This window comes from Streptomyces sp. NPDC029296 (genome assembly GCF_055569255.1).
This window is the reverse complement of sequence record NZ_JBVHXT010000005.1, coordinates 1-41,254: the sequence shown is the minus strand read 5'-3', so window position 1 is coordinate 41,254 and position 41,254 is coordinate 1. Positions and strand designations below refer to the sequence as shown.

The window sequence follows — 41,254 nt, the reverse complement described above, 5'->3', positions numbered from 1 at the left end:
CGCGGGCGTCCGCCCGGGTACGGGCCGCCGCCTGGTCCGCCTCGGCGAGCGCGTCCGACGCCTCGGTGCGCACCCGCTGCGCGTACTCGCCCGCGTCCGCGCGCAGCCGCTCGGCCTCGGCGATCGCCTCCGCCGTCGTCCGCTCGGCCAGCGCCTTCGCGGCCTCCGTCTCCTCGTGCGCCTCGCGCCGGACCCGGGCCGCGTCCTCGCCCGCCCGCTCCCGCTCGGCGTAGGCGTCGGCGCGGACCCGGTCCGCCTCCTCCTCGGCCTCCCGCCGGGTACGGTCCGCCGCGTGCTCGGCGGCCGAGCGCAGCCCGGCGATCTCCTCCTGCGCCTGCTCGTGCAGCCCGGCGACGGAGTCCCGGACCTGCTGGGCGTGCTGCTCGGCGGCGGCGACCATCTCGCCGGCGCGCCGGTCGGCCTCCTCCACCAGCCGGGTGGCCTCGGCCTGCGCCTCCTCGACCCGCTTGCGGGCGGCGGCCAGCAGCTCCTCGCTCTGCTCCCGGGCCCGCTGCCGCTCCTGGTCGGCCTCCTCGCGGGCGGCGCCGAGCAGCTCCTCGGCCTCGCGGCGGCGCCGGGCGGCCTCCTCCTGCGCGGCGGCCAGCGTCTCGGACGCCTCGGCGCCCAGCCGCTCGGCGGCGGCCTGCGCCTCCGCGCGCACCCGGTCGGCGGTGTCCTGGGCCTCCGCCTTCAGCCGCTCGGCCTCGGCGGCGGCCTCCGACCGCAGCCGTACGGCGATGGCCTCGCCCTCCGCGCGGGAGGCGGACGCGTCGGCGGCGGCCTCGGTGCGCAGCCGCTCGGCCTCGGCCTCGGCCTGCTGCTGGAGGGTACGGATCCGCTCGGCGGACTCCGCGCGCAGCCGCTCGCTCTCCTCGGCGGTCTCCCGGCGGACCCGGGTGGCCTCCTCGCGGGCCTCGCTCAGCGCCCGCTCGGCCGACGCCAGCCGCTCCTGCGCCTCGGACTGCAGCCGGGTCAGTTCCTCGGCGGTCTCGGCACGGCGGGCCTCGACGGCCTTCTCGGTCTCCTCGCGCAGCTCCCGCGCGGCCTTCTCGGCGTCCGTCCGGGCCGTCTCGGCCTGCTCGGCGGCCTCGGCGCGCAGCCGCTCGGCCTCCTCGCGGGCGCGCTCCAGGGCCTCCTCGGCCTGCCGGCGCAGGGAGGTGGCGCGCTCGGTGGCCTCGGTGCGGACCTTCTCGCTGTCGGCCGTCGCGGTCTGCCGCAGCTCCTCGGCGTCCGCCTTGGCCTTGGCCAGCAGCTCCTCGGCGGTCCTGGCCGCCTCCTCGATCTTGGAGACGGACTCGCGGCGGGCCTCGGCACGGATCGACTCGCCCTCGGCGACCGCGTCGGCGCGCAGCTGCTCGGCCTCGCCGCGCAGCCGGCGGGCCTCCTCCTGGAGCTCGACCGTCTTGGCCCGGTACTCCTTGGTGTCGTCCTTGGCCGCGCCCTTGAGCTGCTCGGCGATGTCGTGTGCCTCGGCGCGCAGCCGGTCCGCCTCGGCCTCGGCCTCCGAGCGGATCCGCTCGGCCTCCTCGGCGGCGGCCCGGGTGGTCCTGCGGGCGTCCTCCGACGCCTTGTCGAGCACGTCCTCGGCGGTCTTGGCCGCCTTGGACAGCTGGGTGGCCGTCTCCTCGGCGGTGATCGTGCGGGCCTTCTCGGCGGCCTCGGCGACGAGCTTCTCGGCCTCGGCGCGGGCGTCCGCGATCAGCTGCTCGGCCTCGGACCGGGTGTGCTCGGCCTCCTTGGTGGCCTCCTCGACCAGCCGGGCGACCTGCTCCTTGGCGGTGCGCGTCCGCGTCTCGTTGGCGGCCTCGGCCGTGGCCAGCGCCTTGGCGGCGGCGTCCTTCGCCTCGGCGACCACCTTCTCGGCCTCGGCCTGCGCCTTGCGCAGCGCCTCCTCGGCCGCCGTCATCCGCTCCTCGGCGGCCCGGCTCAGCTCGGCGGCCTGCCGGCGGGCCGCGTCCGACTCGGTGACCGTGGCCGTACGCAGCTGCTCGGCGTGCTCGGTGGCCTCCTGCGCCTGCGCGGAGGCCGCGTTCAGCAGCCGCTCGGCGTCCGCGCGGGCCCGGCGCAGGATCTGGTCGGCCTCGGCGCGGGCGGACTCCGCCTCGCTCCGCAGCCGCTCCCGGGCCTCCCGGGTCAGCCGCTCGGCCTCGGCGCGGGCGGCGGCCATCGCCTGCCCGGCCTCCGCGCGGGACTCCTCCAGCAGCCGGCGGGCCTGCTGCTCGGTGCGGGCGCGCAACTGCTCCGCCCACGCCACGTTCTCGTTGACGTGCGACTCGACGGTGGCGCGGCGCTCGGCCAGCTCCTGGTCGAGCTGCTGGCGCCGGGTCACCGCCTCCTGGTGCAGCTCCGCCTGGAGCCGGGCGGCCTGCTCGGCGTGCTCCTGGAGGATGCGCTGGGTCTGCGCGCGGGCCTGGCTCAGCTCCCGCTCGGCGTCCTGGCGCAGCTGCTCGGCCTGCATCTGGGCGTTGCGGAGCAACTGCTCGGCCTGGTAGCCGATGTCACCGCCGTCGTAGGCGGGCCGGGTCATGAGGGTACGGCGCGCCTCGTGCAGCTTGGCGCGCAGCACCTCGACCTGGTAGCCGAGGTCCTCGGCGTGCTGGATCGCCTTCTCCCGCTCGGTCCTCAGCCGCTTCATCTCGGCCTCGAACCGAGAGAGGTGGTCGACGTCAGCCGCCGGCTCTCGCTCCTGGCTCTCGTAGCCCCGCACTGCGCGGTCCCATCCGTCCCCTGGTCAGCTTCTCCAACGAGCTCCGTCCGTCCGCGAACGGGGCCCCCGGGGAATGGTGTCAGACAGACGGCGGAGCACGGGCTGCTGCCCCGACGCTCGCCCCCGAAACCCGGACCCCGGCTCGGTCCCGCCGGCAACGGCAGGACCCGGTCGCCCCGGTGGACGGGACGACCGCCCCCAACCCTACCGGCCCTTATGTACGGGGGTCAGTGCTCGGGCGTCTCAACAGGCGCCGAAGTGACCAGTTCTGTGAGGACGCCGTGGCAGTCCTTGGGGTGCAGGAAGGTGATCCGCGAGCCCATGGAGCCGCGCCGGGGCTCGTCGTAGAGCACCCGCACGCCCTTGCCCCGGATCTCCTCGGAGTCGGTGTCCACGTCCGCGGTGCCGAAGGCGATGTGGTGGACGCCCTCCCCGTTCTTCGCCAGCCACTTGGCGACCGTGGAGTCCTCGCGGACCGGTTCCAGCAGCTGGAGGTAGGAGGCGCCGCCGTCGGACGTGCCGTTGATCCGGAGCATGGCCTCGCGCACGCCCTGCTCCTCGTTGACCTCGGTGTGGAACACCTCGAAGCCGTACGTGGCCCGGTAGAACTCGACGGTCGCGTCGAGGTCGTGGCAGGCGATCCCGATGTGGTCGATTCGCGTCAGCATGGATTCAGTGCAGCGCCCCCGGGGTGGTTACGCAACGTGCGCGCGATCACACCGACAGGCCGATGACGGCGTGTCCAACCGCTCAGTACATTCGAAGTAAACCCTCGTTCACTCCTCGGCTGTACGCAGCTGGAAGGGGATCGCACCTCATGTCTTCTGGAACGACCAGCTCGGTGATCGTCGCGGGCGCCCGGACGCCCATGGGGCGGCTGCTGGGCTCCCTGAAGTCCTTCTCCGGAGCCGACCTCGGCGCCTTCGCGATCAAGGCCGCCCTCGACCGTGCGGGGATCGGCGGCGACCAGGTGCAGTACGTGATCATGGGCCAGGTGCTCCAGGCCGGCGCGGGCCAGATCCCGGCCCGCCAGGCCGCCGTCAAGGCCGGCATCCCGATGAACGTCCCGGCGCTCACCGTCAACAAGGTGTGTCTCTCCGGTCTCGACGCCATCGCCCTCGCGGACCAGCTGATCCGCGCCGGCGAGTTCGACATCGTCGTGGCGGGCGGCCAGGAGTCCATGAGCAACGCCCCGCACCTGCTGCCCAAGTCCCGCGAGGGCTACAAGTACGGCGCGGTCCAGATGCTCGACGCGATGGCCCACGACGGCCTGACCGACCCGTGGGAGAACATCCCGATGGGCGAGTCCACCGAGAAGCACAACACCCGTCTGGGCATCGAGCGCCCCGAGCAGGACGAGATCGCCGCCCTGTCCCACCAGCGCGCCGCCGCCGCCCAGAAGAACGGCCTGTTCGAGGCCGAGATCACCCCGGTGGAGATCCCGCAGCGCAAGGGCGACCCGGTGCTGTTCAGCAAGGACGAGGGCATCCGCGCCGACACCACCGCCGAGTCCCTGGCGAAGCTGCGCCCGGCCTTCGCCAAGGACGGCACGATCACCGCCGGTTCCTCCTCGCAGATCTCCGACGGCGCCGCCGCCGTGGTCGTGATGAGCAAGGCCAAGGCCGAGGAACTGGGCCTGGAGTGGCTCGCGGAGATCGGCGCGCACGGCAATGTGGCCGGTCCCGACAACTCCCTGCAGTCGCAGCCGTCCAACGCCATCCGGCACGCGCTGAAGAAGGAGGGACTGGACGTCTCCGACCTGGACCTCATCGAGATCAACGAGGCCTTCGCGGCGGTCGCCGTGCAGTCAATGAAGGACCTCGGCGTGTCCACGGAAAAGGTGAACGTCAACGGCGGTGCCATCGCGCTGGGCCACCCGATCGGCATGTCCGGCGCCCGGCTCGTGCTGCACTTGGCGCTGGAGCTCAAGCGCCGGGGCGGCGGGGTCGGCGCCGCCGCGCTGTGCGGTGGCGGCGGCCAGGGCGACGCGCTGATCGTGCGGGTGCCCAAGGCCTGAGACCCGTAGGTCCGATTCCGGTACGTCGGTGAAGTGAACGGAGCTGTGATGCAGGACGTCTCCTCTCTGGTGGCCCAGGCCAGGGAAGGCCGGCCGCGGGCCGTGGCCCGGCTGATCTCCCTGGTGGAGGGGGCGTCACCGCAGCTCAGGGAGGTCATGGCGGCACTGGCGCCGCTGACCGGCAACGCCTATGTGGTGGGCCTGACCGGCTCGCCCGGCGTCGGCAAGTCGACCTCCACCTCCGCGCTGGTCACCGCCTACCGCAAGCAGGGCAGGAGGGTCGGCGTCCTGGCCGTCGACCCGTCCTCGCCGTTCTCCGGCGGCGCCCTGCTCGGCGACCGGGTCCGGATGTCCGACCACGCCTCCGACCCCGGTGTCTACATCCGCTCCATGGCCACCCGCGGCCACCTCGGCGGGCTGGCCTGGGCCGCCCCGCAGGCCATCCGGGTGCTGGACGCGGCGGGCTGCGACGTGATCCTGGTCGAGACGGTCGGCGTCGGCCAGTCCGAGGTCGAGATCGCCTCCCAGGCCGACACCAGCGTGGTGCTGCTCGCCCCGGGCATGGGCGACGGCATCCAGGCGGCGAAGGCCGGCATCCTGGAGATCGGCGACGTCTACGTGGTCAACAAGGCCGACCGGGACGGCGCCGACGCCACCGCCCGCGAGCTGAACCACATGCTGGGCCTGGGCGAGGCCCGCGGCCCCGGCGACTGGCGCCCGCCCATCGTCAAGACCGTCGCGGCCCGCGCGGTGGGCGTCGACGAGGTCGTGGAGGCCCTGGAGAAGCACCGGGCCTGGATGGAGGAGCGGGGTGTCCTCGCCGAGCGCCGCAAGGCCCGCGCGGCCCGCGAGGTGGAGACCATCGCCGTCACCGCGCTGCGCGAACGCATCGGTGACCTGCACGGCGACCGCCGGCTCGGCGCCCTCGCCGAGCGCATCGTGGCCGGCGAGCTGGATCCCTACCGCGCGGCGGACGTACTGGTCGCGGGCCTGACCCAGGGCTGAGTCCGGCCGGTCCGGTGCGGACGCTGCTACCGTGACCGGCATGTTGTTCCTCCTCATGGCATAGGGCACACCCGGCACGCGGGGCCGCGCAGACGGCCACCGCGCCCTCAGGTGTCCCCTTCTTCCGCCTCTCCCAGAGGAACATCCGCGTGTCCACGCCCCTGTCGCGGCCCTCGTACGCCGCCGTCCTGCGCGTGCCCCAGGCCCGCCGCACCTTCACCGCCGCCCTGACGGCCCGTCTGTCCTACGCCACGGTCGGCCTGGCCGTGCCGCTGTCCGTCACCGCCGTCACCGGTTCCTGGGCCGTCTCCGGTGTCGTGCTGTCCCTGTTCGGCGCCGCCACGGTCCTGCTGATGCCGCTGCGCGCCGCCCTCGTCGACCGCCACGGCCCGCGCCGGGCCCTGCTGCCCATGTCGGTGCTGTACGGCGCCCTGCTGACCCTCCTGGCCGCGCTGACCTGGCGTCCGGGCGCCCCGGCGGCGGCCCTCGCCGGCACCGCCGCGCTCGCGGGCTGCTGCGCGCCGCCGCTGGGCCCGGCCATGCGCGCCCTGTGGTCGGAGCTGATGCCCGACGAGGGCATGGCGCGGCGCGCCTACAGCCTCGACGCCGTCGCCGAAGAACTGCTGTACGTCTCCGGCCCGGCGCTGGTCGGCGTGCTCCTGGGCGTCGCCCCGGCGGCCTCCGGGATCCTGCTGAGCGCGGCCCTGAACGTGGCCGGCACCTGTGCCTTCGTCACCTCCCCGGCGCTGCCCGGCCCGCGCCCCGCCGCCCGCCGGGAACGGCCCGTCCCGGTGCGGGGCCTGCTGCCGGCGGTCGTGGTCGCGCTGGGCCTCGGGCTGGCCATCAGCGCCGTGGAACTGCTGGTGCTGGCCTTCGCCGCGGCACGGTCCTACGACACCGCGCTGGTCCCCTGGGCCCTGAGCGCCCTCTCGGTGGGCAGCGCGCTCGGCGGGCTCGCGGCCGGGGCGGTGCGCTGGCGCGTGCCCGCCCGGGTCCGGCTGTGCCGGTTCGCCGCGGCCTTCGGGCTGGTGCTGGCGGCGGCGGGACTGGCCCCCGGTCTGTGGACCCTGTCCGCCGTGCTGGCCGTCGCGGGCGCGTTCATCGTCCCCGCGCTGACCACCGCGTATCTGCTGGCCGACGAGACGGCGACGGAGAACACTCGCATCCGGGCCGGAGCCTGGGTGAACACCGGGGTGAACGCGGGGAGTTCGGCCGGGGCCCTGGCGGCCGGCCTGCTCATCGACCGGCTGCCGCTGCCCCTGTGCTTCGCCCTGGCGGGCGCCACCGCCCTGGCAACGGCCGCGGCGGTCATGGGCCGCGCGGGGGCGGCGGGCCGTGCGCGCGGGACGGGCCGTGCGGCCCGTGCGGCGCGGGTGACCGCGCCGGCACCCGACGAACGCGGCTGAGCGAGAGCACTGCCGCCGGCCGGCCGGCTGCGGCCACGGACGCGCCGCGCCCCGGCGGCGGCTGTGGCTACCGCCGGATGGGCGGGGTGGGGCGGGCGGCCCAGCGGATGTGCGGCGGACACCGGGCGATGCGGTTCCCCCCGCCCGGCCGCGCCTGCCGCCGGCCGCCGCCGGTGACCGCCACGGGGCCGCGCCGCCCCGGCGGTGGTTGCGGCCGGGGGCGGGGGCGTGTGCGGCGGGCGCCGGGCGCGTTGATCCCTGTCCGGCCTGGGCGGCCGCCGCCGGACCGCTGTGGCTGGTGATGCGCGGTGTCCCGGCGGCGGTTGTGACTGCCGCCGGGGGCACGGGGGCGCGTGGGTGTGCGGCGGGCGCTCAGGAAGCGCCGGCTCCCGCCGGGCACGCGGGCGGGGGTGGCCGGTGCCACCGCCGCCCGTGTTCAGGGGAGGCTCAGGGGCGTCCCCGCTGTCCTCTCAGGTGCTCGGCGACCGGCTTGAGCGCCTTGTCCAGTTCCATCAGGGCGTCCGGCGACAGCAGATCGATGAAGTGGCGCCGCACCGATGCCACGTGGTGCGGGGCGACCTTCCGCATGGTCTCCATGCCGTGGTCCGTGAGCACGGCGTACAGCCCCCGCCGGTCCGTGTCACAGTTCTCACGGCGAACCAGGTTGGCGTTCTCCATGCGCGTGATCTGGTGCGAGAGCCGGCTCTTGGACTGAAGGGTCGCGGAGGCGAGGTCGCTCATCCGCATCCGTACGTCTTCCGACTCGGACAGGTTCACCAGGATCTCGTAGTCGTTCATTGTCAGGCCGAACGGCTGCAGATCCTTTTCGAGCTGGTACGTCAACAGCCTGTTGACCTCCAGGTGGGTGCGCCAGGCGCACTGCTCCGCATCGGTCAGCCAGCGCGTGGCCGTCTCGGTCTCCATGAATGAAGTCTACCTAAGAAGTTGAATGGCGAACTACTTCGGGTGGTGTGACTGTGCGCACGCGTTCGACGTCACACTCCGCAGACTACCGCTCACAGCCCGAAGCGACGCTGGAGGTCTCCCAGCTGTCCGGGAAGGCGCGGTGCACCCGACGATTGCGGACCGTGTCCGTCCGGTGCCATTCCGCCACCCCCGGGCACCCCCGGTTCGGACGGAACCGTCCCCGTCGCCGCCTCGGCCATGAGGGTCTCGGTCGACTGCAGCAGGACCGTCCCCGCGCCGACGAACTCGAACTGGTGCTCCTCCCCGGAAACCCCGCCGAAGCCCGTCATCGCACGTAGACCGCCCAGTACACCCGTCAGGTACCCATGGTCGTAGTGATGGCACGGGGACGGGCAGTCGGCCCACCCGACGAGCGCCTGGGGGTCGACCCGGATCGGAGGTTCCAGGAACACCACCGGACCGTTTGATGCCGCCACGAACTTGCCGGTTCCGATGAGGGTCAGAAATCCCGGGACGATCGACTGTTTGAGGGCCAGACTTGGCTGAAAAGCGAGCAGATTGCCCGCGCGAATGGTCAAGTTCCCGTCGTCCAGGTCGTAGGAGTTGACGTCGAACGCCCGGTCGGCCAGCAGCATCTTCCCGGAGCCCTCCGCCACGACCCAGTCGCTCGCGTGCAGTGGCGAATGAAACGACGTACGGACGAGCCGGTCGAGTCGCCCGTGCCCGATGCCGTTGAACTCGATCGTCCCGTAGTAGGCGATCATCTTTCCCTTCTGCAGGAACCACTGCCCGCTCCTGAGCTCCACGCAGAAGGTGTACGGGTTGACGTTGTCGTCCGAGGGCAGCGACAGCGGGTCGTACGCGACCGGTCCGGCGCCCGGGGTTCCGTAGGTGCTCACAGCTTCTCCTCCGACGCCTGGACGAACACCGTGCCGTTGCCGCTCAGCTCCAGCTGGAAGGCCTCGCCGGAGCCGCGGCCCACCATCTCGCGCCAGCCGAGCGCGGTGGACAGTCTGTTGCGGACCTCGCCGTGGTGGGCGACGTACGCCTGCGGGTCGACGTGGACCGGGCGCTGCGGGGTGACCGGGATCTCGAAGACGCCGCCGTGCGCCATCACCGCCACCGAGCCGTGCCCCTGGAGCGTCGTCGTGAACAGGCCCTGCCCGGTGACCTGACCGCGCACCAGGCCCATCACCCCGCCCTGGGCGCCCAGGAACACCGTGCCCTGCCGCAGCGTGCCCTCGAAGGCGAGCAGCCGGTCGGCCTCCACATGGAGCGTGTCACCGGAGAGGGTGATGACATGGACGTGGTGGCCGCCGTGCCCGAAGAAGACCGTGCCGCTGCCCTCCACGGTCATCAGCGGGGTCGCCTCGCCGGCCACCCGGCGCCCGAGCATGGACATCAGCCCGCCCTGGCCGCCCTGGAGGTTGGGCGTGAAGGACACGTCCCCGCGGTAGGCGAGCATCGCGCCGCGCTGGCTGAACAGCCGCTGCCCCGACGCCACGGTCGCCTCCACCATCTTGGCGTTGATCTCCCGGAAGGTCATCACACGTCCCCCGCGATCGTGGTCCGCTCGCTCGGCTGCACGTACACCAGCCCGTCGCCCTCGAAGCGGATCTGGAAGGCCTCGCCGCCGCCCTCGCCGAGGAACGTGCGGAACGTCACACCGGACTGGAAGGACTGCCGGACATCACCCTGATGGGCGACATAGGCGCCCGGGTCCACGGTCAGCGGGTACTGGGGGCTGACGCGGAGGGCGACCGCCGGGCCGTCGGAGAGGATCGCCGCCTGCCCGTGGCCCTCCACGGTCGTCGTGAACAGGCCGTTGCCCTGGGAGGCCCCGCGCACGCCGGTGAACGTCGTCCCCGTGCGCAGCGCCGCGTCCGTCGCCAGCAGATTGCCCGCCTCGACGTGGAGCTTGTCCCCCTGAAGGGTGACCAGGTTGATCTCGGACGCCCGGTCCGCGAACCAGCACGTCCCGTGCCCTTTCACCTCCATCACCGTCATCTGCTCGCCGGTGAGCCGCCGGGTCACCATCCCCCGCAGCCCCTCGCCGCCGCCGCTCAGCTTCTTGAAGGCCATCTGCCCGTCGTACGCGACCATGGAGCCGTTCTTCGCCTTCACGGCGTCCCCGGTCATGTCGACGGCGAGCACCTTGCTGCCCTGGAGTCGGAACATCGCCACGCAGCGAAAGTAGCGGCGGCACGGGTGGGCGGAACAGGGCCCACGGGTGGAAACCCACCCTGAGCGGACCCCTAGGGGCGCGGTTTGCCACAATGGGAGAACGCTTGTGCGTGCGTTCACAAACCGGTGCCGCCGCCGGTACGCTCCGGCACGCACCGGCGCGCTCCAACCGGCAGTCCGTAACCGGCAGACCGTCGTCGACCCTCCCACCGAAGGTGACCCGTGGACATCAAGACAGCCACCGCCCTCCGCCGCCTCCGCCTGGTCTCGGCCCCGGAGGCCGTGTCCTTCCTGATCCTGCTCGTCTGCTCGGTGCTGAAGCGGACCACGGACTTCGACGCGGTCCCCGTGATGGGGGCGATCCACGGCGTCCTCTTCGTCCTGTACGTGATCTTCTGGGCGGACGCCTGGAACCGGACCAAGTGGCCCCTGAAGACCGCGGCCCTCTACTTCGTCCTGTCGGTCCTGCCCACCGGCGGCTTCTTCGCCGAGCGCCGGCTGCGCCGCGAGGCCGAGGACGCCGTCATCGCCGCCCGCGCCCGCCAGGAAGGAGTCGTGAACGCATGATCGTCGCCTTCTCCGTGACGCCCCTCGGCGTCGGCGAGGACGTGGGGGAGTACGTCGCCGACGCCGTCCGCGTGGTCCGCGCCTCGGGCCTGCCCCACCGCACCGACGCCATGTTCACCTCGATCGAGGGCGAGTGGGACGAGGTCATGGACGTCGTCAAGCGCGCCGTCGCCGCCGTCGAGGCCCGGGCCCCGCGCGTGTCGCTCGTCCTCAAGGCCGACATCCGCCCCGGCGTGACCGACGGCCTCACCAGCAAGGTGGAAACCGTCGAACGGCACCTCGCCTCCTAGCGCCTCCCCGCGCGGAACCCCGGTCCTCCAGGGCCGGGGTTTTTTCCGTTCCGCATGTTTGAGCGATCGCTCAAATGGGTGTACGTTCAGCGCCAGATGATTTGAGCAGTCGCTCAAACACCGTGCTCACGTGGGGGAACACATGGGTCTCTACATAGAGACGCACATCCGGGCCGGCCTCGACGAGCTGTGGGCACGCACCCAGGACCCCGCCCGGCACCAACGCTGGGACCTGCGGTTCACCCGGATCCACCACCTCCCGCGCACGGAGGGCGAACCGCAGCGCTTCCGGTACGCCACGCGCGTCCTGCCGTTCCTCACCGTCTCCGGCACCGGCGTCGCCGCCGGCGAGAAGGAACGCGCCGATGGCACCCGCACCTCCGCCCTGCGCTTCGCCTCCCCGCACCCCCTCTCCGTCATCGCCGAGGGCAGCGGCTACTGGCGGTACGTGCCCGACGCCCACGGCGTCCGCTTCCTCACCGGCTACGACTACCGCCCGCGCTGGGGAGCCCCCGGCGCGCTCGCCGACCGCCTGCTGTTCCGCCCGCTCATGGGCTGGGCGACCGCCTGGTCCTTCGACCGGCTCCGGCTCTGGCTGGAGCGGGGCATCACCCCCGAACGGGCCCGGTACAACTGGCTCGCCGAGCTCACGGTCCGCGCCCTCGTCCTCGCCCTCTGCCTGACCGTGCTCGGCCGCGGCTCGCTCCCCGGCCTGCCCGGTCCCCTCGCCGACGCCATGGCCTTCCTGTGCCCCCTGCTGCTCGTGCTCGGCGTCTTCCTCGCCCTGTTCAAGGCACCCCTGGCCGGCACCCCGGCCGCCCGCCGCTGCCTGCGCGCCCCCACCGGCCGCACCCGCGCCCCCCGCCTGCTGAACACGCTGGAGAAGCACGGATGACGCCACCGCCACGGACGACCTTCCCTAAGAAGCACGGATGACGCCTCCGCGCACACCACGGACGACCTCCCTGGAGGAGCACCGATGACCTCGATCTTCCGCACCGCGATGGGCCCCGCCTTCGACCGCCTCCACCCCGCCCTGCGCCGCCGCTTCTCGGTCGGCCTGGCCGGGGGCGAGGCGTGCACCGGCCGGGGCGTGATGGACCGGATCTGGCACGGACGGGCGTTCGTGAAGCCGTTCCTCGCCCTCGGCGGCACCCGCAACATCCTCGTCCCGCGGCCCGGCCGGAACATCCCCTTCGTGATCGAGAACGTGCCGTACACCGACGGCTTCGGCCGTGAGACGGTGAGCTTCGTGCGCACCTTCGACCTGCCCGGCCGCGCCCGCCGCTTCGACGCGCAGATGGTGCTCGGCCCCCGCGGCGACCGCGTCCTGGACTACCTCGGCACCCACCAGCACCTCGCCAGCGACCTGCACTTCCACGCCGAGCCCGACGGCTCCCTGCTCATCCGCTCCGGAACGCACCGGTTCCGGGAGGGCCCGGTGGACGTCCGCGTCCCCGAACTCGTCGGCGCCACCGCCGAGGTGCGCGAGTCCTATGACGACGCGGCCGGCCGCTTCCGGGTCCGAGTGCGCGTGGTGAACCGGTACTTCGGGCCGCTCTTCGGCTACGAGGGCTCCTTCACCGCCTCGTACACCGACCTGCACGCCCGCGGCGTACGGCCCGGACTGCGCCCCGTCCGGGAGGAGGCACGCGCGTGAGCCCGGAGACGGCGAAGTCCCAGGAGACCAAGACCAGACTGCTGGAGGGCGCCCTGCGCACCCTCACCGAGCAGGGCATCGCCAAGACCTCGGCCCGTACGGTGGCCGCGGCGGCCGGCGTCAATCAGGCGCTCGTCTTCTACCACTTCGGATCCGTGGACGAACTGCTCGCCGCGGCCTGCCGGTACGGGGCGGAGCAGGCGGTGGCCCGCTACCGGGAACGGCTCGCCGAGGTGGGCTCGCTGTCCGAACTGCTGACCGTCGGCCGCGAGATCCACGAGCGCGAGCGGGCCGGGGGCCATGTCGCCCTGCTCGGCCAGCTGCTGGCCGGTGCCCCGACCCACCCCGGCCTGGGCCCGGCCACGGCCGCCGGGCTCGACCTGTGGATCACCGAGATCGAGCGGGTGCTCCGCCGCGTCCTGGCGGCGACGCCGTTCGGCGAGTTCACCGACCCGGCGGGGCTGGCGCGCGCGGTCGCCGCGTCGTTCGTCGGGATCGAGCTGTACGAGGGCGTGGACGAGGCCGGGGCGGGGGCGGCGCTGGCCGCACTGGAACAGCTCGGGGTCCTGGTGGCCGCGGTGGAGTCCCTGGGCCCGGTCGCCCAGCGCGCCGTACGGCATCAGCTGCGCCGGCTGGCCCCGTAGCCGGGCTCCCGCCTGCGGGTGCGGGTGTGGTCCGTACGGTACCCGGTGGTCGTGGCGGCGGGCGGACCGGTGGGTCCGCGCCGCGCGGGGCCGTCGGGCGGGAGGGTACCGGGGGCGAGGTGAGGCCCGGCCGATGGGCGGGGGCGCCGGTCGCCGCCGGTTCTGCCGGGGTCAAAGGGCGGCGGCGGGTCCGTACGGCACCCGGTGGCCGGTACCCGGTGGTCGTGGCGGCGGGCGGACCGGTGGGTCCGCGCCGCGCAGGGCCGTCGGGCGGGAGGGTACCGGGGGCGGGGCGAGGCCCGGCCGATGGGCGGGGGCGCCGGTCGCCGCCGGTCCGGCCGGGGCCCGTCCCAAGGAAGGCGGCGCGAGCGCGGCCGGCAGGCGCACCAGTGCCCCGGCCGTCCGACGGGCTGGACCGGGCGTTCGTGCGGGCGGTGCCGGAGGGGCCGCGCGGGCGGGCCGTGACCGTGCCGGACGCCGGGCTCTTGACCGTCCGGCACGCTGGGGGCGGGGCCCGCCGTGGGCATGCCGCGCTGCCGCGCGATCGCCCCGCGCGCCCGGGCGGGAACGGCGGGTGACCGAAAGCCGAGACAGGGCTGACCGGCATATGACCGGCCGGTAGGGTCTGATGACGTGCCCAAGCCTCTCAGCCTCCCGTTCGACCCCATCGCCCGCGCCGACGAGCTGTGGAAGCAGCGTTGGGGAAACGTGCCCTCCATGGCCGCGATCACCTCCATCATGCGGGCCCAGCAGATCCTGCTCGCGGAGGTCGACGCGGTGGTCAAGCCGTACGGACTGACGTTCGCCCGCTACGAGGCGCTGGTGCTGCTCACCTTCTCCAAGGCCGGCGAGCTGCCGATGTCCAAGATCGGTGAGCGGCTGATGGTGCACCCCACGTCCGTGACGAACACCGTGGACCGGCTGGTGCGGTCCGGGCTGGTGGCCAAGCGCCCCAACCCCAACGACGGCCGGGGCACCCTCGCCGTCATCACCGACAAGGGCCGCGAGGTGGTCGACGCGGCCACCCGCGACCTGATGGCCATGGACTTCGGGCTCGGGGCGTACGACGCGGAGGAGTGCCGCGAGATCTTCGCGATGTTCCGCCCGCTGAGGATCGCGGCACACGACTTCACGGAGGAGTGACCCGGGGCAAGATCTCCCGGAACGGGTGGTTACGCTCGACTCCATGAAAAAGAGCGTGCTGACCCGCTACCGCGTCCTCGCCTACACCACGGGCGTCCTGCTGGTGCTGCTGTGCCTGAGCATGATCGCGAAGTACGGGCTGGACATGGACGGCGCCGCCGACTTCACGCGGGTCGTCGCCATCGCCCACGGCTGGCTGTACGTCGTCTACCTGGTCTTCGCCTTCGACCTGGGCTCCAAGGCGAAGTGGCCGGTCGGCAAGCAGCTGTGGGTGCTGATCGCGGGCACGATCCCCACCGCCGCGTTCTTCGTCGAGCGCAGGATCAGCCGCGAGCTGGAGGCCAAGGTCGCCGACCGGGCGCCGGCCGTCGCCGAGGCGTAGCCACACCGCCGTACGGATGCCGTGCGGCGGTCTGCCATCGACATTTACTAGGACGTCCAAGTAAATTCGGGGGTATGGACGCTCACGCCATCGAGGAGGGCCGCCGCCGCTGGCAGGCCCGTTACGACGCCGCACGCAAGCGGGACGCGGACTTCACCACGCTCTCCGGTGACCCCGTGGAACCGGTGTACGGGCCCCGGCCCGGTGACACGTACGAGGGATTCGAGCGGATCGGCTGGCCCGGGGAGTACCCCTTCACGCGCGGGCTCCATCCGACCGGCTACCGCGGCCGCACCTGGACGATCCGCCAGTTCGCCGGCTTCGGCAACGCCGAGCAGACCAACGAGCGGTACAAGATGATCCTCGCCGCGGGCGGCGGCGGGCTGTCCGTCGCCTTCGACATGCCGACGCTCATGGGGCGCGACTCCGACGACCCGCGCTCGCTCGGCGAGGTCGGCCACTGCGGCGTCGCCATCGACTCGGCCGCTGACATGGAGGTGCTGTTCAAGGACATCCCGCTGGGGGATGTGACGACCTCCATGACCATCAGCGGCCCGGCCGTGCCCGTCTTCTGCATGTACCTGGTCGCCGCCGAGCGCCAGGGCGTCGATCCGCGGGTGCTCAACGGCACGCTCCAGACCGACATCTTCAAGGAGTACATCGCGCAGAAGGAGTGGCTGTTCCAGCCGGAGCCCCACCTGCGGCTGATCGGCGACCTGATGGAGTACTGCGCGGCGGGCATCCCCGCGTACAAGCCGCTGTCCGTCTCCGGCTACCACATCCGGGAGGCCGGGGCCACGGCCGCGCAGGAGCTGGCGTACACCCTGGCCGACGGGTTCGGGTACGTCGAGCTGGGGCTCAGCCGCGGGCTGGACGTGGACGTCTTCGCGCCGGGGCTGTCCTTCTTCTTCGACGCGCACGTGGACTTCTTCGAGGAGATCGCCAAGTTCCGCGCGGCCCGGCGCATCTGGGCCCGGTGGATGCGGGAGGTGTACGGGGCGAAGAGCGACAAGGCGCAGTGGCTCCGCTTCCACACCCAGACGGCCGGTGTGTCGCTGACCGCGCAGCAGCCGTACAACAACGTGGTGCGCACGGCGGTGGAGGCGCTGGCCGCCGTGCTCGGCGGGACGAACTCGCTGCACACGAACGCCCTGGACGAGACCCTGGCGCTGCCCAGCGAGCAGGCCGCGGAGATCGCGCTGCGCACCCAGCAGGTGCTGATGGAGGAGACGGGGGTCGCCAATGTGGCCGACCCGCTGGGCGGCGCCTGGTACGTCGAGCAGCTGACGGACCGGATCGAGGCGGACGCGGAGAAGATCTTCGAGCAGATCAAGGAGCGGGGTCTGCGGGCTCACCCGGACGGGCGTCATCCGATCGGGCCGATCACCTCGGGCATCCTGCGCGGGATAGAGGACGGCTGGTTCACCGGCGAGATAGCCGAGTCCGCCTTCCGTTACCAGCAGGCGCTGGAGAAGGGCGACAAGCGGGTGGTGGGCGTCAACGTCCACACCGGGTCGGTGACCGGGGACCTGGAGATCCTGCGGGTCAGCCACGAGGTGGAGCGCGAGCAGGTCCGCGTCCTCGCCGAGCGCAAGGCCGCCCGCGACGAGCCGGCCGTGCGCGCCGCCCTCGACGGCATGCTGGCGGCGGCCCGCTCCGGGGCCAACATGATCGAGCCGATGCTGGACGCCGTCCGCGCCGAGGCCACCCTGGGCGAGATCTGCGGGGTGCTGCGCGACGAGTGGGGGGTGTACACCGAGCCGGCCGGTTTCTGACCGCGTCGCCCGCGCGCCGCCCGCCGGGGGGCCCCGGGGGCGGCGCGTTCGCGCGCGGGGCGGTGTCCTCAGGGAGTGCCGGCCGCTCCGGCCAGGCCCAGGAGGAGGACGCGGGTGAAGCCGCGCACCCACTCCTCGTTGGCGGGTTTGCCGCTGACCAGGGTGCGGTGGACCACCGCGCCCGCGACCATGTCGAAGATCAGGTCGACCGTGCGGGCGGACTCCTCGGGGTCCGGCTCGGGGGGCAGCTCGCCGCGGTGCTGGGCGCGGGCGCGGCCCTGGAGGACCAGGCGCATCTGGCGGTCCACGATCGAGGCGCGGATGCGTTCGCGCAGCGCGTCGTCGCGAGTGGACTCGGCGACCACCGCCATCAGGCCGCTGCGGGCCTCGGGGCGGGCGAGGATGGCCGCGAACTGGAGGACGACGCCCTCGATGTCGGCGGCGAGGCTGCCGAGGTCGGGAACCTCCAGTTCGTCGAAGAGTTCCGCGACGGCGTCCACGACCAGCTCGTTCTTGCCGGCCCAGCGGCGGTACAGGGTCGTCTTGGCGACCCCGGCCCGGATCGCGACGTCCGACAGGGTGAGTTTGGACCAGCCGAGTTCGACCAGAGCCTCCCGGGTCGCGGCCAGGATCGCGGTGTCCGCGGCGGCGCTGCGCGGGCGTCCGGTACGGCTGACGGGGGTGCGGCTCTGCATCCCCCGACCATAACCGGCGGGTCCTGTGGGGCCGTGAGGGAGATCACCGGGGTGTGGTGTCGCGCGGCGCCCTCATGGCATTACGCTACGACTCGTAGCGAAAGCTCGTGAGGACGTACACGGGCGGACGACCACGAGGCGCGGGTGGGGACCCGGCGCCCCATACCGCTTTTCACTCAGGCGCCGGCTCGGGGGAGGATAGACGCATGCAGCCACGGAACATGTCCATGAGCGGTGTCGTCGACCTCGCCGCGGTGAAGGCGGCCCAGGAGGCCAAGGCCAAGGCCAAGGCCGAGCAGACGCGCGCCGAAGCCGCCCGACAGGGCGGGACGGGGGCCGTCTCCCCGGCCGATCTCGTCATTGACGTCGATGAGGCGGGATTCGAGCGGGAGGTCCTGCAGCGCTCCGCCGAAGTGCCCGTCGTCATCGACTTCTGGGCCGAGTGGTGTCAGCCCTGCAAGCAGCTGAGCCCGGTCCTGGAGCGGCTGGCCGTCGAGTACAACGGGCGCTTCCTCCTCGCCAAGATCGACGTCGACGCCAACCAGATGCTGATGCAGCAGTTCGGGGTCCAGGGCATCCCGGCCGTCTTCGCCGTCGTCGCGGGCCAGGCGCTCCCGCTGTTCCAGGGCGTGGCGGCCGAGCAGCAGATCCGGCAGACCCTGGACCAGCTGGTGGCGGTGGCCGAGCAGCGCTTCGGGCTGACCGGTCTGACCGTCGACCCGGAGGCCGAGCCGGGCGGCGCGACGGTGGCCGCGCCGGCGGAGGGCCCCTACGACGCGGCGCTGAACGCCGCCGCGCAGGCGATGGACGCGGGCGACCTGGCCGGGGCCGTGAGGGCGTACCGGAACGTGCTGGCCGACGACCCGGCCCACCCGGAGGCCAAGCTGGGTCTGGCACAGGCCGAGCTGCTCCAGCGGGTGCAGGACATGGACCCGCAGAAGGTGCGTCAGGAGGCGGCCGACAAGCCGAAGGACGCCGAGGCGCAGATCGCCGCCGCCGACCTGGACCTGGTGGGCGGTCATGTCGAGGACGCGTTCGGCCGGCTGATCGAGACCGTGCGGCGCACGGCGGGCGACGACCGGGACGCCGTACGGCGCCGGCTGCTGGAGCTGTTCGAGGTCGTGGGCCCGGAGGACCCGCGGGTCGTGGACGCGCGCAGGGCCCTCGCCCGCGCCCTTTTCTGAGGGGCTGTACCCGGCCACGGCTTGTGATGCCGTGGTGAAAGATCCGCCGTCGAGGCGTCACGGCGGCCGCGCTTTACCAAATCTTGGGGAACGCGGCCGCTGTTACTGCGAGTAAATCGAGGCCGTTGGTCTGTCTGGATTCGTCCAGGGATCAACGGCTTTGCTCTGCCCTACGCCACGACCGTACGTCGCGCTCCGAGACCGGTCGGTCGTCCTCCGGTTATCCCGCCGTTACTAGCCAGTAACGAACCCCCTTGTGTCCAGGCCGAGAATGCACCACGATCGGCGACGCTCGGTCCATTCCCGCACCCCGGCAGCCGGCCGGGTCGCGGAAGAATCTGGGTCCCCACCGAGCGGGACCGGCGGCAGTGACGCCGGGTCCAGGGCAGGGGGGTCTTCGCCACCCCGGCGAAGCCTGTCCGGCAAGGTTGTGCGTGATGCGTGTCAGGCGCGACCCAGTGGTTGTCGCTCGGGGGTGATCGCCGGTGATTCGGGCGCGTAGTGCGCCGCCGAGTGCGGGCGCTCTCCTTTCCGAGGACGTAGCACTTCTCCCATCCCTGCCCGGCTGAGCCGCCGACCGAGGGCGAGTCCGGGCCAGGAGATGTACGTCCGAGAAGGAGGAAATATGGAGTCCCAGGTGCGTGGCGGGACCAGATGGAAGCGGTTCGCCGTGGTCATGGTGCCCAGCGTGGCCGCTACGGCCGCGATAGGCGTCGCCCTCGCGCAGGGCGCCCTCGCCGCGTCGTTCAGTGTGTCGGGCCAGTCGTTCAAGGTGACGGCGAAGACGCTGCACGGCGAGGGTTTCTCGCAGTACGGCGCGATCGACCAGGGGTACACCCTGACCGGCGGCAAGGCGGCTCACCCCGTCGCGGTCTCGGCCTTCACCAAGGCCCGGATCGAGAAGATGTGCCAGTCGGTCGTCACCCCGGACATCCCGATCCTCGGCGACATCACGCTGCGGCTCGAGGCGGGCAACAGCTCCGACGAGGACAAGCAGGTTCACGCGAAGAACCTGTACATCGACGTTGAGGACCTGCAGGCGGACGCCACGTTCAACGGCCTCGACATCGGCGTCGCCGGGCGGGATCTCAAGGGCGCCCGCATGAAGGACGCCGAAATCCAGAACAAGCAGGCCAACCCGTTCGGCTTCGCCCAGCAGGCGGACTCGGTGGACCTGAGCGGTGTGAAGCAGACGGCGTGGGCGACCACCGCCGGAACCTTCACGCTCAGCGGTCTGCACATGTCGCTGCACAGGGGCAGCGGCAAGGACATCGAGTGCTACTGAGCACGTACTGACGGGCGGGGGAGCCGTGGCGCCCCCGCCCGTCCACACTCCGGCGCGTCTTCACGGCCGGACCACATCACCACCACAGCAACGCCGCACCAGGGAGCTGTTTTCCATGAGCGCCGAGACTCCTGCCGCCGCACCCGGTCAGTTCACCCGCCGGAGGCTGCAGTTCCGCGCCTGGCGGGGCACGCGTCCGTTCTGGGCCGGTCTGCTCGTCATGCTCGGCGGCTTTCTGATCCTGTACTTCCCGTACGCCCACCTGCAGCTCGGCCACCTCAGCATGACGGTCGGAACGCCCGGCGGTTCCAGTTCCCTGATCATCGGCGGACTGCTTATCGCCCTCGGGCTCATCCTCTGGTTCCAGCAGCACATCCGGGTCTTCGGAGGTGTCGCGGCGATCCTGCTGGCGCTGGTGTCGATCCCGCTGTCGAACATCGGTGGCTTCCTCGTCGGATTCCTGTGCGCGCTGACCGGCGGGGCGATGGCCGTGTCCTGGGCGCCGGGCGCACCCGAGCAGCAGCCGGCGGGCGGGGCGGGAGCGGGCCAGGGGGGTTCCCCCGCCGCCGCGCCCCTTCCGGAACAGCGCGTGTACGGGCTGGACGAGCCGAACGACCTGTCAGGAACGAACCCGGCCAACGGGGCGAACGGGAGGCACAGTGCCGGCTGACGAGGTGACCCGCGGGACCGACGTGGACGGGCCCCGTGCGAGAACCGGGCCCCGCCACGCGGCTCCCAGGAAGCCGCTGTTCACCAGGTTCCACATGCCCGCCGGCAAGGCCATCGCCTCGGTGGCGATGCCCACGGCCGTGCTGATGGGCATGGGCTTCACGTCCACGCTGGCCCTCGCCGACAACAACGGCAGCCCCTCCTCGTCGCCGTCCGCGCCGGCGTCCACGCCGGCCAAGGACCTGACGCGCGAGGAGTACGAGGCCTGCGTCAAGGCCCTCGACGACGACAAGGAGCCCTCGGACTCCGCGTCGCCGTCCGCCTCCGAGGACGCGTCGGACGCGCCGTCGCCGTCGAAGACCGGCGAGAGCGGGGAAGAGAGCGGCAAGACGCGGGAGGAGGACGGCACCTCTTCGCCGGATTCAGGTTCCGACGACGAGGCCACGCCCGACCCGACCGCGACCTCGGACGCGCACCCCGGTTCCGCCGGCCGGGACACGGACGCCTCCGGCCCGTCCGGCGCGGATTCCGGCTCCCCGGGCACGGACTCCGGTGCGGCCGGCCAGGGTCCGGACGCCGGCGGTGACACGGACGCGCCGGTGAACCCCCAGGGCGGCGGGACCATCCTCGACACCATCGGCGACACGCTCGGTGACCTCCTCACCGGCGGGCGCGTCACCGGCGGGCGCGACGAGGACGCCGGCACCGGCACGGACACGTCCGCGCAGAGCCCGGATCCGGCCCCGTCGGCGTCCCGGTCACCGGACTCGGGCGAGGACCCCGGAGGCAGCGCCTCCGACGACACCGCCGGGGACACCGGGACGAAGGCCGGGGACACGGGGAAGAACGCCGGGGACACCGCCGGCACCGGTGGGAAGACCGGCGAGGGCGACACCACCGCGCCGGCCGGGGACGACGCGACCCCGTCGACCCCGTCGTCCAGCCCGGCGCCCACGCCCTCGGACACGCCGAGCCCGTCCGCGAGCGACTCCGGTTCCGCCGAGGACTGCCCGGCGGCCACGGACCGCGTCGGCGGCGTCGACAACACGGTGGCGGTGGCGGACGACCCCTGGTACCTGGACGCCAGCTCCCTGCTCCTGAAGGGCGCCGACTACCAGGGCGTCGTGGAGGTGAGGCGGGCCAACGGCACCACGAAGAAGGTGCTGAAGTACGTCATCTCCGACGGCACCGAGATCGGCGACCTGCACCAGACGGTCAAGGACAAGCAGGCGGGCAAGACCTACCACGTCCAGGCGGCCAAGGGCTCGAAGTCCACCATCACCGGCGGCGACACGGTGATGTACACCGAGAGCATCTCCGGGAACCTGTTCGGGCTGATCCCGGTGACGTTCAGCCCCGACAGCCCGCCCCCGCTGAACATCCCGCTGATCTACTTCACCCATGCCAAGGTGGTCCAGGCCGCCCAGTTCGGCGGCAATCTGCACGTGCCGGGCATGCACGTGTACACGACCGACTGAGCGGTCGCACAAGCCGATCCGGGAGCCGCACAAGGCCGAGGGCGCCCCCTGTCGCAGGGGGCGCCCTCGGTGTGTCACGGGTCCGGCGATCAGCCGCCCTGGTGGCCCAGGTGGTGGACGCGGATCATGTTGGTGGTGCCGGGGACGCCGGGGGGCGAACCTGCGGTGATGACGACGGTGTCGCCCGCGTCGAACCGGCTCAGCTTGGCGACCTCCTGGTCCACCAGGTCCACCATCTCGTCGGTGGTGTTCACGAACGGCACGACGTGCGACTCCACGCCCCAGCTCAGCGTGAGCTGGTTGCGGGTCGACTCGTCCGTGGTGAAGGCGATGATCGGCTGGGACGCCCGGTACCGGGACAGCCGGCGCGCGGTGTCACCGGACTTGGTGAAGGCGATCAGGCCCTTGCCGCCGAGGAAGTCGGCGATCTCGCAGGCCGCGCGGGCCACCGAACCGCCCTGCGTGCGCGGCTTCTTGCCCGGCACCAGCGGCTGCAGGCCCTTGGACAGCAGCTCCTGCTCGGCCGCGACGACGATCTTCGACATGGTCTTGACCGTCTCGATCGGGTAGGCGCCCACCGAGGACTCGGCCGACAGCATGACCGCGTCGGCGCCGTCCAGGATCGCGTTGGCCACGTCCGAGGCCTCGGCGCGGGTCGGCCGGGAGTTGGTGATCATCGACTCCATCATCTGGGTCGCGACGATCACCGGCTTGGCGTTGCGCCGGCACAGCTCGATCAGGCGCTTCTGCACCATGGGGACCTTTTCGAGCGGGTACTCGACGGCGAGGTCACCACGGGCGACCATCACGGCGTCGAACGCCGCGACGACGTCCTCCATGTTGTCGACCGCCTGCGGCTTCTCCACCTTGGCGATGACGGGGACCCGGCGGCCCTCCTCGTCCATCACGCGGTGGACGTCCTGCACGTCCTTGGCGTCCCGGACGAAGGACAGCGCGACCATGTCGCAGCCCATGCGGAGGGCGAAGCGCAGGTCCTCGACGTCCTTCTCGCTCAGCGCGGGCACGTTCACGGCCGCGCCGGGCAGGTTGATGCCCTTGTGGTCGGAGACGACACCGCCCTCGATGACGATCGTCCGCACCCGCGGGCCCTCGACGTCCAGGACCTTCAGCTCGACGTTGCCGTCGTTGATCAGGATCTGGTCGCCGCGCGAGACGTCGCCCGGCAGCCCCTTGTACGTCGTGCCGCAGATGTGCTTGTCACCCGGCACGTCCTCGGTCGTGATGACGAACTCGTCACCGCGCTCCAGCTCGACCGGACCCTCGGCGAAGGTCTCCAGACGGATCTTCGGGCCCTGGAGGTCGGCGAGGACGCCGATGGGGCGGCCGGTCTCCTTGGAGGCGGCCCGGACGCGGTCGTACCGCGCCTGGTGCTCGGCGTGGGTGCCGTGGCTGAAGTTGAACCGGGCTACGTTCATGCCCGCCTCGATCATGGCGACGAGCATCTCGTGGGAGTCGACCGCGGGGCCGAGAGTACAGACGATTTTCGAACGGCGCATGGAGCGATCCTATCGGTTTGTTTCGCTACGGAATATTCCGTCTGGCGGAAGATACAAATGAGTGGCACACCGCTCAGGTGCTATTCAGTTGTTCTTTCCGACCAGTGCGTAGGTCTGCGTCGCGATCTCCAGTTCTTCATCCGTCGGCACCACGGCGACCGCCACCCGGGCGGAGGCCGGCGAAATCAGCCGCGCCCCGCCGCCGCGTACGGCGTTGCGCTCCGGGTCGACCGCCAGGCCCAGGCCCTCCAGGCCCGCGACCGCCGCCTCCCGCACCGGTGCCGCGTTCTCGCCGACCCCGGCGGTGAAGGCCACCGCGTCCACGGTGCCGAGCACCGCGTAATAGGCGCCGATGTACTTCTTGATCCGGTGAATGTAAATGTCGAAGGCGAGCGCCGCCTCTTCGTCGCCCTCGTCGATCCGGCGGCGGATCTCCCGCATGTCGTTGTCCCCGCACAGACCGAACAGACCGCTCCTCTTGTTCAGAAGAGTGTCGATCTCGTCCATGGACATATCCCCAACCCGGGCCAAATGGAAGATGACGGCCGGGTCCAGGTCACCGGACCGCGTACCCATCACCAGGCCCTCCAACGGCGTCAGCCCCATGGAGGTGTCCACACAGCGGCCCTTCTCCACCGCGGAGGCGGAGGCGCCGTTGCCCAGGTGCAGCACGATCACGTTGACCTCGGACGGGTCCTTGCCCAGCAGCCGCGCGGTCTGGCGGGAGACGTAGGCGTGCGAGGTGCCGTGGAAGCCGTAGCGGCGGATCCGGTGGCGGTCGGCGATCTTCGGGTCGATGGCGTAGCGCGCCGCGGACTCCGGCATCGTCGTGTGGAACGCGGTGTCGAAGACGGCGACCTGCGGCAGGTCGGGGCGCAGTGCCCGGGCGGTGCGGACGCCGGTGAGGTTGGCCGGGTTGTGCAGCGGGGCGACCGGGATCAGCCGCTCGACCTCGGTGAGCACCTCGTCGTCGATGACGGTGGGCTCGGTGAAGAACATCCCGCCGTGCACCACCCGGTGCCCGATGGCGGCCAGCTCGGGGGAGTCCAGGCCGAGGCCGTCACGGCTCAGCTCCTCGCCGACCGCCTTGAGGGCGGCCTCGTGGTCGGCGATGGGGCCGCTGTGCTCGCGGGTGTCGCCGCTGGTCAGGCAGGTGTGCTCGATCCGGGAGGTCTGCTCGCCGATGCGCTCGACCAGGCCCACCGCGAGCCGGCTGCTGTCCCGCATGTCCAGCAGCTGGTACTTCAGCGAGGACGAACCGGAGTTGAGGACGAGGACACGGGTGGGGGAGGTCACTGCTGGGACGCCTTCTCGCTGGGGTTCTGGGCGGGGGTCTGGGCCTGGATCGCCGTGATGGCGACCGTGTTGACGATGTCCTGGACGAGGGCGCCGCGGGACAGGTCGTTGACCGGCTTGCGCAGGCCCTGCAGGACCGGGCCGACGGCGATCGCGCCGGCCGAGCGCTGCACGGCCTTGTAGGTGTTGTTGCCCGTGTTGAGGTCCGGGAAGACCAGGACCGTCGCCTGTCCGGCGACATCGGAGCCGGGCAGCTTGGTCGCGGCGACGGACGGCTCCACGGCCGCGTCGTACTGGATCGGGCCCTCGATCTTCAGGTCCGGCCGGCGCGAGCGGGCCAGCTCGGTGGCCTCGCGCACCTTGTCCACGTCGGCGCCCGAGCCGGAGGTGCCGGTGGAGTACGACAGCATCGCGATCCGCGGCTCCACGCCGAAGCGGGCCGCGGTGGCCGCCGACTGGATGGCGATGTCGGCGAGCTGCTCGGCGTCGGGGTCCGGGTTGACCGCGCAGTCGCCGTAGACCAGCACCTTGTCGGCCAGGCACATGAAGAACACCGACGAGACGATCGAGGCGTCCGGCCGGGTCTTGATGATCTCGAAGGCGGGCCGGATGGTGGCGGCCGTGGAGTGCACCGAGCCGGAGACCATGCCGTCGGCCAGGCCCTCCTGGACCATCAGGGTGCCGAAGTAGTTCACGTCGGAGACGACGTCGTAGGCCAGCTCGACCGTGACGCCCTTGTGGGCGCGCAGGGCCGCGTACTTCTCGGCGAAGGCGTCGCGCAGACCGGAGGCGGCCGGGTCGATCAGCTGGGTGTCGCCGAGGTCGATGCCGAGATCGGCGGCCTTCTTGCGGATCCGGTCCTCGGGGCCGAGCAGGGTCAGGTCGCACACGCCCCGGCGCAGCAGCACCTCGGCCGCGCGCAGCACCCGCTCCTCGGTGCCCTCCGGGAGCACGACGCGCCGCTTGTCGGAGCGGGCCTGCTCCAGCAGCTTGTGCTCGAACATCATCGGGGTGACCCGGTCGCTGCTCGGTGCCGAGACCCGGCGGGCCAGTTCGGCGGTGTCGGCGTACCGCTCGAAGAGGCCGAGCGCGGTCTCCGCCTTGCGCGGGGTGGCCGCGTTCAGCTTGCCCTCCAGGGAGAACAGCTGCTCGGCGGTGGGGAAGCTGTTGCCGGACACCGACAGCACCGGGGTGCCCGGGGCGAGCCGGGCGGCCAGGGTGAGGATCTCGTCGCGCGGGACCTCGTTGAGCGTCAGCAGCACACCGGCGATCGGCGGGGTGCCGGCGCTGTGCGCGGCCAGCGAGCCGATGACCAGGTCGGCCCGGTCGCCCGGGGTGACCACCAGGCAGCCCGGGGTCAGGGCGCCCAGCAGGTTGGGCAGCATGGCGCCGCCGAAGACGAAGTCCATGGCGTCCCGGGCCAGGCCGGAGTCGTCGCCGAGCAGCACCCTGGCGTCCAGGGTCTGGGCGATCTGCGCGACCGTGGGTGCGGAGAGCGCGGGCTCGTCCGGCACCACGTAGCAGGGCACCGGCAGCCGGTTCACCAGCCGCTCGGCTATCTCGTCGCGGTCCTCGCGGGCCACCCGGTTGGCGACCATGGCCAGCACGTCGCAGCCGAGCCCGTCGTAGGCGCGGTAGGCGTTGCGGGTCTCGGCCAGCACCGACTCGGCGGTCTGCTTGCGGCCGCCCACCACCGGGATCACCGAGGCGCCGAACTCGTTGGCGAGCCGGGCGTTGAGGGACAGCTCGTCCGGCAGCTGGGTGCCGGCGAAGTCGGTGCCGAGGACGAGCACCACGTCGTAGTCGCGGGCGACCAGGTGGAAGCGGTCGACGAGGACGGAGACCAGCTCGTCCGTGCCCCGCTCGGCCTGGAGCGCGGACGCCTGGTGGTAGTCCATGCCGTAGACGGTCGCCGGGTCCTGCGCGAGGCGGTACCGGGCCCGCAGCAGCTCGAACAGCCGATCGGGTCCGTCGTGGACGAGCGGACGGAACACGCCCACCCGGTCGACCTGCCGGGTGAGGAGTTCCATGACCCCCAGCTCCACGACCTGGCGGCCGTCACCGCGGTCGATCCCGGTCACGTACACGCTGCGCGTCACGTGTCCACTCCGTTCCTCATGTCGCTTCTGTCGCCTCTGCGGCATAAAAATCGCCCACCGAGGTGAGCCGAACCCTCTTGACAATACCCCTGCCGCCGGATAAGGCGCCCGTCAGGACTTCACCGCCCCGGCGGACGTGAAAGAATCGTCACTGGCTCACCGGCACACGACAGCGAGCAGGAGACACAGCACGATGCGTATCGGAGTTCTCACCGCAGGCGGCGACTGCCCCGGCCTGAACGCCGTGATCCGGTCGGTCGTGCACCGGGCGGTCGCACAGTACGGCGACGAGGTCATCGGTTTCGAGGACGGTTACCGCGGCCTGCTGGACCGCCACTACCGCACCCTCGACCTGGACGCGGTCAGCGGCATCCTGGCCCGCGGCGGCACCATCCTCGGCTCCTCCCGGCTGGAGCGCGACCGGCTGCGCGAGGCCTGTGAGGGCGCCGCCGACATGGTCGAGGAGTTCGGCATCGACGCGCTGATCCCGATCGGCGGCGAGGGCACGCTCACCGCGGCCCGCATGCTCTCCGACGCGGGTCTGCCGGTCGTCGGCGTGCCCAAGACCATCGACAACGACATCTCCTCCACCGACCGCACCTTCGGCTTCGACACGGCCGTCGGCGTGGCCACCGAGGCGATGGACCGCCTGAAGACGACCGCCGAGTCCCACCAGCGGGTGATGGTCGTGGAGGTCATGGGCCGGCACGCCGGCTGGATCGCCCTGGAGTCCGGCATGGCCGCCGGCGCCCACGGCATCTGCCTGCCCGAGCGGCCCTTCGACCCCGCCGACCTGGTCAAGATGGTCGAGGAGCGGTTCGCCCGCGGCAAGAAGTTCGCGGTCGTCTGCGTCGCCGAGGGCGCCCACCCCGCCGAGGGCACCATGGACTACGGCAAGGGCGCGATCGACCAGTACGGCCACGAGCGCTTCCAGGGCATCGGCACCGCCCTCGCCTACGAGCTGGAGCGGCGCCTCGGCAAGGAGGCCAAGCCGGTCATCCTCGGCCACGTCCAGCGCGGCGGCGTCCCCACCGCCTACGACCGCGTCCTTGCCACCCGCTTCGGCTGGCACGCCGTGGAGGCCGCGCACCGCGGCGAGTTCGGCAAGATGACCGCGCTGCGCGGCACCGACATCGTGATGGTGCCGCTCGCCGAGGCGGTCACCGAGCTGAAGACCGTGCCGAAGGACCGCATGGACGAGGCCGAGTCGGTCTTCTAGGCCGGGCACCGTCGGCCTTCCGGGCCGGGCGCGCCGGTCCCCGGCCGGGCGCCCGTCCCGCGGCTCAGGCGGTCCGGTCCGTCACGGGCCGCCAGAAGGCCCCGGCACCCGGTGCCACCGCCGCCCCGCGTCATCCCTTCACCGCCCCGCCCAGCGCGAACCCGCCGCCGAGCCGCCGGGCCACCAGGACGTACAGCAGGATCACGGGCGTCGAGTAGAGCACGGAGAACGCGGCGAGCTGGCCGTAGGCCACCATGCCCCGGTTGCCGAAGAAGTCGTTGACGCTCACCGAGGCGGGCATCCGGTCCGGGCTGAGCAGCAGCATGAACGGGACGAAGAAGTTCCCCCACATCATCACGAACGAGAACACGGTCACCACGCCCAGCCCCGGCCCCATCAGCGGCAGCACGATCCGCACCAGCGACTGCGCGGCCGAGGCCCCGTCCGTCCAGGCCGCCTCCTCCAGTTCCCTCGGCACCCCGTCCATGAAGTTCTTCATCAGCCAGATGGCGAAGGGGAGCTGGGAGGCGGCGAAGAAGAAGACGGTGCCCTGGAGGGTGTCGATCAGGTTCACCCGGACGAACAGGGCGTACACCGGCACCATGATCGCCGTGATGGGCAGGCTCGTCGCGAACAGGATGGTCAGCAGGAACGGCCGGTTCAGCCGGGAGGGGAACCGGGACAGCGGATACGCGGCGAGGGCGGCGCAGCCGACGGTCAGCGCCGTGCCGCCGCCGCACAGCAGCAGGCTGTTGAGCAGCGGGGTGTAGGTGATGTCCGGGGTGAGGACGGCGCGGAAGTTGTCCAGGCCGATCCCGTCCGGGATCCGGACCCGCAGACCGGCGCCCGGGTCCAGGGCCGACAGCAGTACCCAGGCCAGCGGCAGGGCGAAGGCGGCGGTCACGGCGAGCAGCGCGAGATCGGCGGCGAGCCGGCGGGAGGGGCGGGCGCGGGGCATCAGACCTCCGTCCGCAGCAGCCGCAGATAGACCACGGAGAACAGGGAGCCGACCAGCAGCAGGAGCAGTGCGACCGCCGTGCCGTACCCGATCATGCTGTTCTGGAACGCCTGTTCGTACATGAACAGCGGCAGTGTCTGGCTGCGGTGGCCGGGGCCGCCCCGGGTCATCACCCAGATCAGCCCGAAGACGGAGAGCGTCTGCAGGGTGTTGAGCATCAGGTTGGTGCCGATGGAGCGGCGGATCATCGGCAGCGTGATGTGCCACAGCCGCCGCCACCCGCCGGCCCCGTCCACCTCGGCGGCCTCGGTGATCTCGGCGGGGATCCCGTCCAGCGCGGCGGAGTACACGAGCATCGAGAACGCCGTCCCGCGCCACACGTTGGCGAAGGACACGGCGAGGACGGGCAGCGTGAACAGCCAGTTCTGCCGGGGCAGGTGCAGCCAGTCCAGGACGGCGTTCAGCGTGCCCTCGCGGCGGAAGAACGCGTACAGCAGGAACCCGGCCACGACCTCCGGCAGCACCCACGCGGTGATCACCACCCCGCCGGTGAGGGTGCGGACGGGTTTCGAGGCGCGTCTCATCAGCGCGGCCAGCGCGAGCCCGAGGGTGTTCTGCCCGATGAGCGAGGACAGCACGGTGAACACCAGGGTCAGCCGGACGGCGTTCAGGAACGCGTCGTCGTGGAAGGCCCGGCGGAAGTTGGCGAGGCCGGTGAAGGAGGAGTGGGCCTGGCCGGTGAGCTGGAGGTCGGTGAAGGCGATCCAGACGCAGTAGGCGATCGGCCCGGCGAGGAAGAGCAGCAGCAGGACCAGCGCGGGGGCGAGCGGGAGGGCCCGGAGGGCCGGGTGCCCGCGCCTCACCTGCGGACCACTCGGCCGCCGGTGACGTCCTCGACCGTGGCGTCGTAGCCGCTCGCCGCCTTCGCCACGGACACGTCACCGGTTGTGACGCCCTCCATGGCCTCCTGGACGGCGGTCGACACCTTCGGGTACGCGGGGTACGCGGGCCGGTAGTGGGTGTGGGCCACCAGGCCGGTGAAGAACTCGAGGCCGGGCTGGGCGGTGGCGTACGCGGGGTCGGCGGCGACGTCCTTCCGCACGGCGATTCCGGAGTTGGCGATGTACCACCTGCGGGCGTTGTCCTTCGTCTGGAGCGTCCGCACGAAGGCGAAGGCGAGGTCGGGGTTGGCCGCCTTGGCCGGGACGGCCCAGGTCCAGCCGCCGGACATGCTCACCTTGCCGGGCGCCTGGCCGTGCCGGGTGGGCATGGCGGCGAGCCCCAGCCTCCGGGACCAGTCGGGCCAGGGGTGCCCGCTGCCCGGCTGCCAGGTCAGCGGCAGCCAGGAGCCGTCGAGGGCGATGCCCAGGCCGCCCCGGGGGAGCAGCTCGCCGGCGACGGTGGTGGAGAAGTTGGGGTCGAGGGCGTCGGAGACGTCGGGGCCGAGCTTCTCCCGGTAGACGGTCTCCACGAAGGCGAGCGCGTCCCTGAAGGCCCGCGACCCGACGACCCACTTCCCGCTGCGGTCGTCGTACAGCGGGTCGGCGGAGCCGTCGCCCGTGCCGTACAGCAGCATCTCGAAGGTCTGCATCGTGGACCGTTCGCCCGCCGGTTTGCCGGTGTAGACGTTGAGCGGGACGACGCCGGGGACCTTCCGCTTGATGGTGCGGGCGGCGGCCAGGACGTCGTCCCAGGTCTTCGGCTGCCAGTCCGGCGGCAGGCCGGCCTTGGCGAACACCCGCCTGTCGAACCAGAGTCCGCGCGTGTCGGTGCCGTCCGGCACGCCGTAGGTCTTCCCGTCCCGTCCCCTGGCCGCCGCCTTCGCGGTGCCGATGAACTGCTTCCAGTCCGGCCACGTGGCGAGGTAGGCGTCGAGCGGCTTCAAGTAACCGCTGGTGATGTCGGAGTTGATGAGGAAGGTGTCCTCGTAGACCAGGTCCGGTGCGGTGCGCGGGGAGCGCATCATCTGCTGGAGCTTGGTGTAGTACTCCGCGTCGGGCGCCTTGATCGGCACGAACTCCACCTTCTTGCCGGGGTGTTCGCGCTCGAACTGCTTTTTGACGCCGGCGAGGTAGGTGTCCATCACCTTGACGGAGTTGTCGGTGGACTGTTTGTACGACACCTTGATCGTGTCCGGGCCGCGGCCGGAGCCGCTGCCGCATGCGGTGAGCGCGGCGGCGGAGAGGGCGGCGGCGAGGAACGCGGAGAGGGCGGCGGTGGGGCGCACGGGCATGACCTCCTGAGCGCACGTGGGGGTGGCGCGGAGATGGCTGCCGTGTGAAGGTAAGAGCGCTGGTCCGGTCAGGTCAATGCGTCTGCGGGGTGAAGCGCGCCGGTGCCCCGCGGCCGGGCGCGCCGGGTGTCCGCGCGGACGCCGTCCGGGGCGGGGTGCGCGACCGCGCCGATGTCCGGGGCCGGCCCCTCACCGCCCCTGCGGGACCCACCGGTACACCAGCTCCGGGCGCCCCACCTGACCGTAGAGCGGGCTGCGGGCCGCCCGGCCCGAGTCGACCAGGTGTTCCAGGTAGCGGCGGGCCGTGATGCGGGAGATGCCGACCGTCTCGGCCGCCCCGGCCGCCGTGAGGCCCTCCGGTGCCTCGCGCAGCGTGCCCGTGACCCGCTCCAGCGTCGGTGCGCTCAGCCCCTTCGGCAGGGCCGCCGGCGCCGGGGCGCGCAGGGTCGCCAGGGCCCGGTCGACCTCGTCCTGGCCGCTCGCCTCGCCCACCGCCGCGTGGAACTCGGCGTAGCGCACCAGCCGGTCCCGCAGTGTCGCGAACGTGAACGGTTTCAGGACGTACTGGACGACGCCCAGCGAGACGCCCTCCCGCACCACCGCGAGGTCCCGGGCCGAGGTCACCGCTATCACGTCCGCGTGGTGCCCGCACGCCCGCAGGGACCGGGCCAGCTGCAGACCGTGCACATCCGGCAGGTGCAGGTCCAGCAGGAGCAGGTCCACCGGGGTGCGGTCCAGGATCCGCCGTGCCTCCGCGCCCGTGTGCGCCTTCCCGACCGCGACGAACCCCGGCACCCGGCCGACGTACATCACGTGCGCGTCCGCGGCCACCGGGTCGTCCTCGACGACGAGGACGCGGAGGGGCTGCCCCTCGTCCGTCATCCGCCACCGCCCGGCACCACGCGCAAGGGCAACCGCACCTCGAACACCGCTCCGTCCTCGCCGTCCCCGCCGGACTCCGTCACCGTCAGCGTGCCCCCGTGGCGGGTCACCGCCTGCCGGACCAGGGCCAGCCCGAGTCCCCGCCCGCCCGGCCCGGCCGGCTTGGTGGAGAACCCCCGCTGGAATACCAGGCCGGCCAGGGCGGGGTCGACACCGGGTCCGGTGTCCGCCACCCGGAGCACGAGTCCGGCACCCGAGGCGTACGCCGTCACGGTGACCCGCGCCCGGGCGCTGCCCTGCGCCGCGTCCACCGCGTTGTCGATCAGGTTGCCGAGGATCGTGACCAGGTCCCGCGCCGGCAGCTCGGCCGGCAGCAGGCCGTCGTCCAGGCGGCTGTCCGGCGAGACCACCAGTTCCACGCCCCGCTCGTGCGCCTGCGCGGTCTTGCCCAGCAGCAGCGCGGCCAGCACCGGCTCGCTCACCGCCGCCACCACCTGGTCGGTGAGGGCCTGGGCCAGCTCCAGCTCGGCGGTGGCGAACTCGACCGCCTCCCCGGCCCGGCCCAGCTCGATCAGCGAGACGACCGTGTGCAGCCGGTTCGCGGCCTCGTGCGCCTGCGAGCGCAGCGCCTGCGTGAAGCCCCGCTCCGAGTCCAGCTCGCCCATCAGCGACTGGAGCTCGGTCACGTCCCGGAGCGTCACGACCGTGCCCCGGCGCTCGCCCCCGGACACCGGGGAGGTGTTCACCACCAGCACCCGGGACGCCGTCAGGTGCACCTCGTCCACCCGGGGCTCGGAGGACAGCAGGGCGCCGGTCAGCGGGGCCGGCAGGCCGAGGCCGGCCACCGAGCGGCCGACCGGGTCGGCGTCCGGCGTGCCGCCGAGGCCCAGCAGCTCCCGGCCGCCGTCGTTGACCAGCGCCACCCGGTACTGGCCGTCCAGCATCAGCAGCCCCTCCCGGACCGCGTGCAGCGCCGCCTGGTGGTAGTCGTGCATCCGGCTCAGCTCGGTGGCGTTCATGCCGTGGGTGTGGCGGCGCAGCCGGGCGTTGATCACGTACGTGCCGACCGCGCCCAGCGCGAGCGCCCCGCCGGCCACCCCGAGCAGGGCCGTGACCTGGTTCCGGAGCCGGGCGCTGATCGTCTCCACCTTGATGCCGGCGCTCACCAGCCCGGTGATCCGGCCGCCGTCCCTGACCGGGGTCACCGCGCGGACGGACGGGCCGAGCGTGCCGGTGTAGGTCTCGGTGAAGGTACGGCCGCGCCGGGCGGGGCCGATGGTGCCGAGGAACCGCTTGCCGATCTGCCCGCGGTCCGGGTGGGTCCAGCGGATGCCGGACGGATCCATGATCGTCACGAAGTCGACGTTGGCGTCCCGGGTGACCTGGAGGGCGTACGGCTCCAGCCGGGCCGTGGGGTCCGGGCCGCTGATCGCCGCGCGGACCGAGGGGGCGTCGGCGACCGACCGGGCCACCGCCGTGGCCTGCCGGGCGGCGGCCTCCTCGGCCTGCCGCCGGTCGCTGACGTAGGTGAACAGCGCGTACCCGGCCACGACCACCGCGATCAGCACGGCCTGCATGGCGAACAGCTGGCCGGCCAGGCTGCGGGGCCGGGGGAGGTGGGGGACGCGCATGCCAGCAGTGTGCCTCTCCGTCCGATCGTGAACTAAATGAACGGAAGGGTGACCGCCCTCACAGGCCGGGAGATAGTCACGGCATTCCCAGCAACGCCCGGACGTGAGCCGCACGCCGGTCGCGCACCGACGAAGACGTCAAGGAGGGCAGTCGTGGCCGCCAGCCCCGCCGATACGGCACCTGCCGCACCCCGCGCCCAGCGGGACCGGACCCGTTACCTGTACATCGCCGTCATCGCGGCGGTCGCGCTCGGCATCGCCGTGGGGCTGATCTGGCCCGACGCGGCGGTGGAGCTGAAACCGCTGGGCACCGGCTTCGTGAACCTGATCAAGATGATGATCTCGCCGATCATCTTCTGCACGATCGTGCTCGGTATCGGTTCGGTACGGAAGGCCGCGAAGGTGGGGGCCGTCGGCGGCATCGCCCTCGGCTACTTCCTGGTGATGTCGCTCGTCGCGCTCGCCATCGGTCTCGTGGTCGGCAATGTGCTGCACCCCGGCGACGGGCTGCACCTGACCGAGGCGCTGCGCGACAGCGGGCACGCCCAGGTGGAGAGCGACGCGCTGCCGCCGGTGGACTTCGTGCTGTCGATCATCCCGAAGACGTTCGTGTCCGCGTTCACCCAGGGAGAGGTGCTCCAGACGCTGCTGGTGGCGCTGCTCGCCGGGTTCGCGCTCCAGGCGATGGGCGCGGCCGGACAGCCGGTGCTGCGCGGCATCGAGCACCTCCAGCGGCTGGTCTTCCGCATCCTGTCGATGGTGATGTGGGCCGCGCCGGCCGGCGCGTTCGGCGCGATCGCGGCCGTGGTCGGCTCCGCCGGCGTCGACGCGCTCAAGAGCCTCGCCGTGCTGATGCTCGGCTTCTACGTCACCTGCTTCCTGTTCGTCTTCCTGGTGCTCGGCGCGCTGCTGCGGATCGTCGCGGGACTGAACGTGTTCTCCCTGTTCAAGTACCTCGCCCGGGAATTCCTGCTGATCCTGTCCACCTCCTCCTCGGAGTCCGCGCTGCCCCGGCTGATCGCGAAGATGGAGCACCTGGGGGTGAGCCGGCCGGTGGTCGGCATCACCGTGCCGACGGGGTACTCCTTCAACCTCGACGGCACGATGATCTACATGACCATGGCGTCGCTGTACATCGCGGACGCGCTGGGCACGCCGATGTCGGTCGGCGAGCAGATCCCGCTGCTGCTGTTCCTGCTGCTGGCGTCGAAGGGCGCGGCCGGGGTCAGCGGCGCGGGCCTCGCCACGCTGGCCGGCGGCCTCCAGTCGCACAAGCCGGCCCTGGTCGACGGTGTCGGGCTGATCGTCGGGATCGACCGGTTCATGAGCGAGGCGCGAGCGCTGACGAACTTCGCGGGCAACGCGGTGGCGACGGTGCTGGTCGGGACGTGGACCAAGGAGATCGACAAGGACCGGGTGCGCAGGGTGCTGGCCGGGGAGGTGCCGTTCGACGAGACCACGCTGCTCGACGAGGGGCGGTCCTCGGTGAGCGAGGCCCCGGAGGTCCGGGAGGAGGGCCTGGTCAAGGCCTGAGCACCGGCACGGTCCCGCTGCGGCACCTTCCCGCTCCGGCCGTCCGGCCCCGCCTGAACCGGGGCCGGGCGGCCGGTCCCGTGCCGGCCCCCGGCACTTCTACGACACCTCGGCCACCAGCTCCATGGCCCGGGAGGCGGGTACGCCCGCCGCGGTCAGCACGGCGACCGTGGCCGAGCGGCCCGCCTCCGCCGCCGCCAGGAGGCCGTCGTTCACCGCCTCCATCAGGGCGAACAGCATCTGCTCGTGGACGTAGGCCAGCGCCGGCGCGGGCAGCGGCGAGCGGAAGACGCCCGTGTCCAGCCCGCGCTGGAGCAGCCGTACCTTCGCCTCGCGCAGGGGGGCGAGGCGGTCGCGGATGCCCTGGACGGTGACCGTCCGCTGGGCCAGCGCGATCAGCAGCCGGTAGCGGTCGGCGGTCTGCCAGACCGCGAGCACCGACCGGGCCACCGCCTCCGCCGGGTCCGTCACCCCCGCCCGGCCCGCCGCGTCGGCGTCCGCCAGCGCCTGCACCGCCTCGTCGACGAGCGTGCTGATCAGTGCCTCACGGCTCGGGAAGTGGCCGTACACCGTCCGCCGTACGACGCCTGCCGCGCGGGCGATCTGGTCCATGGACGCGTCGGGGTCGCGCAGCAGCTCCGCGAGGGCGACGTCGAGGATGCGGCGCCGGTTCGCGTCGGCGCGGCTGGTGTTACCCGTGGTCATGGCGGTCATTGTGCCTTCCCGCCCCCTTTCCGACTGGACTTGCACAGCCCTGTGCAACGCCGTACATTGCACATAGTTGTGCAATTGCACGTTACTGTGCAAGTCCGTCGCGTACCCGAGGAAGGCGATCCCTGCCATGCGACTCGTCATGACCGAACCGGTCGAGAGGATGGAGCGCCCCTACGCCCGGCGATGGTGGGCGCTGCTGGTGCTCTGCCTCAGCCTGCTGATCATCGTGATGGCGAACACCGCCCTCACGGTCGCCGCGCCCGACATGACGAAGGACCTCGGGCTCTCCAGCGCCGACCTCCAGTGGGTGATCGACGGTTACACCGTGCCGTACGCGGCGCTGATGCTGCTGCTCGGCGCGATCGGCGACAAGTACAGCCGGCGCGGCGCGCTCGTCCTCGGCCTGGTGGTGTTCGGCGGCGGAGCCGTGTTCGGCTACCTCGCCGACAGCTCGGCGACCGTCATCGCGGCCCGCGCCGTGATGGGCGTCGGCGCCGCGCTGATCATGCCGGCCACGCTCTCGCTGCTCGCCGCGACCTTCCCGCGCGGCGAACGGGCCAAGGCCATCACCCTGTGGACCGCCACCGCCGGGCTCGCCATCGCCGCCGGACCGGTGGTGGCCGGCGCCCTGCTGCGCGACCACGGCTGGTCCTCCACCTTCCTGATCAACGTGCCGGTCGCGGCCGTCGCGCTCGTGGCCGCCTTCGTCCTGGTCCCGCCCTCCAAAGCGGGCCACCACGACCGCATCGACTACGTCGGCGGCGTGCTGTCGGTGATCTGGACCGGCGCGCTCGTCTACATGATCATCGAGGGACCGCACTTCGGCTGGGGCGCCAAGGCGATCGGCGCGGCCGTCGTCGCCGGCGTGGGCCTGGTCGCCTTCGTGCTGTGGGAGCTGCGCCACCCGCGCCCGATCCTGGACGTGCGCCGCTTCACCGCCCGCCGGTTCGCGGGCTCCAACCTCGCCGTCGCCCTGTTCTTCCTGGCCGTCTTCGGCGCCTTCTACTACCTGACCCAGCACCTGCAGTTCGTCCTCGGCTACGACGCCCTGCAGACCGGTGTGCGCATGCTGCCGCTCGCCGGCGCGGTGTTCGTCGGCTCGGCCCTGACCGCCCTGCTCACCCCGCGCGTCGGCATGAAGTGGACCGTCGGCGCGGGCATGGCCGGCGGCACGATCGCCCTGGCCCTGCTCACCCGGGTGGACGCGGCCTCCACGTACGCCGACTTCGTGGCGCCCCTGATCATCCTGGGCCTCGCGATAGGCCTGGCGCTCTCGCCCTGCACCGACGCCATCATGGGCGCGTTCCCGGAGTCGGAGCTGGGCGTCGGCGGCGCCGTCAACGACACCTCGCTGGAGCTGGGCGGCTCGCTCGGCATCGCCATCCTCGGCTCGCTGCTGGCCACCTCCTACAGCGGTCACCTGGCCGACGCCACCCAGGGCGGCAAGCTCCCGGCGAACGCCCTGGACACCGCGCAGGACTCGGTCGGCGCCGGGTACGCCGTCGCACAGGGCATCGGGGACAAGGCGCACCAGGCCGCCGCGCAGGCCCAGCAGGCGACCGACCCGCAGCAGGCCGCGCAGCTCAAGCAGCAGGCGGGCGAGCTGGCCTCCGGCGCCCGGCAGATGGCCGACGCGGTCGGCTCCGCCTTCTCCGACGCGGTCGCCCACACCAGCCTGGTCGGCGCGGTGGTCCTCGGCGTCGGCACGGTCCTGGTGGCCGCCCTGCTGCCGCGCCGGGAGGCCGCCGGGCCCCAGGCGGAGGACGCCGGGAAGGAGCCGGCGGAGAGCACGACCGCCTGACCCTGCTCGGGGGAGCGCGAGACCGGCCGGGACCGCCGTCCCGGCCGGTCTTGCGTTGACGCCGACGTCAACCCGTACCGTCGGGGACATGCGAATCGGCGAGCTGGCCGCACGGGCCGGAACCACGACCCGCACCCTGCGCTACTACGAGTCCCGGGGGCTGCTGCCGGCCCGGCGCGACGCCCACGGGCACCGCACGTACGACGAGGGCGATCTGCGGCTGCTGGCGCAGATCCGCACCCTGCGGGACTTCGGCTTCGACCTGGAGGAGACCCGGCCGTTCGTGGAGTGTCTGCGGGCCGGTCATCCGCAGGGCGACTCCTGCCCGGCCTCGCTGGTGGTCTACCGGCACAAGCTGGCCGAGCTGGACGCGCTCATCGGGCAGCTGACCGCCGTGCGGGAAACGGTCGCGGGGCAGCTGGCGCGGGCCGAACGGGCACGCGACGAGCTGGCCGCCGAGGCGCTGGTTCCGGGAGGTCCGGAGCCCGTGTGCGAACTGGGAGGGCAGCGGTGAGCAAAGCGGCGGGTGTGGCGGAAGTGGGGGACGCGGACTTCGCGACGGAGGTCCTGCAATCGGAACTGCCGGTGCTGGTGGAGTTCACGGCCGACTGGTGTCCGCCGTGCCGGCAGATGGCGCCGGTGCTCAGCCGGCTCGCGGCCGAGGAGGGCGAGCGGCTCAAGGTCGTCCAGCTGGACGTGGACCACAACCCGGACACCACGAACGCCTACAAGGTGCTGTCGATGCCGACGTTCATGGTGTTCAAGAACGGTGAGCCGGTGAAGGCGATGGTGGGCGCGCGTCCCCAGCGGCGGCTGCTGGAGGAGCTGGCCGACGTGCTGTGACACGGCCGCCGATCGCGAAAAATCCCCCGGGCAATTGCGCTCGGGGGATTTTTCTGCCTATATTCAGTGGTTCACGACTTCCTTATGGAAAGCCGTGAAGAAGTCCAGTGGCCACAGTATATGCGGGCGGGAGCGGCATTGTCAAACGCGGATCTGTCTAACAGCGAATTTCCCGACGGTGAATTGCGCGGCGAACAGGAATTCATCGACGGACTGTACGCACGCGTGGACGTCCTGCGCGGCGAGACCGAGACCTCCGTCGCGGACGCGCTCGCCCAGGGCGACAAGCCCATGCAGGCCCGGCTGGAGCGGGACATCCTGGTCGCCGAGCGCTCGGGGCTGCTCGCCGCGCTGAACGCCGTGGACGGCTCGCTCTGCTTCGGCCGGATCGATCTGGCCGACGGCGCCACACACCACATCGGCCGGATCGGGCTGCGCGAGGACGACGCCGAGCGCACCCCCGTACTGATCGACTGGCGGGCCGACGTCGCCCGCCCCTTCTACCTGGCCACCGGCCACACCCCGATGGGCCTGCGCCGCCGCCGGCACATCGCCACCGAGGGCCGGACCGTCACCTCCCTGCACGACGAGATCCTCGACCTCGGCGACGCCACCCGCACCGGCCACGAGGACCACAACGGCGACGCCGTGCTGCTGGCCGCGCTGAACTCGGCGCGCACCGGCCGGATGAGCGACATCGTGCAGACCATCCAGGCCGAGCAGGACCGGATCATCCGGGCGCCGCACCGCGGGGTGCTGGTCGTCGAGGGCGGACCCGGCACCGGCAAGACCGCGGTGGCGCTGCACCGGGCCGCGTACCTGCTGTACGAGCACCGGGAGCTGCTGGCCCGCCGCGCCGTCCTCATCGTCGGCCCCAACCCCGCCTTCCTCGGTTACATCGGCGAGGTGCTGCCCTCCCTCGGCGAGACCGGCGTGCTGCTGGCCACCGTCGGCGAGCTGTTCCCCGGGGTGAAGGCCACCGCGGCCGACACCCCCGAGGCCGCCGCCGTCAAGGGCCGCGCCGAGATGGCCGAGGTGCTGGCCGCCGTCGTCCGCGACCGGCAGGCCCTGCCGGACCCGGTGATCGCGATCGAGCACGACCGGGAGGTGCTGATGCTGGACGACGGCCTGGTGGGCGTCGCCCGCGAGCGCACCCGCGCCGCCGGGCTGCCGCACAACGCGGCCCGCGAGTACTTCGAGGGCCACATCCTCAACACGCTCACCGAGCTGTACGCCGAGCGCGTGGGCACCGACCCCTACGACGGCAGCAGCCTGCTCGACGCCTCCGACATCACCCAGATCCGCGACGAGATCGCCGAGAATCCCGAGGTCTGGGACGCCGTCGACCAGCTGTGGCCCCGGATCACCCCGCAGCGGCTGGTCGCCGACTTCCTCGCCGGGCCCGACGGCTACCTGTCCGAGGAGGACGCCGACGCGATCCGCCGGCCGGTGACCCGCGCCTGGACCGTCGCCGACGTCCCGCTGCTGGACGAGGCGGCCGAACTCCTCGGCGAGGACGACCGGCTGGCCCGCGCCCGCGCCGAACGCGAACGCGAGACCCAGGTGGCCTACGCGCAGGGCGTGCTCGACGTCTCCTACGCCTCGCGGACCTACGAGTTCGAGGACAAGGAGGAGGGCGACCCGGACGCCAGCGAGGTCCTGTCCGCGCACGACATCATCGACGCCGAGCGGTTCGCCGAACGCCAGGAGGAGGCCGACCACCGCAGCGCCGCCGAGCGGGCCGCCGCCGACCGCACCTGGGCGTTCGGGCACATCATCGTGGACGAGGCGCAGGAGCTGTCGCCGATGGCCTGGCGGCTGCTGATGCGGCGCAGCCCGACCCGCTCGATGACCCTGGTCGGCGACCCCGCGCAGACCGCGGAGGCGGCCGGCGTCGGTTCCTGGGCGGACATCCTCGCGCCCTATGTCGAGGACCGCTGGGAACACACCCGGCTGGGCGTCAACTACCGCACCCCGGCCGAGATCATGGACCTGGCGGCGGCCGTGGTCCGCGCCGCGCACCCGGACTTCGAGCCGCCCAGCTCGGTGCGCTCCACCGGCGTACGGCCCTGGGTGCGGCGGGCCGCCGGAGACCTGCCCGGTGCGGTCGCCGAGGCGGTCGCCGAACTCACCCCCGAGGAGGGCCGGCTGGCCGTCGTCGCGCCGCGAGCGCTGCACCGTGCCCTGGCCGCGCGCCTGGACGGCGTCACGGCGGGCGCGGAACCCGACCTGACCCGGACGGTGGTCCTGCTCGACCCCCGCCAGGCCAAGGGCCTGGAGTTCGACTCCGTCCTGGTGGTGGAACCGGCCGCCTACGGCACGAGCGACCTGTACGTGGCCCTGACCCGCGCCACCCAGCGCCTGGGCGTGCTGCACACCGGGTCGCTCCCCAAGGGGCTGGTGGACGCGGTCTGACGGGCCGGGGGGGGGGGGGGGGGGGGGGGGGGGGGGGGGGGGGGGGGGGGGGGGGGGGGGGGGGGGGGGGGGGGGGGGGGGGGGGGGGGGGGGGG

37 protein-coding genes are annotated in these 41,254 nt (G+C 72.5%); 21 read left to right on the top strand and 16 right to left on the bottom strand.

All coding sequences use genetic code 11. From position 1 onward, the window contains the following. Positions 1–2,707, bottom strand: a 2,707-nt coding sequence (scy, locus tag ACZ4W9_RS05895) for a polarized growth protein Scy (RefSeq protein WP_467933477.1), incomplete at its 3' end; no start/stop codon positions are given. 227 nt (positions 2,708–2,934) lie between these two features. Next, complete coding sequence (gene mce, locus ACZ4W9_RS05890; RefSeq protein ID WP_467933476.1) at positions 2,935–3,375, bottom strand: methylmalonyl-CoA epimerase; 441 nt, start codon at positions 3,373–3,375, stop codon at positions 2,935–2,937. 149 nt (positions 3,376–3,524) lie between these two features. Here mce and ACZ4W9_RS05885 point away from each other — a divergent pair, with 149 nt between their 5' ends. The 3 genes from ACZ4W9_RS05885 (at position 3,525) to ACZ4W9_RS05875 (ending at position 7,135) form a co-directional block, all read left to right on the top strand. After that, positions 3,525–4,724 carry an acetyl-CoA C-acetyltransferase gene (locus tag ACZ4W9_RS05885; RefSeq protein ID WP_467933474.1) on the top strand — a complete coding sequence of 400 codons (1,200 nt, stop codon included), beginning with the start codon at positions 3,525–3,527 and terminating at the stop codon, positions 4,722–4,724. A 48-nt stretch (positions 4,725–4,772) separates the two neighbouring features. Beyond that, positions 4,773–5,729 carry a methylmalonyl Co-A mutase-associated GTPase MeaB gene (meaB, locus tag ACZ4W9_RS05880; protein ID WP_467933473.1) on the top strand — a complete coding sequence of 319 codons (957 nt, stop codon included), beginning with the start codon at positions 4,773–4,775 and terminating at the stop codon, positions 5,727–5,729. Between the two features lie 149 nt (positions 5,730–5,878). Next, complete coding sequence (locus ACZ4W9_RS05875; RefSeq protein ID WP_467933472.1) at positions 5,879–7,135, top strand: MFS transporter; 1,257 nt, start codon at positions 5,879–5,881, stop codon at positions 7,133–7,135. 447 nt (positions 7,136–7,582) lie between these two features. Here the strand turns inward: ACZ4W9_RS05875 and ACZ4W9_RS05870 are convergent, their stop codons facing one another. The 4 genes from ACZ4W9_RS05870 to ACZ4W9_RS05855 all read right to left on the bottom strand — a co-directional run bounded on the left by ACZ4W9_RS05870 (position 7,583) and on the right by ACZ4W9_RS05855 (position 10,240). Continuing rightward, the gene (locus ACZ4W9_RS05870) at positions 7,583–8,059 is read right to left on the bottom strand and encodes a MarR family winged helix-turn-helix transcriptional regulator (RefSeq protein WP_344348586.1); all 477 of its coding nucleotides are present in this window, start codon (positions 8,057–8,059) and stop codon (positions 7,583–7,585) included. A gap of 92 nt (positions 8,060–8,151) precedes the next feature. After that, entirely contained in the window at positions 8,152–8,961 is an 810-nt protein-coding gene (locus ACZ4W9_RS05865; RefSeq protein WP_467933470.1) for an AIM24 family protein, read from the bottom strand. Continuing rightward, complete coding sequence (locus ACZ4W9_RS05860) at positions 8,958–9,608, bottom strand: AIM24 family protein (RefSeq protein ID WP_467933469.1); 651 nt, start codon at positions 9,606–9,608, stop codon at positions 8,958–8,960. The genes ACZ4W9_RS05865 and ACZ4W9_RS05860 overlap by 4 nt, the downstream gene beginning before the upstream one ends. After that, positions 9,608–10,240: an AIM24 family protein gene (locus ACZ4W9_RS05855; RefSeq protein ID WP_467933683.1), complete on the bottom strand. Its 633-nt coding sequence runs from the start codon at positions 10,238–10,240 to the stop codon at positions 9,608–9,610. The genes ACZ4W9_RS05860 and ACZ4W9_RS05855 overlap by 1 nt, the downstream gene beginning before the upstream one ends. Before the next feature lie 228 nt (positions 10,241–10,468). On the opposite strand from ACZ4W9_RS05855, the gene ACZ4W9_RS05850 reads away from it, so the two are divergent. The 8 genes from ACZ4W9_RS05850 (at position 10,469) to ACZ4W9_RS05815 (ending at position 16,707) form a co-directional block, all read left to right on the top strand. Continuing rightward, the gene (locus ACZ4W9_RS05850) at positions 10,469–10,813 is read left to right on the top strand and encodes a DUF3817 domain-containing protein (RefSeq protein ID WP_467933468.1); all 345 of its coding nucleotides are present in this window, start codon (positions 10,469–10,471) and stop codon (positions 10,811–10,813) included. Continuing rightward, a complete protein-coding gene (locus ACZ4W9_RS05845; protein ID WP_318201346.1) occupies positions 10,810–11,103 on the top strand; it encodes an MTH1187 family thiamine-binding protein in 294 nt (97 codons plus the stop codon). The genes ACZ4W9_RS05850 and ACZ4W9_RS05845 overlap by 4 nt, the downstream gene beginning before the upstream one ends. Before the next feature lie 142 nt (positions 11,104–11,245). Beyond that, positions 11,246–11,998: a hypothetical protein gene (locus ACZ4W9_RS05840; protein ID WP_467933466.1), complete on the top strand. Its 753-nt coding sequence runs from the start codon at positions 11,246–11,248 to the stop codon at positions 11,996–11,998. An 84-nt stretch (positions 11,999–12,082) separates the two neighbouring features. Beyond that, on the top strand, positions 12,083–12,763 hold the full coding sequence (locus ACZ4W9_RS05835; RefSeq protein ID WP_467933464.1) for a DUF4166 domain-containing protein: 681 nt from the start codon (positions 12,083–12,085) through the stop codon (positions 12,761–12,763). Further along, positions 12,760–13,407, top strand: a complete 648-nt coding sequence (locus ACZ4W9_RS05830; RefSeq protein WP_467933463.1) for a TetR/AcrR family transcriptional regulator — start codon at positions 12,760–12,762, stop codon at positions 13,405–13,407. Before ACZ4W9_RS05835 ends, ACZ4W9_RS05830 begins: the two co-directional genes overlap by 4 nt. A 633-nt stretch (positions 13,408–14,040) precedes the next feature. Continuing rightward, a complete protein-coding gene (locus tag ACZ4W9_RS05825; protein WP_358691744.1) occupies positions 14,041–14,550 on the top strand; it encodes a MarR family winged helix-turn-helix transcriptional regulator in 510 nt (169 codons plus the stop codon). Between the two features lie 43 nt (positions 14,551–14,593). Next, positions 14,594–14,932 carry a DUF3817 domain-containing protein gene (locus tag ACZ4W9_RS05820; RefSeq protein ID WP_467933462.1) on the top strand — a complete coding sequence of 113 codons (339 nt, stop codon included), beginning with the start codon at positions 14,594–14,596 and terminating at the stop codon, positions 14,930–14,932. 74 nt (positions 14,933–15,006) lie between these two features. Continuing rightward, positions 15,007–16,707 carry an acyl-CoA mutase large subunit family protein gene (locus ACZ4W9_RS05815; protein WP_467933460.1) on the top strand — a complete coding sequence of 567 codons (1,701 nt, stop codon included), beginning with the start codon at positions 15,007–15,009 and terminating at the stop codon, positions 16,705–16,707. 68 nt (positions 16,708–16,775) lie between these two features. Here the strand turns inward: ACZ4W9_RS05815 and ACZ4W9_RS05810 are convergent, their stop codons facing one another. Continuing rightward, positions 16,776–17,402: a TetR/AcrR family transcriptional regulator gene (locus ACZ4W9_RS05810; protein ID WP_467933459.1), complete on the bottom strand. Its 627-nt coding sequence runs from the start codon at positions 17,400–17,402 to the stop codon at positions 16,776–16,778. Positions 17,403–17,608: 206 nt separating this feature from the next. On the opposite strand from ACZ4W9_RS05810, the gene ACZ4W9_RS05805 reads away from it, so the two are divergent. From ACZ4W9_RS05805 to ACZ4W9_RS05790, 4 genes are all read left to right on the top strand, one after another. Further along, the gene (locus ACZ4W9_RS05805; protein ID WP_467933458.1) at positions 17,609–18,586 is read left to right on the top strand and encodes a tetratricopeptide repeat protein; all 978 of its coding nucleotides are present in this window, start codon (positions 17,609–17,611) and stop codon (positions 18,584–18,586) included. A 625-nt stretch (positions 18,587–19,211) separates the two neighbouring features. After that, positions 19,212–19,871 (top strand): DUF6230 family protein, encoded by a 660-nt coding sequence (locus ACZ4W9_RS05800; RefSeq protein WP_467933456.1) that lies wholly within the window; start codon positions 19,212–19,214, stop codon positions 19,869–19,871. Positions 19,872–19,986: 115 nt separating this feature from the next. After that, a complete protein-coding gene (locus tag ACZ4W9_RS05795) occupies positions 19,987–20,541 on the top strand; it encodes a DUF6114 domain-containing protein (protein ID WP_467933455.1) in 555 nt (184 codons plus the stop codon). Beyond that, a complete protein-coding gene (locus ACZ4W9_RS05790) occupies positions 20,531–22,018 on the top strand; it encodes a hypothetical protein (protein WP_467933454.1) in 1,488 nt (495 codons plus the stop codon). Before ACZ4W9_RS05795 ends, ACZ4W9_RS05790 begins: the two co-directional genes overlap by 11 nt. An 89-nt stretch (positions 22,019–22,107) precedes the next feature. On the opposite strand, the gene pyk is transcribed toward ACZ4W9_RS05790, so the two are convergent. From pyk to pta, 3 genes are all read right to left on the bottom strand, one after another. Then, positions 22,108–23,535: a pyruvate kinase gene (gene pyk / locus ACZ4W9_RS05785; protein WP_467933453.1), complete on the bottom strand. Its 1,428-nt coding sequence runs from the start codon at positions 23,533–23,535 to the stop codon at positions 22,108–22,110. Between the two features lie 84 nt (positions 23,536–23,619). Next, positions 23,620–24,831 carry an acetate kinase gene (locus ACZ4W9_RS05780; RefSeq protein ID WP_467933451.1) on the bottom strand — a complete coding sequence of 404 codons (1,212 nt, stop codon included), beginning with the start codon at positions 24,829–24,831 and terminating at the stop codon, positions 23,620–23,622. After that, the gene (gene pta, locus ACZ4W9_RS05775; protein WP_467933450.1) at positions 24,828–26,930 is read right to left on the bottom strand and encodes a phosphate acetyltransferase; all 2,103 of its coding nucleotides are present in this window, start codon (positions 26,928–26,930) and stop codon (positions 24,828–24,830) included. Before pta ends, ACZ4W9_RS05780 begins: the two co-directional genes overlap by 4 nt. Positions 26,931–27,123: 193 nt before the next feature. Here pta and ACZ4W9_RS05770 point away from each other — a divergent pair, with 193 nt between their 5' ends. After that, positions 27,124–28,149, top strand: a complete 1,026-nt coding sequence (locus tag ACZ4W9_RS05770) for an ATP-dependent 6-phosphofructokinase (protein WP_467933448.1) — start codon at positions 27,124–27,126, stop codon at positions 28,147–28,149. A gap of 130 nt (positions 28,150–28,279) precedes the next feature. On the opposite strand, the gene ACZ4W9_RS05765 is transcribed toward ACZ4W9_RS05770, so the two are convergent. The 5 genes from ACZ4W9_RS05765 to ACZ4W9_RS05745 form a co-directional block, all read right to left on the bottom strand. Next, positions 28,280–29,107, bottom strand: coding sequence for a carbohydrate ABC transporter permease (locus tag ACZ4W9_RS05765; RefSeq protein ID WP_467933447.1), 828 nt, complete (start codon positions 29,105–29,107; stop codon positions 28,280–28,282). Further along, positions 29,107–29,970, bottom strand: a complete 864-nt coding sequence (locus tag ACZ4W9_RS05760) for a carbohydrate ABC transporter permease (protein ID WP_467933446.1) — start codon at positions 29,968–29,970, stop codon at positions 29,107–29,109. Before ACZ4W9_RS05760 ends, ACZ4W9_RS05765 begins: the two co-directional genes overlap by 1 nt. After that, entirely contained in the window at positions 29,967–31,340 is a 1,374-nt protein-coding gene (locus ACZ4W9_RS05755) for an extracellular solute-binding protein (RefSeq protein ID WP_467933444.1), read from the bottom strand. The genes ACZ4W9_RS05760 and ACZ4W9_RS05755 overlap by 4 nt, the downstream gene beginning before the upstream one ends. Before the next feature lie 189 nt (positions 31,341–31,529). Next, complete coding sequence (locus tag ACZ4W9_RS05750) at positions 31,530–32,222, bottom strand: response regulator (protein ID WP_467933443.1); 693 nt, start codon at positions 32,220–32,222, stop codon at positions 31,530–31,532. Further along, positions 32,219–33,853, bottom strand: a complete 1,635-nt coding sequence (locus ACZ4W9_RS05745; RefSeq protein ID WP_467933442.1) for a sensor histidine kinase — start codon at positions 33,851–33,853, stop codon at positions 32,219–32,221. The genes ACZ4W9_RS05750 and ACZ4W9_RS05745 overlap by 4 nt, the downstream gene beginning before the upstream one ends. A 153-nt stretch (positions 33,854–34,006) precedes the next feature. Here ACZ4W9_RS05745 and ACZ4W9_RS05740 point away from each other — a divergent pair, with 153 nt between their 5' ends. Continuing rightward, positions 34,007–35,386, top strand: a complete 1,380-nt coding sequence (locus tag ACZ4W9_RS05740) for a cation:dicarboxylate symporter family transporter (protein WP_467933440.1) — start codon at positions 34,007–34,009, stop codon at positions 35,384–35,386. A 99-nt stretch (positions 35,387–35,485) separates the two neighbouring features. Here the strand turns inward: ACZ4W9_RS05740 and ACZ4W9_RS05735 are convergent, their stop codons facing one another. Next, positions 35,486–36,100 (bottom strand): TetR/AcrR family transcriptional regulator, encoded by a 615-nt coding sequence (locus ACZ4W9_RS05735; protein WP_467933439.1) that lies wholly within the window; start codon positions 36,098–36,100, stop codon positions 35,486–35,488. 127 nt (positions 36,101–36,227) lie between these two features. Here ACZ4W9_RS05735 and ACZ4W9_RS05730 point away from each other — a divergent pair, with 127 nt between their 5' ends. The 4 genes from ACZ4W9_RS05730 to ACZ4W9_RS05715 all read left to right on the top strand — a co-directional run bounded on the left by ACZ4W9_RS05730 (position 36,228) and on the right by ACZ4W9_RS05715 (position 41,159). Next, positions 36,228–37,901, top strand: coding sequence for an MFS transporter (locus tag ACZ4W9_RS05730; RefSeq protein ID WP_467933438.1), 1,674 nt, complete (start codon positions 36,228–36,230; stop codon positions 37,899–37,901). Positions 37,902–37,989: 88 nt separating this feature from the next. After that, a complete protein-coding gene (locus tag ACZ4W9_RS05725) occupies positions 37,990–38,415 on the top strand; it encodes a MerR family transcriptional regulator (protein WP_467933436.1) in 426 nt (141 codons plus the stop codon). Continuing rightward, on the top strand, positions 38,412–38,744 hold the full coding sequence (trxA, locus tag ACZ4W9_RS05720; protein WP_467933435.1) for a thioredoxin: 333 nt from the start codon (positions 38,412–38,414) through the stop codon (positions 38,742–38,744). The genes ACZ4W9_RS05725 and trxA overlap by 4 nt, the downstream gene beginning before the upstream one ends. Before the next feature lie 183 nt (positions 38,745–38,927). Then, positions 38,928–41,159 (top strand): HelD family protein, encoded by a 2,232-nt coding sequence (locus ACZ4W9_RS05715; RefSeq protein WP_467933434.1) that lies wholly within the window; start codon positions 38,928–38,930, stop codon positions 41,157–41,159. The last annotated feature ends 95 nt before the right edge of the window (positions 41,160–41,254 follow it).

What these genes read in the sequence shown, in the direction of transcription:
- ACZ4W9_RS05840 (WP_467933466.1), top strand. Translation starts at nt 11,246, where the DNA reads ATGGGTCTCTACATAGAGACGCACATCCGGGCCGGCCTCGACGAGCTG.
- ACZ4W9_RS05770 (WP_467933448.1), top strand. Translation starts at nt 27,124, where the DNA reads ATGCGTATCGGAGTTCTCACCGCAGGCGGCGACTGCCCCGGCCTGAAC.
- ACZ4W9_RS05805 (WP_467933458.1), top strand. Translation starts at nt 17,609, where the DNA reads ATGCAGCCACGGAACATGTCCATGAGCGGTGTCGTCGACCTCGCCGCG.
- ACZ4W9_RS05745 (WP_467933442.1), bottom strand. Translation starts at nt 33,853, where the DNA reads ATGCGCGTCCCCCACCTCCCCCGGCCCCGCAGCCTGGCCGGCCAGCTG.
- mce (WP_467933476.1), bottom strand. Translation starts at nt 3,375, where the DNA reads ATGCTGACGCGAATCGACCACATCGGGATCGCCTGCCACGACCTCGAC.
- ACZ4W9_RS05855 (WP_467933683.1), bottom strand. Translation starts at nt 10,240, where the DNA reads ATGTTCCGACTCCAGGGCAGCAAGGTGCTCGCCGTCGACATGACCGGG.
- ACZ4W9_RS05810 (WP_467933459.1), bottom strand. Translation starts at nt 17,402, where the DNA reads ATGCAGAGCCGCACCCCCGTCAGCCGTACCGGACGCCCGCGCAGCGCC.
- ACZ4W9_RS05795 (WP_467933455.1), top strand. Translation starts at nt 19,987, where the DNA reads ATGAGCGCCGAGACTCCTGCCGCCGCACCCGGTCAGTTCACCCGCCGG.
- ACZ4W9_RS05845 (WP_318201346.1), top strand. Translation starts at nt 10,810, where the DNA reads ATGATCGTCGCCTTCTCCGTGACGCCCCTCGGCGTCGGCGAGGACGTG.
- ACZ4W9_RS05750 (WP_467933443.1), bottom strand. Translation starts at nt 32,222, where the DNA reads ATGACGGACGAGGGGCAGCCCCTCCGCGTCCTCGTCGTCGAGGACGAC.
- ACZ4W9_RS05815 (WP_467933460.1), top strand. Translation starts at nt 15,007, where the DNA reads ATGGACGCTCACGCCATCGAGGAGGGCCGCCGCCGCTGGCAGGCCCGT.
- ACZ4W9_RS05860 (WP_467933469.1), bottom strand. Translation starts at nt 9,608, where the DNA reads ATGACCTTCCGGGAGATCAACGCCAAGATGGTGGAGGCGACCGTGGCG.
- ACZ4W9_RS05765 (WP_467933447.1), bottom strand. Translation starts at nt 29,107, where the DNA reads ATGCCCCGCGCCCGCCCCTCCCGCCGGCTCGCCGCCGATCTCGCGCTG.
- ACZ4W9_RS05820 (WP_467933462.1), top strand. Translation starts at nt 14,594, where the DNA reads ATGAAAAAGAGCGTGCTGACCCGCTACCGCGTCCTCGCCTACACCACG.
- ACZ4W9_RS05885 (WP_467933474.1), top strand. Translation starts at nt 3,525, where the DNA reads ATGTCTTCTGGAACGACCAGCTCGGTGATCGTCGCGGGCGCCCGGACG.
- ACZ4W9_RS05835 (WP_467933464.1), top strand. Translation starts at nt 12,083, where the DNA reads ATGACCTCGATCTTCCGCACCGCGATGGGCCCCGCCTTCGACCGCCTC.
- pyk (WP_467933453.1), bottom strand. Translation starts at nt 23,535, where the DNA reads ATGCGCCGTTCGAAAATCGTCTGTACTCTCGGCCCCGCGGTCGACTCC.
- ACZ4W9_RS05735 (WP_467933439.1), bottom strand. Translation starts at nt 36,100, where the DNA reads ATGACCGCCATGACCACGGGTAACACCAGCCGCGCCGACGCGAACCGG.
- ACZ4W9_RS05730 (WP_467933438.1), top strand. Translation starts at nt 36,228, where the DNA reads ATGCGACTCGTCATGACCGAACCGGTCGAGAGGATGGAGCGCCCCTAC.
- ACZ4W9_RS05725 (WP_467933436.1), top strand. Translation starts at nt 37,990, where the DNA reads ATGCGAATCGGCGAGCTGGCCGCACGGGCCGGAACCACGACCCGCACC.
- ACZ4W9_RS05870 (WP_344348586.1), bottom strand. Translation starts at nt 8,059, where the DNA reads ATGGAGACCGAGACGGCCACGCGCTGGCTGACCGATGCGGAGCAGTGC.
- ACZ4W9_RS05800 (WP_467933456.1), top strand. Translation starts at nt 19,212, where the DNA reads ATGGAGTCCCAGGTGCGTGGCGGGACCAGATGGAAGCGGTTCGCCGTG.
- meaB (WP_467933473.1), top strand. Translation starts at nt 4,773, where the DNA reads ATGCAGGACGTCTCCTCTCTGGTGGCCCAGGCCAGGGAAGGCCGGCCG.
- ACZ4W9_RS05755 (WP_467933444.1), bottom strand. Translation starts at nt 31,340, where the DNA reads ATGCCCGTGCGCCCCACCGCCGCCCTCTCCGCGTTCCTCGCCGCCGCC.